This is a genomic window from Anaerotruncus massiliensis (ex Togo et al. 2026) (genome assembly GCF_030825285.1).
In the GTDB taxonomy this organism is placed as follows: Bacteria; Bacillota; Clostridia; order Oscillospirales; family Ruminococcaceae; genus Anaerotruncus; species Anaerotruncus massiliensis.
In genome coordinates, this window is sequence record NZ_JAPJQF010000019.1 from 1 (window position 1) to 45,264 (window position 45,264).

General features: G+C 61.9%; 41 protein-coding genes. 15 read left to right on the forward strand and 26 right to left on the reverse strand.

The features are described from left to right. Nucleotides 1-254 precede the first annotated feature (254 nt). Both RCI06_RS07605 and RCI06_RS07610 read left to right on the forward strand, forming a co-directional pair. The gene (locus RCI06_RS07605) at nucleotides 255-398 is read left to right on the forward strand and encodes a hypothetical protein (protein ID WP_172439125.1); all 144 of its coding nucleotides are present in this window, start codon (nucleotides 255-257) and stop codon (nucleotides 396-398) included. A 62-nt stretch (nucleotides 399-460) separates the two neighbouring features. Continuing rightward, a complete protein-coding gene (locus RCI06_RS07610) occupies nucleotides 461-661 on the forward strand; it encodes a DUF6774 domain-containing protein (RefSeq protein WP_306575368.1) in 201 nt (66 codons plus the stop codon). Here RCI06_RS07610 and RCI06_RS07615 read toward each other — a convergent pair. Next, the gene (locus tag RCI06_RS07615) at nucleotides 653-1,078 is read right to left on the reverse strand and encodes a hypothetical protein (protein ID WP_276871387.1); all 426 of its coding nucleotides are present in this window, start codon (nucleotides 1,076-1,078) and stop codon (nucleotides 653-655) included. The genes RCI06_RS07610 and RCI06_RS07615 overlap by 9 nt on opposite strands. Nucleotides 1,079-1,200: 122 nt before the next feature. Between RCI06_RS07615 and RCI06_RS07620 the strand changes: the two genes are divergently transcribed. Beyond that, nucleotides 1,201-1,389, forward strand: coding sequence for a ferredoxin (locus tag RCI06_RS07620; RefSeq protein WP_101548561.1), 189 nt, complete (start codon nucleotides 1,201-1,203; stop codon nucleotides 1,387-1,389). 152 nt (nucleotides 1,390-1,541) lie between these two features. On the opposite strand, the gene RCI06_RS07625 is transcribed toward RCI06_RS07620, so the two are convergent. Further along, on the reverse strand, nucleotides 1,542-2,066 hold the full coding sequence (locus RCI06_RS07625) for a QueT transporter family protein (protein WP_306575371.1): 525 nt from the start codon (nucleotides 2,064-2,066) through the stop codon (nucleotides 1,542-1,544). A gap of 251 nt (nucleotides 2,067-2,317) precedes the next feature. Here RCI06_RS07625 and RCI06_RS07630 point away from each other — a divergent pair, with 251 nt between their 5' ends. The 4 genes from RCI06_RS07630 to RCI06_RS07645 all read left to right on the forward strand — a co-directional run bounded on the left by RCI06_RS07630 (nucleotide 2,318) and on the right by RCI06_RS07645 (nucleotide 6,870). Beyond that, nucleotides 2,318-3,061 carry a histidine phosphatase family protein gene (locus RCI06_RS07630; RefSeq protein ID WP_276871380.1) on the forward strand — a complete coding sequence of 248 codons (744 nt, stop codon included), beginning with the start codon at nucleotides 2,318-2,320 and terminating at the stop codon, nucleotides 3,059-3,061. Further along, nucleotides 3,058-3,486 (forward strand): Holliday junction resolvase RuvX, encoded by a 429-nt coding sequence (gene ruvX / locus RCI06_RS07635; protein ID WP_306575374.1) that lies wholly within the window; start codon nucleotides 3,058-3,060, stop codon nucleotides 3,484-3,486. Before RCI06_RS07630 ends, ruvX begins: the two co-directional genes overlap by 4 nt. Nucleotides 3,487-3,547: 61 nt before the next feature. Beyond that, nucleotides 3,548-5,203: a glutamate--tRNA ligase gene (gene gltX / locus RCI06_RS07640; protein ID WP_101548553.1), complete on the forward strand. Its 1,656-nt coding sequence runs from the start codon at nucleotides 3,548-3,550 to the stop codon at nucleotides 5,201-5,203. A 17-nt stretch (nucleotides 5,204-5,220) separates the two neighbouring features. Continuing rightward, on the forward strand, nucleotides 5,221-6,870 hold the full coding sequence (locus tag RCI06_RS07645; protein WP_306575377.1) for a glutamine--tRNA ligase/YqeY domain fusion protein: 1,650 nt from the start codon (nucleotides 5,221-5,223) through the stop codon (nucleotides 6,868-6,870). Between the two features lie 54 nt (nucleotides 6,871-6,924). On the opposite strand, the gene RCI06_RS07650 is transcribed toward RCI06_RS07645, so the two are convergent. The 7 genes from RCI06_RS07650 to RCI06_RS07680 all read right to left on the reverse strand — a co-directional run bounded on the left by RCI06_RS07650 (nucleotide 6,925) and on the right by RCI06_RS07680 (nucleotide 14,820). Beyond that, nucleotides 6,925-8,082 carry a sugar MFS transporter gene (locus tag RCI06_RS07650; RefSeq protein ID WP_306575380.1) on the reverse strand — a complete coding sequence of 386 codons (1,158 nt, stop codon included), beginning with the start codon at nucleotides 8,080-8,082 and terminating at the stop codon, nucleotides 6,925-6,927. A gap of 154 nt (nucleotides 8,083-8,236) precedes the next feature. Next, a complete protein-coding gene (locus RCI06_RS07655; RefSeq protein WP_306575383.1) occupies nucleotides 8,237-9,109 on the reverse strand; it encodes a class II fructose-bisphosphate aldolase in 873 nt (290 codons plus the stop codon). A 20-nt stretch (nucleotides 9,110-9,129) separates the two neighbouring features. Further along, entirely contained in the window at nucleotides 9,130-10,608 is a 1,479-nt protein-coding gene (locus RCI06_RS07660) for a rhamnulokinase family protein (protein ID WP_306575386.1), read from the reverse strand. Nucleotides 10,609-10,613: 5 nt separating this feature from the next. Continuing rightward, entirely contained in the window at nucleotides 10,614-11,276 is a 663-nt protein-coding gene (locus RCI06_RS07665; protein ID WP_306575389.1) for a class II aldolase/adducin family protein, read from the reverse strand. An 18-nt stretch (nucleotides 11,277-11,294) separates the two neighbouring features. Beyond that, a complete protein-coding gene (locus RCI06_RS07670; RefSeq protein ID WP_306575392.1) occupies nucleotides 11,295-12,743 on the reverse strand; it encodes an aldehyde dehydrogenase in 1,449 nt (482 codons plus the stop codon). Between the two features lie 14 nt (nucleotides 12,744-12,757). After that, entirely contained in the window at nucleotides 12,758-13,699 is a 942-nt protein-coding gene (locus tag RCI06_RS07675; protein ID WP_306575394.1) for a carbohydrate kinase family protein, read from the reverse strand. Between the two features lie 80 nt (nucleotides 13,700-13,779). Beyond that, nucleotides 13,780-14,820, reverse strand: a complete 1,041-nt coding sequence (locus RCI06_RS07680) for an NAD(P)-dependent alcohol dehydrogenase (RefSeq protein ID WP_306575396.1) — start codon at nucleotides 14,818-14,820, stop codon at nucleotides 13,780-13,782. Between the two features lie 300 nt (nucleotides 14,821-15,120). On the opposite strand from RCI06_RS07680, the gene RCI06_RS07685 reads away from it, so the two are divergent. Genes RCI06_RS07685 through RCI06_RS07700 form a run of 4 tightly spaced genes read left to right on the forward strand, consistent with a single transcriptional unit; the run spans nucleotide 15,121 to nucleotide 20,183 of the window. Further along, the gene (locus tag RCI06_RS07685; RefSeq protein ID WP_306575399.1) at nucleotides 15,121-16,164 is read left to right on the forward strand and encodes a 2-hydroxyacid dehydrogenase; all 1,044 of its coding nucleotides are present in this window, start codon (nucleotides 15,121-15,123) and stop codon (nucleotides 16,162-16,164) included. A gap of 4 nt (nucleotides 16,165-16,168) precedes the next feature. Continuing rightward, complete coding sequence (locus RCI06_RS07690) at nucleotides 16,169-17,620, forward strand: L-fuculokinase (protein WP_306575402.1); 1,452 nt, start codon at nucleotides 16,169-16,171, stop codon at nucleotides 17,618-17,620. Nucleotides 17,621-17,640: 20 nt separating this feature from the next. Next, nucleotides 17,641-19,095, forward strand: a complete 1,455-nt coding sequence (locus tag RCI06_RS07695; protein ID WP_306575404.1) for an aldehyde dehydrogenase — start codon at nucleotides 17,641-17,643, stop codon at nucleotides 19,093-19,095. Between the two features lie 41 nt (nucleotides 19,096-19,136). Continuing rightward, complete coding sequence (locus RCI06_RS07700; protein WP_306575407.1) at nucleotides 19,137-20,183, forward strand: alcohol dehydrogenase catalytic domain-containing protein; 1,047 nt, start codon at nucleotides 19,137-19,139, stop codon at nucleotides 20,181-20,183. Nucleotides 20,184-20,356: 173 nt separating this feature from the next. Here RCI06_RS07700 and RCI06_RS07705 read toward each other — a convergent pair whose 3' ends face one another. The 7 genes from RCI06_RS07705 to RCI06_RS07735 all read right to left on the reverse strand — a co-directional run bounded on the left by RCI06_RS07705 (nucleotide 20,357) and on the right by RCI06_RS07735 (nucleotide 26,931). Further along, nucleotides 20,357-21,466 carry a Gfo/Idh/MocA family protein gene (locus tag RCI06_RS07705; protein WP_306575409.1) on the reverse strand — a complete coding sequence of 370 codons (1,110 nt, stop codon included), beginning with the start codon at nucleotides 21,464-21,466 and terminating at the stop codon, nucleotides 20,357-20,359. 22 nt (nucleotides 21,467-21,488) lie between these two features. Continuing rightward, complete coding sequence (locus tag RCI06_RS07710; protein ID WP_306575412.1) at nucleotides 21,489-22,265, reverse strand: SDR family oxidoreductase; 777 nt, start codon at nucleotides 22,263-22,265, stop codon at nucleotides 21,489-21,491. A gap of 31 nt (nucleotides 22,266-22,296) precedes the next feature. Next, nucleotides 22,297-23,115, reverse strand: a complete 819-nt coding sequence (locus RCI06_RS07715) for a sugar phosphate isomerase/epimerase (protein WP_306575415.1) — start codon at nucleotides 23,113-23,115, stop codon at nucleotides 22,297-22,299. An 11-nt stretch (nucleotides 23,116-23,126) separates the two neighbouring features. After that, the gene (locus RCI06_RS07720; RefSeq protein ID WP_101548518.1) at nucleotides 23,127-23,774 is read right to left on the reverse strand and encodes a transaldolase family protein; all 648 of its coding nucleotides are present in this window, start codon (nucleotides 23,772-23,774) and stop codon (nucleotides 23,127-23,129) included. After that, nucleotides 23,774-24,802, reverse strand: a complete 1,029-nt coding sequence (locus RCI06_RS07725; protein WP_172439121.1) for an aldo/keto reductase — start codon at nucleotides 24,800-24,802, stop codon at nucleotides 23,774-23,776. The genes RCI06_RS07720 and RCI06_RS07725 overlap by 1 nt, the downstream gene beginning before the upstream one ends. 135 nt (nucleotides 24,803-24,937) lie before the next feature. Then, nucleotides 24,938-25,825: an N-acetylneuraminate lyase gene (locus tag RCI06_RS07730; RefSeq protein WP_101553161.1), complete on the reverse strand. Its 888-nt coding sequence runs from the start codon at nucleotides 25,823-25,825 to the stop codon at nucleotides 24,938-24,940. Nucleotides 25,826-25,839: 14 nt separating this feature from the next. Continuing rightward, nucleotides 25,840-26,931 (reverse strand): alcohol dehydrogenase catalytic domain-containing protein, encoded by a 1,092-nt coding sequence (locus RCI06_RS07735; protein WP_306575418.1) that lies wholly within the window; start codon nucleotides 26,929-26,931, stop codon nucleotides 25,840-25,842. Nucleotides 26,932-27,065: 134 nt separating this feature from the next. Here RCI06_RS07735 and RCI06_RS07740 point away from each other — a divergent pair, with 134 nt between their 5' ends. Beyond that, nucleotides 27,066-28,070 carry an ROK family protein gene (locus tag RCI06_RS07740; RefSeq protein ID WP_101548512.1) on the forward strand — a complete coding sequence of 335 codons (1,005 nt, stop codon included), beginning with the start codon at nucleotides 27,066-27,068 and terminating at the stop codon, nucleotides 28,068-28,070. A 230-nt stretch (nucleotides 28,071-28,300) separates the two neighbouring features. Here the strand turns inward: RCI06_RS07740 and RCI06_RS07745 are convergent, their stop codons facing one another. From RCI06_RS07745 to RCI06_RS07765, 5 genes are all read right to left on the reverse strand, one after another. Then, nucleotides 28,301-29,416 carry a mandelate racemase/muconate lactonizing enzyme family protein gene (locus RCI06_RS07745; RefSeq protein ID WP_306575421.1) on the reverse strand — a complete coding sequence of 372 codons (1,116 nt, stop codon included), beginning with the start codon at nucleotides 29,414-29,416 and terminating at the stop codon, nucleotides 28,301-28,303. Nucleotides 29,417-29,436: 20 nt separating this feature from the next. After that, on the reverse strand, nucleotides 29,437-30,621 hold the full coding sequence (locus RCI06_RS07750) for a sugar ABC transporter permease (RefSeq protein WP_101548509.1): 1,185 nt from the start codon (nucleotides 30,619-30,621) through the stop codon (nucleotides 29,437-29,439). Next, nucleotides 30,618-32,144, reverse strand: coding sequence for a sugar ABC transporter ATP-binding protein (locus RCI06_RS07755; RefSeq protein ID WP_276871324.1), 1,527 nt, complete (start codon nucleotides 32,142-32,144; stop codon nucleotides 30,618-30,620). Before RCI06_RS07755 ends, RCI06_RS07750 begins: the two co-directional genes overlap by 4 nt. Nucleotides 32,145-32,253: 109 nt before the next feature. Next, the gene (locus RCI06_RS07760; protein ID WP_276871322.1) at nucleotides 32,254-33,111 is read right to left on the reverse strand and encodes a sugar phosphate isomerase/epimerase; all 858 of its coding nucleotides are present in this window, start codon (nucleotides 33,109-33,111) and stop codon (nucleotides 32,254-32,256) included. A gap of 4 nt (nucleotides 33,112-33,115) precedes the next feature. Then, the gene (locus tag RCI06_RS07765; protein ID WP_121587302.1) at nucleotides 33,116-34,243 is read right to left on the reverse strand and encodes a substrate-binding domain-containing protein; all 1,128 of its coding nucleotides are present in this window, start codon (nucleotides 34,241-34,243) and stop codon (nucleotides 33,116-33,118) included. A 680-nt stretch (nucleotides 34,244-34,923) separates the two neighbouring features. Between RCI06_RS07765 and RCI06_RS07770 the strand changes: the two genes are divergently transcribed. Continuing rightward, a complete protein-coding gene (locus RCI06_RS07770; protein ID WP_276871317.1) occupies nucleotides 34,924-35,652 on the forward strand; it encodes a FadR/GntR family transcriptional regulator in 729 nt (242 codons plus the stop codon). A gap of 233 nt (nucleotides 35,653-35,885) precedes the next feature. On the opposite strand, the gene RCI06_RS07775 is transcribed toward RCI06_RS07770, so the two are convergent. From RCI06_RS07775 to yfbR, 3 genes are all read right to left on the reverse strand, one after another. Next, a complete protein-coding gene (locus tag RCI06_RS07775) occupies nucleotides 35,886-36,176 on the reverse strand; it encodes a hypothetical protein (RefSeq protein WP_101548498.1) in 291 nt (96 codons plus the stop codon). Between the two features lie 167 nt (nucleotides 36,177-36,343). Beyond that, the gene (locus RCI06_RS07780) at nucleotides 36,344-36,916 is read right to left on the reverse strand and encodes an ECF transporter S component (protein ID WP_306575428.1); all 573 of its coding nucleotides are present in this window, start codon (nucleotides 36,914-36,916) and stop codon (nucleotides 36,344-36,346) included. A gap of 97 nt (nucleotides 36,917-37,013) precedes the next feature. Then, nucleotides 37,014-37,610 carry a 5'-deoxynucleotidase gene (yfbR, locus tag RCI06_RS07785; protein ID WP_306575430.1) on the reverse strand — a complete coding sequence of 199 codons (597 nt, stop codon included), beginning with the start codon at nucleotides 37,608-37,610 and terminating at the stop codon, nucleotides 37,014-37,016. Between the two features lie 136 nt (nucleotides 37,611-37,746). Between yfbR and RCI06_RS07790 the strand changes: the two genes are divergently transcribed. Together RCI06_RS07790 and RCI06_RS07795 are read left to right on the forward strand one after the other, a co-directional pair. Beyond that, complete coding sequence (locus tag RCI06_RS07790; RefSeq protein WP_306575434.1) at nucleotides 37,747-40,320, forward strand: YfhO family protein; 2,574 nt, start codon at nucleotides 37,747-37,749, stop codon at nucleotides 40,318-40,320. Continuing rightward, entirely contained in the window at nucleotides 40,317-41,264 is a 948-nt protein-coding gene (locus tag RCI06_RS07795) for a glycosyltransferase family 2 protein (RefSeq protein ID WP_101548494.1), read from the forward strand. The genes RCI06_RS07790 and RCI06_RS07795 overlap by 4 nt, the downstream gene beginning before the upstream one ends. 77 nt (nucleotides 41,265-41,341) lie before the next feature. Here RCI06_RS07795 and RCI06_RS07800 read toward each other — a convergent pair whose 3' ends face one another. After that, entirely contained in the window at nucleotides 41,342-42,883 is a 1,542-nt protein-coding gene (locus tag RCI06_RS07800) for a Na+/H+ antiporter NhaC family protein (RefSeq protein ID WP_276874541.1), read from the reverse strand. Nucleotides 42,884-43,056: 173 nt separating this feature from the next. Continuing rightward, the gene (locus RCI06_RS07805) at nucleotides 43,057-44,646 is read right to left on the reverse strand and encodes a B12-binding domain-containing radical SAM protein (protein WP_306575436.1); all 1,590 of its coding nucleotides are present in this window, start codon (nucleotides 44,644-44,646) and stop codon (nucleotides 43,057-43,059) included. Between the last annotated feature and the right edge of the window lie 618 nt (nucleotides 44,647-45,264).

Consider the following 45,264-nt stretch of genomic DNA (forward strand, 5'->3'; position numbering starts at 1 on the left):
CCATTTCTTGTCCGTACAAGAAATGGGGCCGCCCGCCGGGGCGGGACCCGGCAACCCCGCCGCTCGATGAGCGGATAATCTAAGCCTGCCGTCAGTCGACTACCGACAAACTGCGCCGCTTGATGAGCGGATAATCTAATACCGCTGTCGGTCGACTACCGACAACCTCCTCCGCTCGACGAGCGGCAAATCTAAAACCGCCGGGTGATTAAGCCCGCCGCAGGCGGCCCATACTCCCAGTGAGGTGATGGACCATGTCCTATGTCGATCCAAAGCTGCGCTACCGGTTCGAGTCGCTCCCCATCGAGCTGAAAAACGAGATCCTGCGCCGCGACGTCAGTCTTTACACCCTGAACGACCTGATCGAATGTCTCCAAAGCATTGTGGAGGAAGAGTAAGCTCTTCCTCCACTGTGTCATTTCCGGGGGATTTTTCATAGGATGCGCGGGGAGGTGACCGCATGAACTCCTACGAACTGGTCACCGCGATCACCGCGCTCGCGGTATCGATCGCGCAGGACTATCCGAACAACACCGAGCTCGACGTGCTCGGCTCCATCTTTGTGCAGCTGGGCGAGACGCTCGAGACGATCGCGCTCCAGCGGGAGCTGGAGGAGAACCGGCGGGTCCCGCCCGCCGGAAGGCCGGACGTATCAGAGTAGCTTGTAGGCGGGCTTTCGTTCGCCGAACCACCAGTGGCGCAGCCAGTCGTCGAGGACGATGGCCGGCAGGGAGAGCAGGAACCACAGGTTCGTATAAAGCAGGCAGACCTGACCGCAGAGGTTATAGGGCATCCCGGAATAGTCCCAGATCCCCAGTTCCAGCCATATGTTCAGGACCATGCCCGCGCAGAATTCCGCCGTTGTGACGATGAGCGAGGCCAGCACCATCTGGGAGAGCAGCGCCACGCACCACTCGCACCGCTCGTTAATCCGCCCGATCAGCAGAAAGCAGACGCCTCCCAGCACCGCCATCGTCCAGTCGGAATGTCCCCGCCAGAGCACCTCCACCAGATAATAGAGCGCGCCGCCCACCGCAAAGAGCACCCCCTGCCGCAGAGGGACATGCAGGTCGACCATCGCAGCGCCTCCTTCCCTTTTTTCCCATTTTATGCGGGCGCGGCCCGTCCAAACCCCTTCTTTGGATAATTTGGGCGAAGATGGGAAAGAATAGGGATATCTTTACGGAAGGAGGACCTGTCATGATTGCCAAAATCGACCGCGACGGCTGCATCTCCTGCGGCATGTGCGTGGAAATCTGCCCCGAGGTGTTCCATATGGGGGACGACGGGCTGGCCGACGTGCACCAGAATCCCGTCCCGGATGAAGCGGAGAAGGGCGCCGTCACCGCGCAGGAGAGCTGCCCCGTTTCGGTCATCCATGTTGAGTGAGCTGAGTCTTACTTTTTATTTCTCTAACCGGAACGACTAGTATTATGTTACCATTGACCTTTCCGCGGCCGTATGGTAGGATAAATTTACAAACTAAATACCGTTTCCCGGAAAAAGGCCTGCGGCACAGCCGCAGGCCTTTTTTCTGTCCTTTAAGATTTTCCGAACAGCCGTTCCCCCAGCCCCTTGCGTTCCAGCGCCCAGACGAGAAGCAGCCCGAGCACGCAGCAGGAGAGCAGCTGGCCGGCGCCGACCGACAGCGCGGTGGCCAGGAAAACGCCCGTGTTCCACCCCTCCGGGGAGAGGAGGGTGATCTCCGCGCCGATGAAGACGGCGTTGACGAGCACGGGGGGCAGCGACGACGCCACCGGAAGGCCGAAGACGCGCGCCTTCCGCAGCGCCCAGCTCATGAGCGCGGAGATGAGGGTGGCGGAGGTGCCCACCACCACGTCGATCAGCCCCATCGACGAGCCGAGGGCGTTGGTGAGCGCGCAGCCGAGCGTCACACCGACGATGGCGTCCGGGCTCAGCACGGGCAGCAGGGTGAGCGCCTCCGAGACGCGCACCTGCACCGCCCCGAAGGAGAGCGGCAGCAGCAGGAGGCTGACGGCGCAGTAGACCGCGGCGATCATGGCCGCCACGACCATGCGCCGGATGTTGGGGGTTTGCCTTGTCATGTTTTTTTCCTCTTTTCCGGAGCCTTTCCGCGGTTTTCCACGGACGCCCCTAGTATTTGTTTAAGGTCAGGATGTTGCGAACTGACCGCCGCGCAAGCGGCTTTCTTATTTTAGCTTCCGGCGCGGGAAAAAGCAAGCCCGGGATTGTGATTCCCTCGGATTTATAGTATAATTATGCGTGTGTTTTGCGGGCGCCCTGCCGCCCGCGCCCGCGATCGCGCGGAGAATTCATTGGAATCGGGTGAAATCGTTTGACCACTACCTTATATCTGGTCCGCCACGCGGAGGCCGAGGGCAACTGGCGGCGGACCTTTCAGGGACACAGCAACAGCGACGTGAGCGAAAAGGGCTACCGGCAGCTCGAATACCTCGCCCGCCGGTTCGCGGATATCCCGCTGGACGCCGTCTACGCCTCCCCGCTCAAGCGGGCGTACGAGACGGCGAAGGCGATCGACCGCGCGGCCGGGCTGCCCATCGTCACCGACGACGGCCTCATGGAGATCAACGGCGGCGCGTTCGAGGGGGTGCCCTTCGCGGAGCTGCCGCTGCGCTTCCCCGTGGAGGAGGCGCGCTGGGACAACGAGCCGTGGGCGTTCGAGGCCCCGGGCGGCGAGAGCATGCGCAGCGTCTACGAGCGGATGCGGGACACCATCGGCCGCATCGTGCGGGCGCACGCGGGCGGGACGGTCGCCGTCGCCTCCCACGGCTGCGCCATCCGCAACTACCTCTGCTTCGCGCAGGGCTGGCCGATCGAGCGGATCGGCGAGGTCGGCTGGTGCGACAACACCGCCGTGAGCAGGATCGAATTCGGGGACGATTTCCTGCCGCGTCCGGTCTACCTCAACGACTCCTCCCACCTGCCGGAGGCCGCCTCGACCTTCGCGCTCCAGGACTGGTGGCGCAGCGTCCCCGTCACCGAGGAGGACCGCGCGGCCTATGCCGCGCGGGAAAATGCCGATGCCGGCGGCCAGGCCGCCAAAGGAGTGAAGATATGAAGATCATGGCTGTTGATTTCGGCGACGCGCGCACCGGCCTTGCCTGCTGCGACCGCACCGAATATCTCGCGTCCCCCATTGGGGTCATCCACGACAAGGACTTCGGCAGCGTGGTCCAGAAGGTCGCCTCCTCCGCCAGCGAATACGGCGCGGAGATGGTCATCGTGGGGCACCCCATCAATATGGACGGCTCGGAGGGCCCCCGCGCCCAGCTCTGCGCCGACTTCGCCGACCAGCTCGCCCGGCTGGTCAACGTCCCCGTGCGCCTGTGGGACGAGCGCGGCACCACCGTCTCCGCGACGGGGTACCTCAACGCCACCAACACCCGCGGCAAAAAACGCAAGGAGGTCATCGACGAGGTGGCCGCCACCATCATCCTCGAAAGTTATATGAATTACCGCCGCAATCATCCGGATGAAGATTGATAACGGTGGAAAATTGTAGTATACTATCCGCGTGATTACAGCCGCAAAGGAGCTTTTTTTGATGGACTACAACGCACTTGCCGACCTGCTCTTCCCCGGCCTCGACGAGGAGGCGGCCATCGCCAAAATCGAGGCGGACTACCCGCCCCGCAGCCTGCCCGAGGGGGCTAAGGTCACCCGCATGGCCCCCAGCCCCACCGGCTTCATGCACCTCGGGAACCTCTTCGGCGCGATCGCGGACGAACGCCTCGCCCACCAGAGCGGCGGCGTCTTCTACCTGCGCATCGAGGACACCGACCAGAAACGCGAGGTGCCCGGCGCGGTCGAAACGATCCTCAAGGTCTTTTCCGACTACGAGCTTCCCTTCGACGAGGGCGCGACGGCCGACGGCGACAACGGCGCCTACGGCCCCTACCGGCAGCGTCAGCGCGAGGGGATCTACCGGGCCTACGCCAAACGGCTCGTCCGGCAGGGGAAGGCGTATCCCTGCTTCTGCACCGAGGAGGAGCTCGCAGCCATTCGCGAAAAGCAGGCCGCCGAAAAGGCGAATTTCGGCTACTATGGGAGCTGGGCGGTACACCGCGACACTCCCCTGAGCGAGGTGGAATCCCGTGTCGCGGCGGGCGAGCCGTTCGTGCTGCGCTTCCGCAGCGAGGGCGACCCCGGCCGCCGCACCAAGTTCACCGACCTCGTGCGCGGCACGATGGAGCTGCCCGAGAACGACCAGGACGTGGTTCTCCTCAAAAGCGACGGCATCCCCACCTACCACTTTGCGCACGTCGTCGACGACCACCTGATGGGCACGACCCACGTCGTGCGCGGCGAGGAGTGGCTGGCGACGCTGCCCATCCACATCCAGCTTTTCGGCGCGATGGGCTGGAGGATGCCCAAATATGTGCACACCGCCCAGCTCATGAAGCTGGAAAACGGCAATAAGCGCAAGCTCTCCAAGCGCAAGGACCCCGAACTCGCGCTCGACTTCTACCAGCGGCAGGGCTACTGCGTGGCGGCGGTCAAGGAGTACCTCATGACCCTCTTAAACTCCAATTTCGAGGACTGGAGGCTCGCGAACCCCGACGCCCCGCTCGATAAATTTCCTTTCAACACCAAGAAGATGGGTGTCTCAGGCGCGCTCTTCGACATCGAAAAACTGGGCGACGTCTCCAAAAACGTCATCTCCCGCATGTCCGCCGCCGAGGTCGCGGACAGGCTCACCGCCTGGGCGCGGGAATACGACCCCGGCTTCTGCGCGCTGCTCGAGCGCGACCCCGCCTACACCGAGGCGATCCTGTCGATCGGCCGCGGCGGCAAAAAGCCCCGCAAGGACATCGCCGTGTGGAGCGGCGCCAAGGAGTATCTGAGCTTCTTCTTCGACGAGCTCTTCGCCTGCGACGGCGCCTACCCCGAAAACGTCTCCGCCGCCGACGCGAAGCGCATCCTCGACGAATACGCCGCAATCTACGACCCCGCGGACGACAGCGGCGTCTGGTTCGACAGGATCAAGGCGCTCGCCGAGCGGCTCGGCTACGCCGCCAACATGAAGGACTACAAGCAGAATCCCTCCGCCTATCCCGGCAGCGTCGCGGATGTGAGCATGGTGCTCCGCGTGGCCGTCACCGGACGGCAGAACTCCCCCGACATGTACGAGATCATGCGGCTGCTCGGCCGGGAGCGGGTGCTCCGGCGGCTCGGCTCCGCGGCGGAAAATCTGAACTGAAAGAGGACGTGTGCCCTATGGAAATCGCTCCTAATTTTTTGACCGAGATCATCGACGAGGACCTCAAAAACGGCTTTTCGGCGCGAATCCACACCCGGTTCCCACCCGAGCCCAACGGCTACCTGCACATCGGCTCCGCCAAGGCGATCTTCATCAACTACTTCATCGCGAAAAAATACGGCGGGCTCTTCAACCTCCGCTACGACGACACCAATCCCGTCAAGGAGGACACCGAGTTCGTCGAGTCGATCGAGGAGGACCTGCGCTGGCTGGGCGCCAACCCCGACGGCATCTTCTACGGCTCCGACTATTTCGACCAGTGCTACGAGTACGCGGTCCAGCTCATCCGGGACGGCAAGGCCTACGTCTGCGACCTGACGGCCGACGAGATGCGCGAATACCGCGGCACCCTCACCCAGCCGGGACGCGAAAGCCCCTACCGGAACCGCTCGGCCGAGGAGAACCTCGACCTCTTCGAGCGGATGAAGAACGGCGAATTCCCCGACGGCTCCCGCACCCTGCGCGCCAAGATCGACATGGCCTCCCCCAACCTCAACCTGCGCGACCCCGCGATCTACCGCATCGTGCGCGCCCATCACCACCGGCAGGGGGATCGGTGGTGCATCTACCCGCTGTATGATTTTGCGCATCCTATACAGGACGCAATCGAAGGGATCACCCATTCGATGTGCTCCCTCGAGTTCGAGAACCACCGGCCCCTCTACGAGTGGGTGGTGGACAACATCGGCTTCGACCCCAAGCCCAAGCAGCGGGAGTTCGCCCGGCTCAACATCACGAACACGGTCATGAGCAAGCGCTATCTGCGCGAATTGGTCGAGACCGGCCGTGTCGACGGCTGGGACGACCCGCGTATGCCCACCCTCTGCGGCCTGCGCCGCCGGGGCTACACCCCGAGCGCGATCTTTGAGTTCGTGCAGCGCGCGGGCATCGCCAAAACCAACAGCCTCGTCGATCAGAAGCTGCTCGAATACTGCATCCGCGAGGAGCTCAACGCCGCGGCTCCCCGCCGCATGGCGGTGCTCGATCCCATCCGGGTCGTCATTGAAAACTACCCCGAGGGGAAGGAGGAGACCTTCGCGGTCGCCAACAACCCCGTCGACCCCGAGGCCGGGACCCGCGAGGTCGTCTTTACGCGGGAGTGCTACATCGAGCGCACCGACTTCGCCGAGGTGCCGCCGCCCAAGTTCCAGCGGCTGAAGCCGGGCGGCGAGGTCCGGCTGATGGGCGCCTACATCGTGAAGTGCAACGAGGTCGTCAAGGACGCGGACGGCAACGTCGCCGAGCTGCGCTGCACCGCCGACCTCGAAACGGCCAACGGCATGCCCGCCGACGGCCGCAAGGTGCGCGGCACCATCCACTGGGTCTCCGCCGCGCACGCCTGCGACGCGCGCGTGATGCTCTACGAGAATCTCTTCACCCTCGAGGACGTCAACGCCGTGCCCGAGGGCACCAACTACCTCGACTACCTGAACCCCGCTTCCCTCACCGAGCTGCACCACTGCAAGCTCGAGGCGTCCCTCGCCGGCGCGCAGCCGGGCGACCGCTTCCAGTTCGTGCGCATGGGCTACTTCTGCAAGGACAGCAAAAACCCCGACACCTTTAACCGCATTGTCACGCTCAAGGACAGCTTCAAGGTCGAGAAGTGACGCGAAATATGAAAATACGGCGGCGGATGTCCAAGGACATCCGCTGCCGCTTTTTTATGCCGTTGCATGTTTTCTCTGGTAAACCAGCGCCGCCATCATGGCCGCCGCGAAAAAGATCTGAAAGAACGGGTAGAACCCCATGCCGCCGAGGTCGGCGATCCATCCGAACGCAATCGGCATCAGCAGCGTGGCGAGCTGCGAGCTGCCCATCAGGAGGCTGACCGCGCTGCCCGTATCCTCGATTCCAAAGACCTGCGGGACATAATGGATGAAGCAGGGGAAGACCGGCGCGCACCCAAACCCGAGGACCGCCATCGACGCGAGCACCGCGGTCCTTCCGGAGAGCAGGAACAGGGCGAGCGAGCCCGCGGCAATGAGGGCCTGACCGATGTGCATCATCCGCTTGTCGCCCAGCCGGTCGGATATGAACCCGCTCGCGAACCTCCCCACCGTCATCCCGAGGAAGAGAAAGGTCGTCCCCAGCGCGCCGACGTCGTCCGGCAGCCCTTTTCTGATCGTGATGTAGCTGCTCGCCCAAAGCGCCGACGTGGTCTCGATCGCCGTATAGCAGAAGAGCGCCGCGACCATCACCGGCATGCCCTTCAGCCTGATCGCCTCCCGCATGGGCTTCCTTCTCGTCCCCGGGGAACAGACTTCAACGGAAGGGATCTCCTTCCACTTGCCGCGGGAGGACAAAAACAGCAGGAGGACGCCGGTCTGGATGAGGGCCAGGACAAGGTAGCCCGCGTTCCACGCGGCGCCCCCGGCCAGGCAGAGGCTCATGATATAGGGGCCCGCCGTGGCGCCGAGGCTCCACACCATGTTGAGCCAGTTCGCGTATTTTGCCCGCAGGTGCAGCGCCGAAAAGGTATTGATCGAGCAGAGAAAAAAATCCTCGCCGAACCCGAGCGGGATGCTGATGATGCAGAGCATCGCATAGGACCGGCAGTTCGCGTACCCAAAGAGCCCCAGGCATATGAGGACAAAACCAAAGGACGCGACCTTGTGCGTCCCGTATTTCCCGACCAGGCGGTCGGTGTAGACGCTGGCGACGACCCGGCCGGCGGCGATGATCATGTTCACATAGCCGACGAGGGAGAGCGCCACGCCAAAGTCCCTGTAGACGATCGGCCAGACGGACCCCAGCACGGAGTACTGGAGTCCCGAGGCGGCAAATGTGATGAACAGTACGATCAGGAAATAAAGCGACATGTCGTCTCACTTTCAAATCACGGTTGCGTTGTTTGTTCTTTCGGAGCGGCTGACAGAGCTGCCGCCCCGGAACGGCGCACCGATTTCCTCCCATGTGCCGATTCCAAAGCGACAGCCCTTTCCCCGCCGGCGAAGCCGACGGGGCCTTTGATGATCAGATGTCAAGCGGAAGCGTTCCGAAAATCCGCATCTGCTCTTTGACGGCGGCCTTGCACGCCTCGTGCGCGGCGTTGATGAGCTCGATATAGTGGATCTTGCCGTTGAACTCCTTCAGCTTCGCGTCGATCGCGCCCGACGCCGCGAGCGAAAGGCCGGTAAAGAAGTTGATCTTGTTGATGCCGTGCTCGATCGCCGCGCGGAATTCCGACTCGGGAAGCCCCGATCCGCCATGTAGGACGAGCGGGATCTTGACGAGCTCACGGATCTGGTCCAGCCGCTCCGTGTCGATCTTCGGAGTCCCCTTGAAGAGGCCGTGCACCGTGCCGACGGCGACGGCGAGGGCGTCCACGCCCGTCTCCTCGACGAACCGCTTCGCGTCCTCCGGCTTGGTGTACTTGGAGGTGTCCACGTCGCTGGCTTCCAGCTCCCCGCCCTCGGGGCTGCCCACGTGGCCGATTTCCGCTTCAACGCTCACGCCGCAGCTGTGGGCAATCCTGACGAGCTCCCTGGTGATGGCCATGTTTTCCTCCACCGGGAGCGCCGAGCCGTCAAACATGATCGACGTGCAGCCGCCGTGGATGGCTTTGACGCAGCAGGCGAAGCTGTTGCCGTGGTCCAGATGCAGGCAGACGGGAACCGTCGCCCGCTGGCAGCGGTCCAGCAGCCGGTTGAAGTAAAAGCTCATCTGCCGCTCGTCCCTGTCGTCGGCAAAGAAGTTGGGCACCATCAGGATGACCGGGAGCCCCTCTTCCTCCGCCGCCGCGACGATGGCCTCCGTGAAGTTGTCGTCCAGCGTGTCGAACGCGCCTACCGCGTACTTTTTCTCCACGCTTTCCTTCAGGATTTCCGTTAATGTTACCAGTCCCATATTGATAGCCTCCTGTTATTTCATAGAACCATTTTGCCGCAATATTCCCGGTACCGGTCCGCCGCCGCGTCCCAGAGCGGCGCGCGCTCCTTCCGGGGCGTAAAGGTCCTGACCTCGAACGACGACCGGACGATCTCCGGGAAATCCGCCGTTTGGATTTTGCCCTCCGCCGCCGCCTGCAGGAGGATGCCGCCGACCGACGCGCTCTCGTACGGCCCGGCTTCCACCCGCATCCGCGCAGCGTCCGCAATCATCTGGTTGAGGAAGCCGTTTTTTCCTCCTCCGCCGACAATCCGGAGTTTTGTGAACTCCCTGCCCGAGAGCTCCCGCAGCTGCGCGAGGGTCTGCCGGTACTGGAGCGCCATGCTTTCGTAGACGCACCTCGCAATTTCTCCGAGCGCGGCCGGGACCGGCTGTCCCGTCTTCCCGCAGTAGGCGCGGAGCGTCTCCGCGGGGTCCGCGTCGCTGACGAACACGGGCTCCTCCAAATTGACCAGCGACCGGAACGGCTCCGCCGCCTCCGCCTGCCGGACGATCTCATCCCAGGAGAGGGGCCCGGCGGTTTCGCAAAGGCCGCGGTGAAGATTCTGCATGCACCACATGCCCATGATGTCCTTCTGGAGCCTCCACCTGCCGTCCGCGCATCCCTCGTTGGAGAAGTTGTACGCGAGAACCTCCCTGTTGATCGTCGGGCCGTCGCATTCCGCCCCGATGATCGACCAGGTGCCGCTCGAGCAGAACGCCTCGTCCGGCGCCACGGTCAGCGTCGTGACGGCGGACGCCGTGTCGTGCGACGCGGCGGGCGCGTATTTCAGGCGGCCCGCCGCCTCCGGAAGCACCCCGGGCAGGAGGTCGTACCGCCTCGTGCCGGGCAGGATAATCTCCCCAAAGAGGTGCTCCGGAAGCCCGAGCGCCCGGATCAGGCGCCCGTTCCAGCCCCCCGTAAACGGGTCGATCAGCTGGGTCGTCGTGGCGATCGTAAACTCCGAGTAGGCCCTGCCCGTAAAGAAGTACCCGAACAGGTCGGGAAGCGTGAGGATCCTTTCCGCATGGGCGAGGGCCGGGTCCCTTTCGAGCATCCGCTCGTACAGCTGAAACACCGCGTTGCCGCGCCGCACCTGGCTGCCGCACTGCATGAAGTACGCTTCCGGCGGCATCACGTCCCGGAAGAACGCCTCCATGGCGCTCCCGTCGGAATTGCGCGTACACCACGGATATCCGATCGGCTGACCGTTTTTGTCGAGGAACGCGATGTCGTTGCCCCACAGGTCCACGCAGAAGCTGGAGAGGTCTCCGTGCTCCCTCTGCGCCCTGCGGACGCATTCGATCATCTCGTGGAAGAGGTGGAAGAGGTCCCAGTAATCCCTGCCGGCCACGGGGACGTGGTAGTTGGCGAACCTGTGCACCTCCCGCAGCGTGAGCCGCCGGCCCTCCAGCGTGCCCACGATGCCTCTCCCGCTACCGCCGCCGACGTCTATCGCAAGATAAGATGTTGACATGGCGGTCATCCACCCATGGCGTCTTTTTGAAAAGCCGCCAACTGCTCCCGGATGCTTTCCTCGTTGGGGATGTCGTGCGCGCCGCCGATCATAAAGTTTGCAACCGCATAGATCTTGCAGCACTTTTCCAGGAATTCCATGTTGTAGTAGGCCTGGCGGACCGTCTCCGCCCAGGTCACCGCGCCGTGGTTCTCGATAAGCACCGCCCGGTTGGTTTTGACGTAGGGCCGGACCGCCTCGGGAAGTTCAAAGGTTCCCGGACGGCCGTAAGGGGCGACCCGGATCTCTTCGCCGAAGAGCCCCAGCAGCTCGGGGAGCATCCTGGTGTTGACGCGTTTCCCGCTGCATGCGAAGGCGGTGGCGAAGGTGGCGTGCGTATGGAACACCGCGCCGGCCTTGCCGCTCTCCCGGTAAACCCCGTAATGCATCTTCGATTCGGACGAGACCGGGAGGCTGCCGGCGATGATGAGGTTTCCGTCGAGGTCGGTCTTGGACAGCATCTCCGGCGTGAGGTCGTTTTTGCTTACGCCGGTGGGGGTCACCCACACGGCGTCGGCGCCCGTCCGCACGGAGATGTTGCCCTCGTTCCCGGCCACCATCCCCTGCCGGTACACGCGCTTTCCGTATTCACAGATCAACTGCTTTGCTTCTTCATCGCTGTAATACATGTATTTGGATTCCTCTGTTCACTTTCTCTCGTTGAACGCATACCGGAACACGATCGATTTGAGCTGCGTCACCTCGTCCATGACCCGGGAAAGGGATTCACGGCTGTTGCCGCTCATCTTCCTGCCGCCGCCGAACGGGAGCTCCGCCGCGCGGAAGTTGCCCGAGCCGTTGATGGCGATGTGGCCGGTTTTCAGCCTCTTGGCCACCTGGATGCAGGTGTAGATGTTCCGGGAGAAAAGCCCGCCTCCGAGCCCGTAATGTGAGCTGTTGGCAATCCCGACCGCTTCGTCGACCGTGTCGAAGCCGATCACCGGCCACACGGGGCCGAACACCTCCATGTCGCGCGCGATATCCGTGTCGGGCGCCACATCGGTAAGGATGGTGGGCTCGTAGAACGCGCCGCTGCGCTTGCCGCCGCGCACGATCCTGGCGCCCTGCGCGACCGTCAGGTTGACCTGCTCCTCCACCTGCCTGGCGGCCCTCTCCGAGATCATCGGGCCCATGTTGACCTTCGGGTCCATCGGGTCGCCGATCACGAGCTTATCCAGCTCGGCGCTGAGCCTGCGGATGAATTCCTCCTTCAGGGAGTTATGTACCAGGAACCTCTTGGAGCCGGTGCAGCACTGGCGGTTGTTCCGCGCCTGGTCCTCGGCCTCCTTGATCACCAGGTCCATGTCGGCGTCCTCGAACACGATGAACGGGTCGTTGCCGCCGAGCTCGAACTTGTAGTCGGTGAGGTGCTTCGCGGCGGTCGCCGCAATGCTGAGGCCGGCGTCCGTGCTTCCGGTGAAGTTGACGCACGCGATCCGCGGGTCGTCGACGAGGCAGTCTCCCACGACGGAGCCCCTTCCGGTCAGGCACTGCGCCACGCCCGCGGGGAGGCCCGCTTCGTGGAGCATCTCGTGCAGCACGAGAAGCGTCATCGGGTCATAGGAGGGCGCCTTGACCACGATCGTGTTGCCCGCGGCAAGCGCCGCGGCCGTCTTGAACGCCCAGATGGCGGGCGGGAAGTTGTAGGGGATGATGCAGGCGAGGGTTCCGAGCGGCTCGTGGATCGTGATTTGGAGGTCGTCGTCGTATCCCGGCTCCGTGCCGATCGGCATGGTCGATCCGTAGTAGTGCATCGCAACGTCGCACGCGCCGCGGTATACGTACGCCACGGAATCGAGCTCCCACACGGCCTCCTTCATGTACGGCTTGCCGGCTTCCTTGGCGAGGATTTCGCCCAGCTCGAGCCTTCTCTCCATCACCAGGTCGGCGAACCGGCGGAGGATGACGCAGCGTTCTCTGACCGGAAGCGCCGCCCAGGCCTCCTGCGCGGCGACCGCGCCGTCAACCGCCTTCGTGATGTCCTCCGCCGTGGCGGAGGGGACCGTATCGATCACCTGCAGCGTCGCAGGGTTGACCACGTTTTGGGTCCTGCCGTCGGAAGAGTCGGCCTTCTGACCGTTGATGATCATTTTCATAGCATAATCTCCTTCTATTTTCTGTGGGCGTCCAGGTAGTCCTGAACCTGTTGTTTGCTCTTGATCGCGCCGCTCGCGCCATACTGGCTGATCGCGATTGCCGACGCGGCGGACCCGAAGCAGAGCGCTTCCTCCATGCTTTTTCCGTCCACGATCCCCGTGATGAAGCCGGCCACAAAGTTGTCTCCGGCCCCCAGCGTGTCAACCACCCGGTCCGCGATCGTGCCGACGCGGTATGTCCTGCCTTCCGAGCTTGCGAAGACGCCCTGCGCGCCCATCTTCAGGACGACCGTCTTGACGCCCCGCCTGTGGAATTCGTCCGCGATCTCCTCGGGAGAATCCTTGCCCGTGAAGTAGGACGCTTCATGATAGCTCGGGACCAGGTAATCCAGATATTTCATCGCGCCCGCGATATCCTCCAGGGACATCTGCGACTGGTCGAGGACCATGTCCGCCATCGTCAGCGCGCCCGCTTCCTTCGCCTTTTTCAGCAGCGCCGTCAAATCCGCATCGGTCTGGCCCCTGCTCCAGAAAAGGCTGGCGACGGAAACCAGCCTGGCGCCCGCAAAATCGATGTCGAACACATCCGTGCTGTAGCGCATGTTCCCCGCGGCACCGTTGCGGAGGGTCATGCATCCGTGCTCGCCGTCGGCCCCGACGGTGACGACGGTCGCCGTCGTGCTGTGCTCCCGGTCCCGGACGACGCCGTCCGTCGGGATCCCGTAGCCCTCGATCAGGCTCATGAAGGCGCTGCCCAGCGCGTCGTCGCCGATCGCCGTGTAGAGCTTCACGTCGTTGCCCATCGCCGCGAGCCCGACAGCCTCGTTGACCGCGTCTCCGCCCACATACATGTCGATGCTCTCGGAAAACTGCGTCATGCCGTCGGGCGTCCGATCCGGGCCGTTCTTTACGATGATGTCGACAACCGCGTTGCCGACGCAGATGACTTTATTCATGAGGCGGCCTCCCCCTGTACAATCAATTCGGGCGGGGAAGCCGGACGGCGTCCGGCTTCCCCGCTTGTTGCGGCTTCCGGTCAGTCCTCGCTGATTTTGAGCACCGCCTTGACCATCGACTGCCGTTTGCTGATGCAGTCCTCGAACGCCTCCATCGCGTCGTCGAGCGGATAGACCTTGGAGACGATGTCCTTCACGTTGATCCGGCCGGCCGCGATCGCCTCGACGCAGGTGGGATAGATGTTGCGGTAGCGGAAATTGGTCATGAGCGTGAGCTCCTTGTCGCACATCTTCTGGAGGTTCAGAGACGTCTCGCCGACCACGTTGCCGACCTGCATGATGACGCCGCCCTTTTTGCAGATGTAGACCGCGGCCTCCGCCGTATAGCGGCTTCCCGCCGTCTCGAACACATAGTCGGGGCCGATGCCGTCGTAATACTTGAGCACCTCGGCGACGGAATCCTTATCCGTGGTGTTGATGACGCGCGTCGCGCCGACCTCGAGGGCCTTTTCCAGCCTGATGTCGTAGAGGTCGACGGCGGTGATGTCCGTGACCCCGGCCGCCTTCAGCGACATGATCGTGACGAGGCCGATGCAGCCTGTTCCGAGCACGACCGCCGAATCGCCCACCTGGATGCCCGAACGGACGACCGAGTTCATGCCGACCGCGAGCGGCTCCACCAGGGCGCCTTCCATCGTCGACACGTTGTCCGGGAGCTTGAAGCAGAGCTCCGCGGGATGCGTGATGTACTCCCTCATCGCGCCCTTCGTGCGCGGGGCCGAAAGGAACTCCATCTCCTTGCAGAGGTTGTATTTGCCCTTTTTGCACCACTCGCATTTGCCGCAGAAGGTTCCCGGCTCGACGCAGACCCGGTCTCCGACCTTGAGATCCTTGACGCCGTCGGCCACTTCCACCACCGTGCCCGCGAACTCATGCCCGATGATGAAGGGGTAGACGTCCGGGAAGTCGGGCTCCCCGAAGGAATAGAAGTGAACGTCGGAACCACACACGCCGCAATATCCCACTTTCACCTTTACATATCCGGGCTTCATTTCCGGCATGGGGGTGTCCATAATTTCGATCTTCCGGTTCTCCATGACGACCGCTGCTTTGTTGACCATAGTATCTTCCCTTTCTTTATCATTTATTTTAAGTATAATAATAAATTCCAAATTGTTCTGCTATAACTATACCAAAGAAACGTCAAATGTCAATACGCCGAGGGTTTTATTTTTCGGGAGAATATCCCGCCTGAATTTTGTGGAATATGTAAAATCCCAATATAATGCTGATTTTTCAGCAAATTTATCTAACAAAATGTTTCTCCTTCTATTGCTTTTCTGATTTAATACTGCTATAATCGTGTAAGCAAATATTTATATTATAATTATTATTAAAACTATATTAAGTGGGTGACCGCCTTGAGACAAAAGCTCTTATTCGTCGCGGACTTCTCGATTACCGAACAGGACGTCCGCGAGAACCTGTACCGCTTCGCCCCCTATGACGTTGACGTGGACATCATTGAGATCTCCATGGGAGCGGATGAAAACGAGCGGGCCCAGTATATCCTGAAGACTGAGACGGCGGGCCCCGAATGGTTTACGCCCCCTGCGGAGCTGCTTGAAAAGGCGGCCGGCGCGGACATCATTGTCACCGATTTTGTGGCGATCGGCTCCCGGGTCATCGAGGCCGCGAAGCGCCTCAAGCTGATCGGGGTGACGAGAAGCGGCGTGGAGAACGTCAACCTCGCCTGCGCCGGGGAGCGCGGCGTGGCCGTCGTCTGCTCCCCCGGCCGGGTCGCCGCGCCCGTCGCGGATTACACGGTCGGCATGATCATCGCCGAGTCCCGGAACATCGCGAGAAGCTCCCTCACCGCCAACGGCGGCAGCTGGGTCGTCCGGTTCCGCAATTACCCCTATTCCCACAACCTTGCCGACAAGACCGTCGGGATCATCGGATACGGCGCGATCGGCCAGATGGTCGCGGAGCGCCTGCGGGCGTTCGGGTGCCGGATCATCGCCTATGAAAATTACATGCCCGCGGAAAAGGTGCGCGCGCTCGGCGCGGAGCCCGTATCGCTTGACCGGCTGCTGGAAACCTCCGACTTTATCACCATACACGCCCGCCTCAGCGAGGAGAGCAGGGGTATGCTCGGGCGCGAAGAGTTCCGGAGGATGAAGCCCTCCGCGTTCTTTATCAACACCGCCCGCGCGGGGCTCATCGACGAAGACGCCCTGATCGAGGTCCTGCGGGACCATCGGATCGCCGGGGCCGCCCTCGACGTCTTCTCCCACGAGCCGATCAACCCGGACAACCCCCTTCTCAAGCTCGACAACGTCACACTCACCCCCCACCTCGCGGGGACGACGAGCAATGTCGCGGGCAACTCGATCGCCGTCCTGCTCAAGGACCTTGACCGGTACTTCCGAGGCGAGCCGATGGTCCATGTCAGGCAGGGATGAGGCGATGAAAAGAGCGGTTCTCGTCATCGACGTCGGCACGTCGAACGTCCGGACAAACCTCATCGATCTGGAGGACGGCGGCATCCTCACCGGGGCGTCCAGGAAGAACCTCTGGCTGAACACCGGCATCGGCCGGTGCGAGATGGACGCGGACATGATCTGGAAAAACCTCCAGGACTCCCTTTGCGAGGCCCTCGAGGCGTGCCGCGGGCTCTGTGAGATCGCTTGCGTCAGCTTCTCGGTGATGGGCGACTCGCTGGTCCCCGTGGACGGAGACCTGAAGCCCTTACGGAACATGATCATGGCGTTCGACACGCGCGCCCGGCGCGAGGCCGAGGAGATCACCTACCTCGTCGGGGATGAAAAATTCCGCGCCATCACCGGCGGGCCCTGTTTTTCGACCCTCCTGTGCTCCAAAATCCTATGGCTCAAGCGCCATGAGCCCGACGTGTACCAGAGGGCCCGCCGTTACCTGAGCATTCAGGAATACCTCCTTTGCAGGATGGGGCTCGGCGTCCACATCGACTACACGCTGGCCTGCAGAAAATCCCTTTTTGACGTCGTCGGGAAGGAGTGGTCGGATACCATCGCCTCCTGCATCGGCATCGATGTGTCACAGGCGGGCGGCGAGGTCCACGATTCCGCCTGCGTCCTGGCAAGTCTGGACCGGATCGGCGATGTCCGGCTGCCCCGCGAGATTCCCATCGTCCTTGGCGCGCACGACGCGGAGTGCGGATTTCTGGGGCTCGGGGTCAATCCGGAGCGGGACCGGATCTTCGGCGACGTTTCCGGGACCTACGAAATGCTCGGAAGCTTCTCGCGGGGCAGGGCTCCCACGGCAGTCTGCACGCCCGCCGAACTGGGCTGCGCGTTTTCCCGGGACACCCACTCCATCAACGGCGCGGCCATCGCCGGCAGGTACATCTCCTGGTACCGGAACGAAATTTACCGGGGCGGCGGGAACCTGTTCGCCGAGATGGAGGAGCAGATCCGCTTCGACGCGTCGTCGCGCGTCGCCTTCCTCATGAGCAACGACAAGACGAGCTGCGCGCTCACCGGCTTCGACACCTCCATGCCGAACCACGCCGTCTATCAGGCGATCATCGAGGGGATCACCTACCGGATCAAGGAGGTGGCCGAGGGGATCGAAAAAACGGTCGGCGCTCCCTGCGAGGCCCTCTACTGCGGGGGCGGCGGTTCCGGCTCCTCCAAATGGCTCCAGCTCAAATCCGACCTCCTGCAAAAGGAGGTGCGGCGGGTGCTGAATTCCGAGGTCTCCTCCGTGGGCGCGGCGATTCTGGGCGCCGTGGGAATCGGCTTCTATTCGGGCTATACGGAGGCCATCTCCCGGATGGTCCGGGTGTCGGACACTTTCGTTCCCAATCCGGCGATCAGCGCCGCCTACCAGGAACGGTTCAACAGTTATCTCAAAGAACGCAAACGCTATTATCAATGATCGAAAAGGAGAGCGAAACCATGAAAATGCTGATCAGCGGAAACTGGGTGGACGCCGCCAACCGGGCGACCATCGACGTCACCAACCCCTACGACGGCAAGCTGCTTGAGACGGTGCCCAACGCCGCTAAGGAGGACGTCGACCGCGCCATCGCCGACGCCGTCACGGCCCAGAAGCAGTGGAACCGGGTCATCGTCCGCGAGCGCGCGAAAATCCTGCGCAGGTATCTGGAGCTCCTCACGGAGTACCGGGACGAGCTCGCCAGGACCCTCACGCTCGAGACGGGCAAGCCGATCTTCGACTCCTACGGCGAGATCGACTCCGTCTACATGACGTTCGAGAGCTCCATCGAGATCGTCAAGCACCAATACGGGAAGACGATGCCCATGGGCATCGAGGGCGGCTACGACGACGACCTCCAGGTGACGGTGCACGAGCCGCTCGGCGTCATCGCCTGCATCGTCCCCTTCAATTTCCCGGCCGCCCTCTGGGCGTTTAAGGCGGGTCCGGCGCTGATGGCGGGCAACGCCATCGTCGTGAAGCCCGCGACCTCCAATCCGCTCACCGTCTTAAAGCTCATGGGGCTTCTGGTGGAGGCGGGCGTTACGCCGGGCGCCGTGCAGTGCGTCACCGGCCGCGGCTCCACCGTCGGCAACTGGATTTCCGACAACCCCAGCATCGCCCAGCTCAACCTCACGGGCGGCGTGGAGGCGGGCAAGGAGATCGCCCGGCATGCCGCCGAAAACCTCACCGCCTATAAGTTCGAGCTTGGCGGCAACGATCCGCTCATCATCTGCGCGGACTGCGACATGGACCTGGCCGTCAACGAGGCGGGCGACAAGACGCGGAACGCGGGACAGTGCTGCTCGGGCGCAAAACGGTTCATCGTCCACGAGTCGATCAAGGACGAATTTGTCACCCGGCTGATCGAGGAGCGCCTGAAAACGGTGAAGGAGGGCGACCTGATGGATCTCGAGACCGACTTCGGCGTGCTGATCAGCGAAGCGGCCGCCAAAGAGGTCGAGCAGCAGGTGCGGCACACCATCGGCCAGGGCGCCAAGCTGGTGTACGGCGGCATCCGGAGGGGCGCGTATTACATGCCCACGGTGCTCGACAACTGCACGAAGGATATGGATATCTGCAAAAACATGGAGATCTTTGGACCGGTCTTCCCCATCTTCACCTTCCAGACGCTGGATGAAGCGATTGAGATCGCTGAGACCTCCGACTACGGCCTCAGCTCGGGCGTCATCACGAACGACTTCCAGGACGCCATGAAGGTGGCCGCGAGTTTAAGAACGGGCATGGTCGCCGTCAACGGTTCCGGCGGGTTCCGCGCGCAGGAGCTGCCCTTCGGCGGCGGCAAGAAGATGAGCGGGAACAGCCGCGAGTGCATGTCCTCCGTCCTGGAAGAGGTGACGCAGGAGAAATCCATCATCTTCCGGTACGCCATGAAAAAATATCACGAGTCCTGATCGCTCCGGCGCGCCGCGCCCCGACTGGGAAGGAGAAAGCTATGAAAGCGCTGTATTATGAAAAGCCGCTCAGGGAAAACGCGTCGATCCGCGAGATGCCCGATCCCGTCTGCGGGAGCCATGACATTGTCATCAGGGTGATGAGCTGCAGCATCTGCCACGGCGTCGAGGCGGACCACGAGGCGCCCGGCGGGAGCAGCTGCTCCGGGTATCCGCTGATCCCGGGCCATGAGTTCGCCGGCTATGTCCATGAGGTCGGCGACGCCGTCACGACCTTCCGGGTGGGCGACCGGGTCACCGCCGACAACACCGTTCCCTGCGGCGTCTGCCATTACTGCAAAAAAGGTGATTTCATCCACTGCCCGGACAAGCGGAACCTGGGGAACAAGGCGGACGGCGGCTTCGCGGAATATGTGAAGGTCGCCGAGGGCAAGGCGGTCCGGCTGCCGGATCACGTCAGCTTCAACGAGGGCTGTCTTTCCGAGCCTGTCGCCTGCTGCATGCACTCCATGGATCAGATGAACATCCGCTACGGCGACGACGTGCTCGTCATGGGCGCCGGCCCGATGGGCATGATCCTCGCGATGCTGGCGTCGCACAGCAACGCGAACCACGTCGTGGTCTGCGCGTCGTCCGTGGCCAAACTGGAAAAGGTCAAGGCGCTCGGGATCGAAACCGTTTTGATGGACCGCGGCGACTATTCCAAGCATGAGAAGAAGCTGCTTTCCCGCTATCCGCTCGGGTTCGACTGCCTCTTCGACGCCACGGGCGCCGAGGAGCTCGTCTACTCCACCCCCAGGCTCATGAAGATGGGCGGGCGGATTCTCGGCTACGGCTACTACCGCGGCGAGCGTCCGACGCTCCGCTTCCCCTTCAACGAGTTCTGGGACCGGGAGCTCACCTATTACTCTTCCCTCAGCCAGGTGGGCGACTTCGGCAGGGCGGTGGACGCCATCGCCTCGGGCAAGGTCAACGCCAAGGCGCTGATCAGCGGCGAATACGACCTCGACCATTATTTCGACGGCCTCGACCGGGTGATGCACGAAAAAGACGTCATCAAGATCATCATCCATCCGAACGCCGGATAGGTCCCCCTACCCCGGAGGAACCCCCGGCAGGCACGGATTCCCGTTGCACAGGGCAATTACGGACGCGGACTCCGCGCCCGTAATTGCCCTGTCCGCGTTTCGCCGCAGACGGGCGGAAATGGAAGCGGGTCTCCGCCCCGGACGGCGCGGGGGCCCGCTTCCTTCCATTTTGGTCAGTCGAGGCGGACCGTCCTGCCCTGCCTCGCAGATTCATACATCGTTTCGATCACCCTGACCACGGCGGCGGCCTGTTCGGCGCGGACCGCGTGCGGCCTGCCGCCCTCCAAATCGGTGAGCCAGCTGTCCATCTCCCGGACCGGCGCGAGGGAGAGCACCTCGTCGGCCAGATCGCCCATCGGGATGAACTTTTCCGGGCCGTCGGGCGTGACCGTGACGAGCCGGTCGTATTCCGCCTTCACCAGCTTCCACCGGTAGGAGCCCGGGCCGTAGTCGCCCTGCAGCTGCTGCGCCCCGCCCTTTGTTCCGCACACCGTCACGCACGCTTCCCGCGCGTCGGGAATGTTGAGCGCCCAGGACGCCTCCACGCTGAGGAGCGCGCCGTTTTTCATGCGGATAAAGCCGAACGCCGAGTCCTCCACCTCGAATTTGGCGGGATCCCAAGGGCCCCACACGTTGCCGGCCGGGTCGTCGACCAGGCCCTTGAACGCCGCGGCCGTGACCGACGCGATCTCATAGTTATCCATAAACCACAGGGCGAGGTCGATGGCGTGGGTGCCGATATCGATCAGCGGCCCGCCGCCCTGCGCCTCCATCGAAAGGAAGCGGCCCCATGTGGGGACCTTTTTTCTGCGCGTGGCGTGCGCCTTCGCGTAGTAGATCTCTCCCAGGTCGCCCGCGCGCGCGGCCGCGTGGACAGCCTGCGAGTCGTCCCGGAACCGGTTCTGGTAGCCGACGGTGAGCTTCCTCTGGTTTTTCTTCGCGGCCTCCACCATCCTGCACGCGTCCGCGTAGCTTTCGGCCATCGGCTTTTCGCACATGACGTGCTTGCCCGCGTTGAGGGCCTTGACCGCGATTTCGCAGTGCGAATGGTTGGGCGTACAGATGTGGACCGCGTCCACGGAGGGATCGTTCAGGAGCTCTTCAAAGTCCTCATAGACCTTCGCGCCGGGCAGCAGGTCCTCCCGGAGGCTGTATGCCGCCGCCGGCTGCATATCCGCCAACGCGGTGATCTCGCAGCGGTCCGGGAACTGTAACAGCGCCCTTACGTGTTTCACCCGCGCGATCGAGCCGCAGCCGATGATCCCGATTCTCAATTTTCCCATAACCAGCCTCCCATTCCCGGTGCTATTCCATCGCGAGGAAGCCGCCGTCGACCGGCATCGTGACGCCCGTCATATAGCCGGCGGCCTTCGACGCCAAAAACAGGACCGCCGCCGCGATATCCTCCGGCTCGCCCCAGCGTCCCATGGCGATCCTCCGGAAGATTCCGCCGCTCGCCTGCTTATCGTGGAAGAACTCCCAATTCATTTTCGTCATGATGTACCCGGGCGCGATTGCATTGACCTGGATGCCCTTGCCCGCCCACTCGTTGGAGAACGCTTTGGTAAGCTGCATCACGCCGCCCTTCGAGGCCGTGTAGGGGACGACGTTGAGCCCCGCGATAAAGCTGGTCATGGAGGCGAAGTTGATGATCTTGCCGCTTCCCTGCGGGAGCATCGTCCTGCCGGCGAGCTGGGTGAGCTCGAACACCGCGTCAAGGTTGACGTCCATCACCTTCCGGTAGTCCTCGAAGGGGAACTCCTCCGCCTTGTGCAGGATCTGGATGCCCGCGCAGTTGACGAGGATGTCCAGCCTTCCGCCGAGCGAGTCCAGCGCCGCGTCGTAGGCGGCCTTTCTCGCCCCGGACGCGGAGAGGTCTCCGACGACCGAATGGAATACGCCGCCCGTCTCCTCCGCCAGCCCGCGCGCCGTGTCCTCCAGGTTTTTCGCCAGGTCGACAAGGCATACCTCCGCGCCGTAATAGGCAAAATACCGCGCGACCTCCCTGCCCATACCCTGGTTCCCGCCGGTCACGATGGCCTTCTGGCCGGTCAGATCAAACAAATTGAGCCTGTCTTTCAATGCGTTTCCTCCCCGAATTTAAAATAAAGGGTCAGTCGAAGACCCTGTGCAGCAGGGCGGCGTCCCTCGCCAGCAGCTCCTCCGGGGCACCCCGGCCGCATACGGACGCCTTGTCATAGACGCTTTCCAGAATCAGGCACCCCTTGTAATCGCTGTCGAGGATCGCCCGCGCCGTGCGGAAGAACCCGGAGGTCCCCTCCCCCAGCAGCGAGCCCGAGAGCATGGGGCCGACGCCGTCCTTCAGGTGGACGCCGCCGATCAGGCCGGCCAGCGCGGTAAAATACCGCGCCATGGACGTTCCGTCGTACACATAGAGGTTCTGCGAATCAAAGAAGATCTTGACCATCGGGTTATCCACCGCGTCCAGGAGGTTGTGGACCTGCTCCACGCTCTGGTTGATTTCCAGATGGGTCTCGATGCCCCTCTCCGCGGCTTTTTCGCTGAACCGTTTGATATATGCCGCCGCCCGGTGGAAGGACGGCCCGTCGCAGATGCCGTTTTTGCCCAGCACGGGCAGCAGAAACGACTTGCAGCCGAATTCCCCGCAGAGGTCGATCGTCCGGTCGACCAGTTCGGCCGCGATCCGTTCCTCCTCCGCGCCCTGCGGCATCGTAAAGCTGTACTGGTCCACGAACTGGGGGGACAGGGAACAGATATCCACCCCATATTCCGCACTCCCCTGCCGGTACGCCTCGATCACGGCCGGGCTGCCGAGGCCCTGCCCCGCCAACACCTCCTCGCCGACGCCAAGCTGTAAGCAATCGAGTTTTTGTTCTGCGGCGATCCGGCAGAGCTCTCTGCCCCGCGCTTTCAGGGACCACTCGCACACGCCGTATTGAAATCTTCCCATTGTCCCACTCCTCATCCTTTCGCGGCTTCGGTGAACAGCTTCAAATACCACTCGGTGACCGGATACGGTTTTTCCAGCGCGGCAAAGGCCGCGTCCGGCGTAATCGTTGCGATATCCACGCCCAGCGCGGCCGCAGCCGTCATATCCTGCGCGCGTTCCGTCGCCGCGGCGAGGACCTTCGTATGCGTGCCCGCCACGACGGCCACGATCGCGTCGAGGGTGTCCATCCCGCTGTAGCCGATCTGCCCGATGTCGCCGACATAGGGGGCGACGTAGTCGGCGCCCGCCGCGGACGCGAGAAGCGCCTGCGCCGCGGTCGTCACGGTGGTGATGCAGATCTCGTTGTCAAACAGTTTTTCGGCGCGGATTTTGTGAAACGCCCGGAACCCCTCCACGCAGGCCGGGATCTTGACGACCACCCTCGGGCTGATGGCCGCGTAGGATACGGCCATCTCCACCATCCCGCCGCAGTCCATCGCGTTGGCCTGCGCGAATACGGGGTAGCCGGGGAACGCCCGGCAGATGTTGGCGATCGTCCGGACCGGCGGCGCGGACTCCCTGGCGAGGATGGCGGGATTCGTCGTGATCCCGCTGAGGACCCCCAGCTCATCCATTTTTTTGAGCGTCTCAATATTGGCGCAGTCTGCGTAAAGCAGCATCAGATTTTCCCTCCCGTGTAGTGGTCCAATTTTTTGACAAGCTCGCGTGAAAGGTCCCTGAGGTCCCAGATGGGCAGGCACTCCCCGATCGCCTGGACCTCCTCGAGCTCACGGAAGACGTCCTGCGGGAGCGGCCCCTTTTCGGCCGACTCGATGTTCTGCCGGACGTGGGCGAGCTCCCGCGCGCCCGCGACGTGCGTGGCGATCTCCTCGTGGTTTATGATATACCGGATCGTCAGTTCGGGCAGGGAGATGCCCGTCTCGTCGGAAATCCGGTAAATCCGTTCCAGCTTCTTCACGACGTTTTGGACCCGTTCGTCCTCGATCGGCTTTAGAAGCTCCATCCACCTCCGGTCCTTGACGATCAAAAACGGCGTGTTCTGCCCGAAGCCGCCCCCGAGCGCGACGCCCACGCCCTGCTCCACGCACGCCGGGATGAGCTCGTCGTAGATGGGCTTTGAAAGGAGGCTCATCCCCCCCGCGGGGAGCACGAAATCGAACTTGCCCGACTTCACAAGCCGGGCGAGGCCGTGGTAGTCCCATCCGCCGAAGCCGACGCTCCTGACCAGGCCCTCCTTCTTCGCCTCGAGCAAAAACTCGATCGCGGCTCCCGACGCGGTCTCATAGTCGATCTGCCACTGCGGCCAGTCGGGCTCGTGGATATTGAAGATGTCAATGACGTCCTTCTGCAAAAGCCACATGCTGTGCTTGAGCGCCCGCATCATTTTGACCGGGTCCACGAACGCCTCGACGCAGGTCTGCCGCACCGTGTTGGCGTACTCCTCCTTGACCGACCTTTCGAAGTAGCCCATCTTCGTCGAGCAGCACAGCCGGGGGTTATCCCGGTGGCGCGCGAGCGCCCTGCCGAGCAGCTCCTCGCTCTCCCCCCAGCCGTACATCTCAGCGGTGTCGTAATAGGTGATCCCGCTGTCCATGGCGTAGTCCAGAATCTCATACGCCGCGTCCTGCATCACGTTGAATTCTTCCGTGAACTGGTAGCATCCCAGACCGAGAACGGAGACGTCCATTCCCGTTTTTCCCAACCTGCGTTCAATCATTTTGCGGCTCCTATCGATACGAATTCATCATCGAAAGCGCTGCCAGCCGGCCCGGCAGCCGTTGACGGGCTGCTCCGGGCCGGCCGGTGCTGCGGGGGCTTCGGATCAGGCGATCCCCCCGTCGTACAGATCCACGAGCGCCTTCTCGAGTTTTTGATAGTCTTCGGGCCTCAGCGGCTGGAACGGCTTGATGCAGTTGCCGCAGTCGATCCCCTGGAGCTTGAGCACGCCCTTGATGGCGGGGAAGATCCCGATTTCGAGAAGGGTCCTGATCATCCCGTTGCCCTTGCCCTGAAGGTACCTCGCCCGCTCCATGTCCCCCGCGTCAAACGCCTTTTTGAGCTGGACGAACACGTCGGCCATGATCGAGAAGGTGCTGCCGATCGACGCCCTGACGCCGACAGAAAGCGCCGGAAGCAGGATTTCGTCATGCCCGTTGAACACGGCCTTGTCCCGGCAGGTCCTCACCAGCGCCTCCGTCTGCATGAGGTCCATGGTCGTCTGCTTGACGCCGACGATCCCGTCGTGCGCGAGCAGCTCGACCAATTCCTCCGTCCCGAAGGAGACGCCGCTCATTTTGGGGATGTTGTAGAGGATCACCGGCATACCGGAGGCCTCCGCGATGTCAAAATAGTACTGCACGATCTCCCGCTTGGAGTAGGAGAAATAAAAGGGCGGGACCGCGGAGATCGCCGTTACGCCGCATTCCGCCGCCGCGTTCGCCATCTTGATGCTGGCACGGGTCGAGAAGGTCCCGATGTTCGCAATGACGTCGCACCTTCCGTCCACGATCGCGCAGACGGCTTTGATCAGCTGCACCCGCTGCTCATCCCGCAATAGGAAGGATTCGCCGGTGCTGCCGCTGACGTAGAAGCCCGACACCCCCTGCCCAATGGTCTTTTCGATCACCTGCGCCAGGGCCTTTTCATTGATCTCCTCATTTTCATCGATCGGGGTGATGATCGCCGGATAGATTCCTTCAAACTGTTTCATCATTCCGTTCCCTTTTACTGGTCCAGCTCAGGAACCAGGACGACCTTCGCCGCCTCCCGGTTGGTGAACATCTCAAAGCCCTCCCTCCATTTGGAGAGCGGCAGCTTGTGGGTCACGATCGGGTCCATGTCGATCCGCCCTTCGCGGTAGAGGGCCAGCGTGTTTCGCCAGGAGGTGTGGTCATAGCCCATGTGCCCGATGAAGGTGACGCCCTTGTGGCCCATCAGGTCCGCGGGGTCCTCCTCATAGGAGACCGCCGTCCGGGTGTAGCCCACCATGATGAACGCGCCGCCCGGACGCAGCATCCGCACCGCCTCCGGCAGGATGTTGGCGGAACGCGACGCGCAGTTGATCACGGCCGCGACCCCGTCTTCCCCGCAGATCTCCTTCACCTTCCTGACGACATCCGGGTCGTCCGCCATCAGGATGTCGGTGGCGCCCAGCTCCTCGCAGATCGGGTTCCTCGTGGGGGCGCTCCTTCTGGTGCCGATCACGATGATCCGCGCCGCGTTGATCAGCCGGGCGATCAGCACGCTGAACAGCCCCAGCGGGCCGTTGCCGTAGATTACCACGTTGTCGCCCGGAAGGACCTTAGCCTCCTGTACGATGGCTTTGTACGCGTTGCAGATGGGGTCCATGACCGCCGCGTGCTCAAACGGCATGTTGTCGGGAATCCGGCGGATGCTGGCGGGGTCCCGCTGGAGGACGACCCCCGGAATCCGCACGTACTCGGCCATGCCGCCGTCCATGTCGCCGCCGATGCCCTTGCGCTCGGGGCAGAGCAGGAAATTGCCCGTCTCGCAGGCCGGGCAGTGGCCGCACACGTAGCCGGTGTTGTCCGAAACCACCCGGTCGCCGACCTTCCAGCCGGTGACGTTCCTGCCCACCTCATAGACCTCGCCCGCGAATTCATGCCCGATGACCATCGGGTAGGTGTAGTTTTTGTATTTCGCCTCATCCGGGCCGTACAGGAGCGGCATATCCGAGCCGCAGATGCCCGCCGCCTTCACCTTGAGGACGATATCGTTGTCGCCGCACACCGGGTTGGGGACGTCCGTGTACTCCAGATGGAACGGTCCGTACGCTGTTTTTGCAACTGCTTTCATTTCTTTACCTCCTATGTCTTCCTGGGACTTATGACGAAACTGCATTAACAGTTTGTTTTCCTGGTCGGTTTCTCTTGCAATACTTATTATTTTGTCTTATAATAATATCTAGAATAATCGCGAAGGTGAATGATATGAGTAAAGTCAGTACCGTCAATCAGGTGAAGGAGCACAACATCGCCCTGGTCCGCGACGTCATCCACAGCTCCGTGGAGTTCACGAAGCATTCCGTCGCCCAGGCCACGGGGCTCAGCATCGCCACCACGAACAGCATCCTCAACATGCTCTGCGAGGCCGGGGAGATCGTGGCCATCGGCAACGTCTCCTCGACGATCGGCCGCCCCGCCGCCAAATACGCATACAACCGGGATTACGCCCACATCTGCTGCGTCTTCCCCTCGTCCGCCGGGAGCCAGCGCTACCTGTTCTATTCGGTGTTCGACCTGCTCGGCAACTCGGTCGAGCAGAACCAGGTGTGGCTGGAGGACGTGACCTACGAAAGCTTCGAGGAGCTGCTCGGCTCTCTGCTCGAAAAGGACCCCGGCATCAAAAAGGTCAGCATCGGAATCCCCGGCTATTACGACAACAACCACATCCACTCCTGCACCATGACGGGCCTGAACGGCTGCGACCTGACCGGGAAGCTCAGCGAGCGGTTTCCCTGCGAGTTTCTCATGGAAAACAACATGAACGCCATCGCCTACGGCCTTTACGACGCCAGACGGGAGCATGGCCACGCCCCTACCGCGCTCGTCGTCGTCTCCTTCTTTGAGGGCAGCGGCCCCGGCTCCGGGATCATCATCGACGGCAAGATCTATCTCGGCAAGAGCAATTTTGCGGGGGAGGTGGTCTTCCTGCCCTACCAGGACGGCAACATCTACGACCTCGTGAACCAGGGGCCGGAATCCATCGTCAAAAGCACCGCGCAGGTGGTCAGCTCCTACTGCGCCATCCTGAACCCCGAGACCTGCGTCCTCACGGGGGAAAACCTCAGCGCGGACATGTGCGGGCCGATCCTCGACCGCTGCAAGCACTTTATCCCGGAGCAGCACCTGCCCGAGCTGCTGTATGTATCCAACTATAACCAGTACTACCAGAACGGGCTCTTCCGGATCGCGTTAAACAACCCCTACCATTGACCGCCCCGGAAGAGAGATGACGCTGTCAAGTGAAATACCGAAACATTTCATTGACAACGTCACCGCAACACCGGGACCGTGATTCCGCAACCGGAATCCCCCGCCGCTTGAAACGCCGGAACTTTTCCCGCCGCACCGATGACGACGGCTCGGGCCGTCGCCATCGGTGCGTTTTTCTGCCCTGCGGGAGGACCGGCTATTTTGTGCGCGCCCGATTTTGCAATCAGGCGTCAGATTTTCTCATCATACTCGTTGATGAAGTCCATGTTGAGCTTCAGGCCCAGACCCGGAAGGTCGGGGATTGTCATGAAGCCGTGGTCCGGCTTCGGCGCGTCGAGATAGGTGTCGGCCGTGATCCCCTCGAACAGCTTGAGCCTCTCGAGGAAGGGCGCGTTGCCGAACGCGCTGACCAGGTGGATGTGGATGTTTTCCATCGCGTGCGGGGCGAACTTCACGTTGAACGCCTGGGTGAGCGCGCCGATTTTCAGCATCTCGGTAAATCCGCCCGCGCGGGTCCCGTCCAGCTGCACGATGTCCGCGCAGCCGTTGACGAGAAGGTCCCTCGCCCCATACTTGGTATATTCCTGCTCGCCGGTCGCGAGCGGGAGGTCGGTGGAGTTCTTAAATTTGACGAGGCCCGGGATGTCGTCGGCAAAGACCGGCTCCTCGAGGAACATGACGTCGTAGTCCTTGACCCGGTTGGCGAACCGCGCGCCCGTCGCCGCGTCCCAGCAGTTGTTCGCGTCCAGCATGATGCCGATCTCCGGCCCCACGGCCTCGCGCACCTTGCGGACCCGCTCCAGGTCGCGGTTGGTGTTGTGCCCGCCTTCCACGCCGACTTTGAATTTGATCTTCGAGTATCCGTCGGCCTTGACCAGATTGACCATCTCTTCCACGAGCTCCTCGTCCGAGTAGGAGGTCCACCCGCCGCTCCCGTAAACGGGAATTTTGGTCTCGGCGCCGCCGAACATCTTAAAAAGAGGCATGTTGAGGATCTTGCCCTTGAGGTCCCACAGCGCGATGTCGATCGCCGAGAGGGCGCAGAACATCAGGCCTTTGCGGCCCACGCCGCGGAGGTAGGCTACGAGTTCGTTCCAGATGACCTCCGTCTCAAACGGGTCCCTGCCGATCAGCTTGGGCTTGATGTTCTTTTCGATCATCAGCTTGGTGGCCTCGCCGCCGACCTCGTGGTAGGTTACGCCAAAGCCCTCGATTCCGTCGTCCGTCGTAATGCGGACGATTGTGAAGCCGACGGTCTCGACCTTTCTTGTCGCATCCGCAAAGCCGCCTGAAATCGGCTTGGATACAAGATGCACTTTGATATCCCGAATCTTACTGTTTTGCATATCATATCTCTCCTGTACGATTAAACTGCCTGAACGGTCCTGGCCTTCCTGTTGCTTGCATAGGCGTCGAGGGCGATTGCAAACAGCAGAACGCCGCCGCGGACAATGTACTGGAACGCCGGGTCAAGGTTCATCAGGCTCATGCCGTTGTCGAGCGCCGCCATGATCAGCGTGCCGGCGACGGCGCCGGCCACGGTGCCGCGTCCGCCCGTGATCGCGGTGCCGCCGACCACGCAGCCCGTGATGGCGGTGAACTCATACCCGTTGCCGCCCGCGGTGGTCGCCGCGCTCAAACGCCCCACGTATACGAGGGCCGCCGTCGCAACCACGACCGCATGGAGGACATAGAGCTTTAAGAGCTCCTTGGAGACGTTGATGCCGGAGAGGGCCGCCGCGTCCTTGTTGCCGCCGATCGCGTAGACGTACCGGCCGAACTTGGTGTTGTTGCTGACGTACGAAACGATGATCGTCAGCACAAACAGGATGATCATCGCATAGGCAAAGCCCTTGTAGCTGTAGAGGATGACCGTGACGACCGCCGCGAGGATCGCGATGAGCGCCATCTTGGGAACGAGCTTCATCCAGTTTTTCTCGCTGAGGCCCTGCTTGATGCTCTTCTTTTCCTTCGCCACCGTAAAGGCGATGTAGGCGATGATGATCAGGGCGCCCAGAATCAGCGTGGTGTCATTGTGCGTCCCGCTGATCGAGGGCATGTAGCCGTTGCCCATCTCCGCGATGATCCCCTTGACCGGGCCGACCATGCGCCCGTCGCTGATATACTGGTTGATCCCGAGGAAGACCAGCTGGGTGGCCAGGGTGATGATGAACGCCGGCAGCTTCATGTAGCCGACCCAGAAGCCGTGCCACAGGCCGGTGATGATCGCGATCGCAAAGACGATCAGGACCACCACGATCGACGGCACCGAGCCGTAGTTGACCTGGATCAGCGCCGCGACCATCGCGAGCATGCCGAGGTAACGGCCCGCGGAAAGATCCGCGTTGCCCGTGATGATGACCAGGCACATGGTGATGGCGATGATCGAGCATGTCGCACCCTGCATCAGAAGGTTCGACAGGTTGCGGACAGTCAAGAACATGCCGCCCGTAAAGATCTGAAAGAGCCCGAAGATAACGATTGCCTCCAGAACCAGGCTGTTCTGGTAAAACAGGGCAAACAAGTCGACTTTTTTCTTGGTTTTCGTCATGTCGTAACGCCTCCCGTTGCAGCCAAAGCCACATCTTCCTGAGTGATATTTCTCGCCGAATTATCAAATTCCGCGCTGATCCTGCCCTCCCGCATGACGTAGATGCGGTCGCTTATCCCGAGGATCTCCGGCAGCTCGGAGGAGATCATGATGACCGCGATCCCCTGGGCCGCCATCTGGTTGATCAGCTGGTAGATCTCCGTCTTGGCGCCGATGTCGATGCCCCTGGTCGCCTCGTCCAGAATCAGGACCTTCGGCTCCGTCATGAGGGCCTTGGCCAGGCAGACCTTCTGCTGGTTTCCGCCCGAGAGGTTGCCCGCCCTCTGGAGAATGGACGGCGTCTTGATCCGCAGCTTTTTGACCATCTCTTTCACTTTGCCGTACTCTTTGTCGCGGTTGATGAAAAGGCCGTTGTTGATGTACTTGTCAAGACTGGAGAGCGAAGCGTTATAGGCGATGTCCGAGGTCAGGACAAGCCCGTAGCGCTTGCGGTCCTCCGAGGAATAGAACACGCCGGCCTTGATCGCCTCGTTGGAATTCTTGAAGCGCTGCCTCTGCCTGCCCCTGTATTCGAGCTTTCCGGTGATGGCGTCATCGAGCGCGCCGAAGATGCTCATCCCCAGCTCGGTGCGTCCCGCGCCGATCATTCCCGCCAGGCCGATGACTTCGCCCTCGCGGACCTCGAGGTTGATGTCCCGGACGATCCATTTGTTGTTGATGCCGTCGAACACCGACCAGTCGGAGACCTTCAGCGCCACCTCCCCGATCGGGCAGCTGCGCGGCTCGAAAAGGGTCTTGAGTTCACGGCCGACCATGCCGCTGATCAGCGTGTCCTGGGAATATTCCCTCGCCGGCCTGGTTTCCACCGTCTGGCCGTCGCGCAGGATCGTGACCGTATCGGCGATGCTCAGGACCTCGCCGAGCTTGTGGGAGATGAAGATGATGCTCATCCCCTTATCCCGCAGGCCGCGGACCAGCTCCAGGAGGTTTTCGGAGTCGTCCTCCGGCAGCGGCGCCGTCGGCTCGTCAAGGATGAGGATTTTGCAGTTTTTGTTGAGCGCCTTGGCGATCTCCACAAGCTGCTGCTGCCCGATGCCCAGATTTCCGACCCTCGTCTTGGGGTTCACCTTCAGTTTCAGCTCGTCGAGCAGTTCCTTTGCCCTGTCATATTCGAAATCCCAGTCGATGAGACCGCTCTGGCAGACCTCATCTCCCAAAAAAATATTTTCACATACAGTTAAGGTTTGGATCAGGCCGAGCTCCTGGTGGATGATTGCGATGCCGGCCGCTTCACTCTCTTTGATGCCTTTGAAGCTGACTTTTTCTCCATTCAGAATGAGTTCGCCTGAATAATCGGTATACTCACCGCTCAGGACCTTCATAAGGGTTGACTTACCTGCGCCATTTTCGCCTACAAGTGCATGGACTTCCCCGCGCCGGACGTCAAACGTAACGTCGTCCAGGGCCTTGACTCCAGGGAACAGTTTTGTGATGTGATTCATCTGCAGGACATAATCTTCCATATATGTGCGCCCCTCCCTTCCTTTCATGATGATTTGTGGGGCTCCACCCGCAAAAGAGCGGAGCCCCACAATTCTTGCGGTTCAGTGATTCGTGCGAAATGCTGCCGTTTTAAAAGTGCTGGTCCCACCACTTCTGCAGCTTGCCGCAGATGAGTTCCGGCGTGGTGACCGCCGGGTCCGTGGTCCACATGACTTCGTTTCCGAAGTACCCTTTGTAGCGGTTGTCGTCGAACGTCTTGAGCATGGCGTCCAGATCCAGCTCGCCCTCGCCCGGGATCCGGTGCTCCCACGCCCCGGAGGGAAGCAGGCCGCCGTCCGTGTAGTGGACGTTAACGACCTTATCCGCGCCGCAGATGTCGTAGACATCCTGCACCGATTCGTTGGTCTGCGCCAGGCACATCAGGTCGATGGTGACCGCCATGTTGTCCGAGCCGCAGTCGCTGATCAGCTTCATGATCCGCTTGTGGTCGGTGATCACGGTGATATCCCTGGTGGTCGCCTCGTAGGTGATCGTCACGCCTTCCGTCTTTGCGATCTCCGCGAGCCTGCCCATCGAATCCACGGTGATGTTCCAGACGTCGTCGATGCTCTCGTCCATGTTTGCATAGCCCGGGAACACCAGCACGTAGGGCGCGCCGATGACGCCGGCCGTGCGGATGGCCTTTTCAAAATACCGAAAGGTGCGCAGGCGGGTGGCGGGGTTTTTGGAGGAGAGGTTGGTCGGGTAGGCGCAGTTTTCGGGGTTAAGCTCGACCACGCTCAGACCGCGCTCATCCAGCTTGCGCTTGAGCACCTTCATGTCCGCATAGGTAATGTCGTCCATGCAGAAATGGGGCTCCGCGCCATAGAACTCCAGCTTGCCGGCGCCCAGCCGCTGCAGGGAATCCAGCGCATAATCCAGGGAATAGTCGATGTAGGGAAAGTTGGACAGGATGAACTGGTCCCTTGTCAGATTCTTGAATTTCATAGGATTACTCTCCGTAAACTTCCTCGTGCGTGAAGAGTCCGGCCGCGATGACCGTCTCGTCGATGTTGTCCTTGGTGACGACGACGCCGGGATAGCTCATGAACGGGATGGTCTGGCCGTCGCTGTTCACGTCGGTGCCGAAATCAGCCGCGGTCTTTTCACCGAGGTAGTACTGGATGCAGGCTTCGGTGAAGAGCTGCGGATACTCGCTGCCGGCTTTCGCAACCGTGGAGACCTGGGTGCCCTGGACGATCCGCTGGCAGGCCAGCAGGTCGCAGTCCTGGCCGCAGACGAGGACCTTGCCCGCAAGCCCGGCGCCTTCCAGCGCCTGGATCGCGCCGCCCGCCATGCCGTCGTTCATGCAGAGGATCGCGGTCAGGCTGTCGCCGTACTCAGCGATCCAGTTCTCCGCGTAGCCCATGGCGGTCGCGGGATCCCAGTTGGTGGTCCACTGCTCGCCGATGACTTCCACGTCGCAGTTCTTCATGCTGTCGAGCATGCCTTCCTGGAACTTCACAACGCCGGTGCCGCCGGTGGAGTCGCCGTAGATGTACGCAACATTGCCGGTGATGTTCATGTCGCCGATCGTCTTGGTGATCAGCTGGCCGATCTCATAGAAGTCGTTGCCGCCGGTGAAGTCGGCGTAGGTGTCGCCCATGACCGGCTCGTAGTAGCAAACCAGGACGCCTTCGTCGTGGGCGGCCTTCATGGCGTTGGTGATGGCGCCGGGCTCATTGCACTGCGCGATCAGGATGTCGATCCCCTGCGCGACCAGGTTCTCGATCTGACCGGCCTGCTTCTGCGCGTCATTCTCAGCGACCTGATAGATCAGCTCGACGCCCTGGTCCTTGCAGACCTGCTTGATAACGTTGAGCTCCTTCACCCAGCGCTCTTCCTGCTGCGTTTTCCAGGAGACGCCGATGACGATATCCTCTTTGGCCTTCACGGGCTTGCCGTTCCAGCCGACATTGCCTTCCGCGGCGGGTTCGGCCGCGGGCTCGACCGCAGAATCGGCTGCGGACTCGGGAACCGCCTCATTCGTTGACTCGGGGGCCGCGTTGTTCGTAGCGCATGCGCTGAGAGAAACCAGCATTGCCATTGCAAGCACTACCGCCAAAAATTTCTTAAACATCTTTCAATCTCCTTTTCATTTTTCCCCGAAATAAATTTCAGGTATTTCGTGTCACAATTATAGCTAAATACTTGGAATAGTTCAATCAATTTTTGATTTTTTTACGAATTTATTTGATATTTCAGCCTTTTCGCCAAACCTGGTTCTGGGTTTTCATCCACTTTAACTATGATATTTTGTCAATATTATGGTAAATCGTCTATTTTGCATAATAATGTAGGCGTTTTAGAAGTATTAATCAGTCAATAAATTTGCAAATGTTATTTTTATACATTGACATTATATCAAATATTGATTGACATTTATTTTCTTTGAAGTATAATTTATTTACCGGAATGCAATAGTTTTTAATAACTGTTTTATGGAGGCTTTTCGGCGCTTTTTTCAAATTTGAACGAGACCCTCCTCCCGCCACCCGATATCACCCCGCTGACCACTGGTAAAAAGAGAGGCGCCGTCAAAAACACAGCCCCCTCCTCTATCTAACAAAAACACCTTGATTTTCCATCTATTGGGATTTGTTGCGGGCGTTTTTTAAATTGATTGATATATTTATTTTATTCATTACTCGCTATTGATTTTTTATGGAAATAGGTTATACTAATTTGAGAAGATCGCTCTGTCCATTTTTTCTATTCGCTGCCGTCCAAATTTTTGTTGAGAGGAACATCTATCACACCATGCCAGACACAACGGGATCGAACAATTTCATAAACGATCAGATCGCGGAATTGATTATGGAGTGCATCGACGAGCACAAGAAGCTCCCCACGGAACAGGAGTTGATGGAGCGTTTCCAGATCAACCGGTTTGCTTTGCGCGAAATTTTGAACGCCTATGCCGTCAACGGCATCATCGTTTCGCAGCAGGGCAGCGGCCGCTATGCGCAGTTTCCGGATTTGGGCGTCCAGATCAAAAACATCTGGGCCCCATTCATCAAGTGCCGGCCGTCTCTGCTGCTCGACTTTTTCGAGATCCGGAAATGTCTGGAGCTCTCGTCGCTCCCCATCGCCATGCAGAACCTGCGGCCGGACGACCTTTTGCAGCTGCGCCACCATACCGACGCGATGCTCAAATGCGCCCAGGCCGGCGAGTCGTTTGAAAGCTTCGACCGGGATTTCCACTGCACCCTCTTCGCCTGCACGGGAAACCTGTTTTTCAAGCAGCTGCTGACCGCTTTCTGGGATATCTGTGAGGATTCCATTATCTGGCCCTCCAGCAACGACCTTCTCTACGTCGCCCAGCAGCACATCGACATTCTCGAGGCGCTGGCCTGCCAGGACGAGGCGAGGGCATCCGAGCTTTTGAACATGCAGCTTGTCGAATCGCGTAACCAGATCGCGCTGGCGCTGGTGAAAGGAAGCCAGGAAAGCCCGCGTGAGCATAACGCCTTCGTCGCGCTTACCTGAGGCGCGAACCGTCACACGGATCGGTCCCGTTAAGCAATCAAAAAAACAGGCCGGAACGGCGCCGCGGATGCGGCGCCGTTCCGGCCTGTTTTGGTATTTCACGACGTGTCCGGAGACGGGATGCGTCCGGACAAAACCGAAGCCCGGCGGTTTCCCGCCGGGCGATGTTCGCGCCGCTTGCGCGGAGCGCATGATTCCTTGGGACGAAATAGTGGATAAACGCCGCAGAAATCTTATTTCAGGAGTTTGATTTTGCCGAGCAGAGGAACCTCTTTCTCTTCCTCTTTGCAGGCGGCGACAAGGCCCATGATCCAGAAAATGAACACCACGATGCTGGCGATTCCGCCGATGATCGCACCGACGATGGTGATCCGGGCGATGATGCTGCACACGATGCCAGCCAGGAAAATGACAAGGGCCTGATTCAGGTGGAACTTCGCACCCTCCTTGTCGCCCGCGAAAAACGCGATGATCCAGCCGATCCAGGTGATGTACGCGACAATACCGGTCGTTTTTTTGTTCACGAAATAACCTCCTCAAAATTTCCCAAGGCTCCTCTTTATCTTACCCCATTCGACAGCAATTGTCAAAGGAACCTGCAAATTTTACAGGGGAATCTCATGAAAAGATATGCATAAAAATTTGTTCTTATGCATCACATATGGATTCGTGGCGGAAAAACGGCGTATATTTATTCCCCGCGGCCGCCCACCGCCCGGCTTAACGCCGGATAGACCGCGAGCGCCAGCGCGCCGCCGGCCAGCGCGGTCACAAACTGCGGCCAGGAAAACATGACCGACAGCATCTGCGCCTGCTTGGGCGGCACATTGGGGAGCATCCCCAGGATCGCCGGAACCGTCAGCCACAGCGCCGCGCATTTCGCACCGGCGCCGACCAGCACGCCGGCCGCCCGCCGGCCCGTGCCGTGCGATTTCCCGAGGAAAAACCACGCCGCCGCGGCGATCACCGCGTTCCCAAGCGCGATCGCTGGTACGATGAAGGGCACCGGCGTCATGCCGAGCAGCGCCGCCAGAATCGACGAGACGACCCCGCAGGCCACCCCCGACCAGAGCCCCACGCTGGCCGCCGCCAAAATCAGGACCAGATTGACCAGCGAGCCGGTCACCAGCTGGTTGATGCTGAACGGCCCGGCGATCACCGCCCCCGCGGGCAGCATCCTGCCGACGATCTGCGCAAGCAGCACAAGCGCCGTGCACAGCGCCGTGCGGGTGATCCATTTTACCTTTTCATCCGTATGGGTCATTGGAACGCCTCCTCACGGGTATCATGATACGCAAAAGGGATCGTTTTTCAAGACTGTCGGGCGGCCTTTGCCCGCGGGACGGGAAAGCGGAAAGATCTCACCTGCTGATCTCGTCGAGGGTGCGGTCGAAGGCGGGCAGATACTCCCGCAAAAAAATGTCGACGGCGGGGATCCCCATCTCACGCAGGGCGGCGAGCTGGGATTCGCGGGCGCTGAGGAAATCGTTGTTGCCCATGCGGATCTCCTCGATGCACTTGACGAGCGCGGAGAGCTTGTCCGCGGCCTTGACGAGCCGGCGGACCTGCGGGTCCTCCTCGAAGAAGCAGGGACGGTACCGTTCGGCCAGCTCGGAGGGCAGGGTGGCGAGCAGCCGGCCGGCGGCGGCCTCCTCGATGGCCTTGTAGCTCTCCTTGATGGCGGGATTGTGGTATTTGACGGGGGTGGGCAGGTCGCCGGTGAGGATCTCGCTGCAATCGTGGTAGAGGGCGCAGAGCACCACCCGCGCGGGGTCCGCCCCCTCGATGAGGGCGAGCGCGTGGGCAAAATAAGCGGTTTCGAGGGTGTGCTCGCTGAGGTTCTCGGTGCGGGAATTACGCATGAGGCCCCAGCGGCTGATGTATTTCATTCGGGAAAGCATCGCAAAAAATCCATAGGGTTCCATCATCCTGCTCCTTTCCTGGGCGGTCTTCTGCATCAAATGATACCATATCGGCCACTGAAAGAAAAGAAAGCCTTTGCAGGAAAATTTTCGGCGGGCTTTTAAACGCCGTCATTTGTGGTATAATTTAGTAAGGTATCTTCCCCCCATTTGTCAGCTTGGAGGTTTTGCAATGCCGCTCACGTCACAGACGCAGAATAAGGGCAGCTGCCGCAGGGCGTTTCTGATCGCACTGGTGACAGCCGCCGTCATCTTTCTCCCGTTCATCATCTGGGACAAGGGGTACTTTTTCTTTTACGGGGATTTTAACGTCCAGCAGATCCCGTTCTATAAGCTCGCCCACGAGGCGGTGCGGTCCGGGGATCTCTTCTGGAACTGGTATACCGACCTGGGCGCCAACTTTATCGGCTCCTACAGCTTCTACCTGCTCGGGAGCCCGTTTTTCTGGCTGACCCTGCCCTTCCCCACCTCCTTCGTCCCCCATCTGATGGGACCGCTGCTCATTCTCAAGCACGCCTGCGCCGCCTTCACCGGCACCCTCTACCTCAAGCGGTTTGTGAGGGAACGCGATTATGCCGTCTTCGGCGGGCTGCTTTACGCCTTTTCCGGGTTCGCCGTCTACAACGTCTTCTTCAACCACTTCCACGAGGCGATCGTCTTCTTCCCGCTCCTGCTCGTCGGGCTTGAGGAGCTGATCGTCCATAACCGCCGGGGCGTCTTCGCCCTTGCCGTCGCAATCAACGCCTTTGTGAACTACTGGTTCTTCATCGGCGAGGTCGTTTTCGTCGTCCTCTATTTCATCATCCGCGCCCTCTCCCCCGACTGGCGCATGAACCTGCGCCGCTTCTTCTGGACGGCGTTTGAATCGGTGCTCGGGCTCCTGCTTTCAATGGCGCTCTTTTTGCCCGCCGTCCTGGCGATCATGGGCAACCCGCGCACCGGCGCGGACGAGCTGCTCAGCGGCTGGAACCTCTGGCTCTACTGGCACCAGCAGCTCTACCCCGCGATCGTCTCCTCCGCCTTCTTCCCGCCCGACCTGCCCAGCCGCCCCAACCTCTTCCCCGACCGCGGGGCCAAGTGGGCCTCCCTTTCGGCGTGGCTGCCCTTCGTCAGCATGACCGGCGTCATCGCCTACGTCCGCTCCAAGCGCGACTGGCTCCGCCGCATCCTGCTCGTCTGCGCCGTCGTCGCGCTCGTGCCCGGGCTCAACAGCATCTTCATCCTCTTCAACAACTCCTACTACGCGCGCTGGTACTACATGCCCATCCTGCTGATGGCGCTCGCCACCGTGCTCGCGCTTGAAAACCGCTCGGTCGACCTCGACAAGGGGTTCCGGTGGACGCTCCTGTTCACCGCCGTCGTCACCGCCATCCTCGGCCTCACCCCCACCCTCCAGTCGGACGGCGGCGTCAAGATTGGGCTGGCCAAATATCCCGAACGGTTCGCGGCCACCGCCGGCATCGCGATGCTCGGCCTCCTCGCGCTCTGGCTCATCATCCGCCGCTGGCGAAACACAAGGGGCTTCATGCGCATCATGACTGCCGCGCTCTGCTTTGTGTGCGCGTGCTATTCGATCACCTTCATCGCCACCGGCAAGACCCATTCGGACAAGCCCGATTTCCTGCGCGACACCGCGCTGGCGGGCCGCTATGAGCTTGAGCTGCCCGACGACGGCACCTTTGCCCGCACGGACATCTACCACGGCATGGACAACCTCGGCATGTTCTGGCACCTGCCCAACATCCAGACCTTTCACTCGATCGTGCCCGTCTCGATCATGGAGTTCTACCCCAAGGTGGGCGTCAAGCGGGACGTCTCCTCCAAGCCCGAAACGGAGTATTACCAGCTGCGCCCGCTGCTTTCGGTGCGCTGGCTCTTCATCAAGACGGACGACCCCGAGCAGGAGCCGATGCCCGGCTGGGAGCCCCGGTCGGTCCAGCTCGGCTACAACCTCTATGAGAACGAATATTTCATCCCCATGGGCTTCACCTACGACTACTATATCACCGTGCGCGACCTCGAGGAGGTCCCCGAGGAGGACCGCGCCGCCGTGCTGCTGCACGCGCTCGTCCTCAAGGACGAGGCGGCCGCCCGCCACGGCGATATCCTCGAATATATGCCCAAGGAATACTACGGCGGCCTCGACGAGGAGGACTATTACGCCGACTGCCTCGCGCGGCGGGAGACCGCGGGCTATGAATTCACGACCGACAACCGCGGCTTCACCTCCCGCATCGACCTGCCGCGGGAAAACCTCGTCTTCTACTCGGTGCCCTACGATTCCGGCTGGTCCGCCACCGTGAACGGCCAGCCCGCCCAGATCGAAAAGGCCGCGCTCGGTTTCATGGCGGTGCGCGCCCCCGCCGGGGACAACGTCATCCGCTTCACCTACACGACGCCCGGCCTCTACGCCGGCGTCCTCCTCACGCTGGGCGCGGCGCTGCTGCTCGTCATCTACCTGCTGCTCTGGAAGCGGTACGGCAGAACGCCCGACGACCCGCCCCGGCCTCCCCTGCGGGAGATGACCGACGAGCTGGAGGACGGGGAGCCTCCGGCCGAGTGGGAGGAGACGGGCGCGGAGCCGCCGGAGGGCGGCGGCGCGCCCGGCGGCGGCGAAGCCGGGCCCGGCGCGTCCGGCATCGACGATGCGGACGGGACGCGCGAAGAGGACGCGGACGGCCCGCCTGAGCCGCCGCCCGCCTCCTGGTTTGATGAAACGCCCGATTCCGGGGAGGAAACGCGATGAATGAAATTTTATACCTGGTCATCCCCTGCTACAACGAGCAGGAGGTGCTGCCCGAGACCTCCAAACGCCTCAAGGCAAAGCTGGGCGGCATGATCGCCGCCGGGACCGTCTCCCCGCAGAGCCGCGTCCTCTTTGTGGACGACGGCAGCCGCGACACGACCTGGCAGCTCATCTCCGAGCTGCACGAGCGCGACCCGCTCTTTTCCGGCCTCAAGCTCTCCCACAACCAGGGCCACCAGAACGCGCTCGTGGCGGGGCTCACCGTGGCCAAGGACCTCTGCGACATCGCCATCTCGATGGACGCAGACCTGCAGGACGACGTCGACGCGGTCGACCGGTTCGTCGCCGAGTACCAGGCGGGCAGCGACATCGTCTACGGCGTGCGCTCCTCCCGCAAAAAGGACACCCTCTTCAAGCGCACCACGGCGGTCGGCTACTACCGCTTCCTCCGGTGGATGGGGGTGGAGATCGTCCAGAACCACGCCGACTACCGCCTCATGAGCCGCCGCGCCCTCGAGGCGCTCTCCCAGTACGGCGAGGTCAACCTCTTCCTGCGCGGCATCGTGCCGCTCATCGGCTTTCGCACCTCGGTCGTGGCCTACGAGCGCAGCGAACGGTTCGCGGGCGAATCCAAATACCCGCTGAAAAAGATGCTCTCCTTTGCCGTCGACGGCATCACCTCCTTCTCGGTCAAGCCCATCCGCCTCATCACCACCCTCGGGGTGCTGATCTTCGCGGTCAGCGTGCTCTGCCTGCTCTGGCTGCTCGTCACCAAGCTCTTCGGCCACACGGTCGAGGGCTGGACCACCCTCATGGGCTCCGTCTGGGCGCTCGGCGGCATCCAGCTGCTCTGCCTGGGAATCCTCGGCGAGTATATCGGCAAGATCTATAAGGAGGTCAAGCACCGCCCCCGCTTTGTGATCGACCAGCTTCTCAACGACTGAAGCGGACGCTATCCATACAATGAAACACCGGGCCGCTGCCATTGGCAGCGGCCCGGTTCTTTTGATTGCAGCAGGTTTTAAGCAGCCTGTTTTTCGCCCCTGTTGGCGAACAGCCGGTGGAGGACAAAGAGCGCGCCCAGCAGCAGAACGATGGATACGCCGAGGGTGATCGGGATGTTGCCCCCGGTCAGGCCCGCCACGATATAGCCAAAGAAGCAGCAGACCGCCACGGTGAGCGCGTAGACCATCTGGGTGGAGACGTGCTCGATGTGGTTGCAGCCCGCGCCGGTGGACGACAGGATCGTCGTGTCGGAGATGGGGGAGCAGTGGTCGCCGAAAACGCTGCCCGCCAGCGTCGCGGAGAGGGAGACGACCAGCAGCTGGGGAGCGGCCGCCATGCAGACGGGGACGATGATCGGGATCAGGATGCCGAAGGTGCCCCAGGCGGTGCCCATCGCGAAGGAGAGGAATGCGGCGATCGCAAAGACCAGCGCGGGCAGCAGGAAGCCGGGGAAGCCGCCGTTTTCGACGAGGCCCTTGACGAATTCGCCCGTCATGAGCAGGTCGCGGCAGACGCCGCTGATCGTCCAGGCGAGGATGAGGATGATGTCCGCGGGGACCATCGACTTGACGCCCTCGCCGATGCCGGCCATGAAGTCCTTATAGTGGACCACGCCGCGCGGCACGAAGAGCAGGAACGCCACGATAAGGCCGCCGAAGCCGCCGATGACCAGCGCCTCGGAGGCGGTGCAGTTGCCGAACGCCGCGCCGATCGAATGGAAGGCCGGGTCCTCGCCCCAGAAGCCGCCGTTCCACAGCATCGCGAGGATCGAGAAAATGATCAGCGCCACGACGGGGATGATCATGTCGTAGACGTGGCCCTTGTCGTTGACGGGCAGCTCCTCGCCCACGGTGGTGTCCACCGCGCCGAGCTCGCCCCTGGCCGCGCGCGCCTCCGCACCCGCCATCGGGCCGAAGTCGAGGTTGGTGCAGCAGAGCGCGACCACCATGACGATGGAGAGCAGCGCGTAGAGGTTGTAGGGGATGGTGGCCACAAAGGCGCCCAGATCGCTTTCAAACGCGCCCGTCACCGCCAGGTTGGAGCCCACGGCCGCCGCCCAGCTGGAAATCGGCGCGATGATGCAGATGGGCGCGGCCGTCGCGTCGATGATGTACGCGAGCTTCGCGCGGGAAACGCCGTACTTGTCGGTGACCGGCTTCATGACGGTGCCGACGGTGAGGCAGTTGAAATAGTCGTCGATGAAGATGAGCGCGCCGAGCGCACTCGTCGCGAGCAGGGCGCTGCGCTTGCTCTTGAGCTTGCTGGAGGCCCAACGGCCGTACGCCCGCGAGCCGCCCGCCATCTGCATGACGACGACCAGCGCGCCGAGCAGCGCCAAAAACAGCAGGATGTTGACGTCCATACGGCCCGCCATCAGCTTGAAGGTCGTCTCCGCGACGCCGACCACCGGATTGAGGCCGGTATTGAGCGCATAGATGAGCGCCCCCGACAGGATGCCGATCATCAGCGAGGAGATAACCTCCTTGGTGATCAGCGCGAGGCCGATCGCGATAATGGGCGGCAGCAGCGACAGCCAGCCTACGAATACAGGTTCCATCTTTCTTTTGTCCCCCTCAAATAAAAACAAATTGTGAACGTGCTGTTATAAAGATCGCATAATTACAGGGAAAAGTCAACACAATCCAACAAATTTCCCCTATTTTCTTGCAAAAAAATACAGTCCCTGTCCGCCCGGGACATACAGAAAAGGCCGGGTAAATACCCGGCCTTTTACAAAATCCGTTCGGCGCGCGCCCTGCCGCGCAGATCCCGCTCCCCGTGGAAAAAGCAGACCGCCGTCTCCCCCGGCTCCCGCCCGGGGCTGGTCACGTCAAAGGGGAACAGCTCGAGATGCGCTCCCGATGGCAGCCCCCGCTCCGCCGCGCGCCGCCGCGCCTCCCGCGGGGCCTCGGGGCAGCAGGCGGGCAGCCGGCGCGGCCTCTCATGCAGGCAGAGGTCGTACCGCACGAGCCAGCGGCAGATTTCGGGATCGCCGCCGCGGTCGACGCAGAGCGCGTAAAGCAGGTCGTAATACTCGTACTTGCCCACCGCGCGCGCCGGCATCCGCTCCCCGAGCGCGTGCATCGCCTCAAACGGCGAGGGGATGTATTCCAGCAGGTATGCGAGCGTATGGGAAAACCGGCCGCTGTTGTAGTACGCCTCGGTCATCTCCTCGACCGATTTGAGCCGCGAAAGCTCCAAAAAGGAAAGCCGCGGCGTGCATAAAATTTCATAGGGCGGCGTTTCGCTGTGCACGAGGCCGTATTCCTCCCGGCGCGCGTAGAGGGAGGAGCCGCGCAGCAGCTTGAGAAAGCCGAGCTGGAGCTGCTCCGGCCGCAGGGAAAACACCTCGTCGTAGCTTTTCGCGAACCGCGCGAAATCCTCGCCCGGCAGCCCCGCGATCAGGTCGAGGTGCAGATGCAGGCGGCCCGCCGCCGACAGCGCGCGCACGTTCTCCATCAGGCGGCCGACGTCCGTCTTGCGGCAGACCTCCGCGAGCGTTTCGCCGCAGGTGCTCTGCACGCCGATCTCGAACTGGAAGAGTCCCGGCCGCACCGTGGAGAAAAACGCCAGCTGCTCCCCGGTGAGCAGGTCTCCGCCCAGCTCCATCTGAAAGCCGGTGATTCCGTTGTCGTGCTCCGCGAGGAATTTCCAGATCGCGAGCGCCCGGTCCGCGTCGAGGTTGAAGGTACGGTCGACGAACTTGACCTGCATCACCCCGGCGTCGAGGAACCGCCGCAAATCGTCGAAGACGCGCGGCAGCGAGCGGTAACGCACCGTCCGGTCGGCGGATGACAGGCAGTAGCTGCACCCGAACGGGCACCCGCGCGACGACTCATAGTAGAGCACCCGGTCTTTGAGCGCGTCGAAATCGCGGTAAGGGAAGGGCAGCGCGTCCAGGTCGGTAAACCGCCCGGCGCGGCGGACCCCGCGCGGCCGTCCCTCCCGCAGGACACCGGCGATCTGCGGCTCCCCCTCCCCGCAGAGGATCGCGTCCGCCCACGGCATCGCCGCGAGCCGTTCCTCCGGGTCGAAGCTCACCTCCGGCCCGCCCAGCAGGATGGACGCCTCCGGAAAGAGCAGCCGCAGGTCCGCGCCGAGCCTGCGCACATATTCGATGTTCCAGATGTAGCAGGAAAAGCAATAGGTATCCGCGCCCCGGCGCGCAAGGTCGCTGAGGATCTCCCGCGTAGGCTGATTGATCGTATATTCCGCGATCCCGGCCTCCACCCCCTCCGCCGCGAGCACATTTTGCAGGTCGCGCACCGCGAGGTTGGTGTGGCTGTATTTCGCATTGATTGCCACAAGCAGGATGTTCATTGCGTTCCTCCTGGGGGGTACCGCTCGGGGAGCGGCGGCGTTTGCCGGCGGCCCGCCGGTAAGGCTTTCTTCGTGCCCCTTCGGGGCGCTCCAGATGTGCCATCTTCGGCGGCATAGATAGCCGGAACCCGCCCCGGCGGCGGTCCTGGATTTGCCGCGCTGCGCCCGGCGGGGCTTTTTTCGCGCCCCTTCGGGACGCTCCAGATGTGCCGCCTGCGGCGGCGGGGATTGCCGGGTCCCGCCCCGGCGGGCGGTTTTGGATTTGCCGCGCTGCGCCCGACGGGGCTTTTTCCGCACCCCTTCGGGGCGTTCCAGATGTGCCGCCTTCGGCGGCATAGATTGCCGGGACCCGCCCCGGCAGGCGGGCCGACTTCTTGCACGCCCAAGAAGTCGGCGGAAGAAAGACGCTCAAGGGGACTTCCGCCAGTCCCCTTGAGAATCCCCCGGGAGTACCTTGCCATGACCCGCGAGCTGCCGCCGCTCCCTACGGGTACACAAGCTGAAGGCTCAATTCAGGTTGCGGGCGCTCCCAACGACCGAGGCCGGATGGCTCGACGGAAACACACGGCGGAAAACAACGCCCGTTCCGGGCGTTCGCGCGCTCTGCGCGCGTGCGCG

What these genes read in the sequence shown, in the direction of transcription:
- RCI06_RS07605 (WP_172439125.1), top strand. Translation starts at nt 255, where the DNA reads ATGTCCTATGTCGATCCAAAGCTGCGCTACCGGTTCGAGTCGCTCCCC.
- RCI06_RS07610 (WP_306575368.1), top strand. Translation starts at nt 461, where the DNA reads ATGAACTCCTACGAACTGGTCACCGCGATCACCGCGCTCGCGGTATCG.
- RCI06_RS07615 (WP_276871387.1), bottom strand. Translation starts at nt 1,078, where the DNA reads ATGGTCGACCTGCATGTCCCTCTGCGGCAGGGGGTGCTCTTTGCGGTG.
- RCI06_RS07620 (WP_101548561.1), top strand. Translation starts at nt 1,201, where the DNA reads ATGATTGCCAAAATCGACCGCGACGGCTGCATCTCCTGCGGCATGTGC.
- RCI06_RS07625 (WP_306575371.1), bottom strand. Translation starts at nt 2,066, where the DNA reads ATGACAAGGCAAACCCCCAACATCCGGCGCATGGTCGTGGCGGCCATG.
- ruvX (WP_306575374.1), top strand. Translation starts at nt 3,058, where the DNA reads ATGAAGATCATGGCTGTTGATTTCGGCGACGCGCGCACCGGCCTTGCC.
- gltX (WP_101548553.1), top strand. Translation starts at nt 3,548, where the DNA reads ATGGACTACAACGCACTTGCCGACCTGCTCTTCCCCGGCCTCGACGAG.
- RCI06_RS07645 (WP_306575377.1), top strand. Translation starts at nt 5,221, where the DNA reads ATGGAAATCGCTCCTAATTTTTTGACCGAGATCATCGACGAGGACCTC.
- RCI06_RS07650 (WP_306575380.1), bottom strand. Translation starts at nt 8,082, where the DNA reads ATGTCGCTTTATTTCCTGATCGTACTGTTCATCACATTTGCCGCCTCG.
- RCI06_RS07655 (WP_306575383.1), bottom strand. Translation starts at nt 9,109, where the DNA reads ATGGGACTGGTAACATTAACGGAAATCCTGAAGGAAAGCGTGGAGAAA.
- RCI06_RS07660 (WP_306575386.1), bottom strand. Translation starts at nt 10,608, where the DNA reads ATGTCAACATCTTATCTTGCGATAGACGTCGGCGGCGGTAGCGGGAGA.
- RCI06_RS07665 (WP_306575389.1), bottom strand. Translation starts at nt 11,276, where the DNA reads ATGTATTACAGCGATGAAGAAGCAAAGCAGTTGATCTGTGAATACGGA.
- RCI06_RS07670 (WP_306575392.1), bottom strand. Translation starts at nt 12,743, where the DNA reads ATGAAAATGATCATCAACGGTCAGAAGGCCGACTCTTCCGACGGCAGG.
- RCI06_RS07675 (WP_306575394.1), bottom strand. Translation starts at nt 13,699, where the DNA reads ATGAATAAAGTCATCTGCGTCGGCAACGCGGTTGTCGACATCATCGTA.
- RCI06_RS07680 (WP_306575396.1), bottom strand. Translation starts at nt 14,820, where the DNA reads ATGGTCAACAAAGCAGCGGTCGTCATGGAGAACCGGAAGATCGAAATT.
- RCI06_RS07690 (WP_306575402.1), top strand. Translation starts at nt 16,169, where the DNA reads ATGAAAAGAGCGGTTCTCGTCATCGACGTCGGCACGTCGAACGTCCGG.
- RCI06_RS07695 (WP_306575404.1), top strand. Translation starts at nt 17,641, where the DNA reads ATGAAAATGCTGATCAGCGGAAACTGGGTGGACGCCGCCAACCGGGCG.
- RCI06_RS07700 (WP_306575407.1), top strand. Translation starts at nt 19,137, where the DNA reads ATGAAAGCGCTGTATTATGAAAAGCCGCTCAGGGAAAACGCGTCGATC.
- RCI06_RS07705 (WP_306575409.1), bottom strand. Translation starts at nt 21,466, where the DNA reads ATGGGAAAATTGAGAATCGGGATCATCGGCTGCGGCTCGATCGCGCGG.
- RCI06_RS07715 (WP_306575415.1), bottom strand. Translation starts at nt 23,115, where the DNA reads ATGGGAAGATTTCAATACGGCGTGTGCGAGTGGTCCCTGAAAGCGCGG.
- RCI06_RS07720 (WP_101548518.1), bottom strand. Translation starts at nt 23,774, where the DNA reads ATGCTGCTTTACGCAGACTGCGCCAATATTGAGACGCTCAAAAAAATG.
- RCI06_RS07725 (WP_172439121.1), bottom strand. Translation starts at nt 24,802, where the DNA reads ATGGACGTCTCCGTTCTCGGTCTGGGATGCTACCAGTTCACGGAAGAA.
- RCI06_RS07730 (WP_101553161.1), bottom strand. Translation starts at nt 25,825, where the DNA reads ATGAAACAGTTTGAAGGAATCTATCCGGCGATCATCACCCCGATCGAT.
- RCI06_RS07735 (WP_306575418.1), bottom strand. Translation starts at nt 26,931, where the DNA reads ATGAAAGCAGTTGCAAAAACAGCGTACGGACCGTTCCATCTGGAGTAC.
- RCI06_RS07740 (WP_101548512.1), top strand. Translation starts at nt 27,066, where the DNA reads ATGAGTAAAGTCAGTACCGTCAATCAGGTGAAGGAGCACAACATCGCC.
- RCI06_RS07745 (WP_306575421.1), bottom strand. Translation starts at nt 29,416, where the DNA reads ATGCAAAACAGTAAGATTCGGGATATCAAAGTGCATCTTGTATCCAAG.
- RCI06_RS07750 (WP_101548509.1), bottom strand. Translation starts at nt 30,621, where the DNA reads ATGACGAAAACCAAGAAAAAAGTCGACTTGTTTGCCCTGTTTTACCAG.
- RCI06_RS07755 (WP_276871324.1), bottom strand. Translation starts at nt 32,144, where the DNA reads ATGGAAGATTATGTCCTGCAGATGAATCACATCACAAAACTGTTCCCT.
- RCI06_RS07760 (WP_276871322.1), bottom strand. Translation starts at nt 33,111, where the DNA reads ATGAAATTCAAGAATCTGACAAGGGACCAGTTCATCCTGTCCAACTTT.
- RCI06_RS07765 (WP_121587302.1), bottom strand. Translation starts at nt 34,243, where the DNA reads ATGTTTAAGAAATTTTTGGCGGTAGTGCTTGCAATGGCAATGCTGGTT.
- RCI06_RS07770 (WP_276871317.1), top strand. Translation starts at nt 34,924, where the DNA reads ATGCCAGACACAACGGGATCGAACAATTTCATAAACGATCAGATCGCG.
- RCI06_RS07780 (WP_306575428.1), bottom strand. Translation starts at nt 36,916, where the DNA reads ATGACCCATACGGATGAAAAGGTAAAATGGATCACCCGCACGGCGCTG.
- yfbR (WP_306575430.1), bottom strand. Translation starts at nt 37,610, where the DNA reads ATGCAGAAGACCGCCCAGGAAAGGAGCAGGATGATGGAACCCTATGGA.
- RCI06_RS07790 (WP_306575434.1), top strand. Translation starts at nt 37,747, where the DNA reads ATGCCGCTCACGTCACAGACGCAGAATAAGGGCAGCTGCCGCAGGGCG.
- RCI06_RS07795 (WP_101548494.1), top strand. Translation starts at nt 40,317, where the DNA reads ATGAATGAAATTTTATACCTGGTCATCCCCTGCTACAACGAGCAGGAG.
- RCI06_RS07800 (WP_276874541.1), bottom strand. Translation starts at nt 42,883, where the DNA reads ATGGAACCTGTATTCGTAGGCTGGCTGTCGCTGCTGCCGCCCATTATC.
- RCI06_RS07805 (WP_306575436.1), bottom strand. Translation starts at nt 44,646, where the DNA reads ATGAACATCCTGCTTGTGGCAATCAATGCGAAATACAGCCACACCAAC.